A 57,102-nucleotide genomic window follows, 5' to 3' on the forward strand; every position below is an offset into this window, starting at 1 on the left:
GCCGGCGCACCCCCCGCCGTGACAGGGTCACCCATTTCGACGAGTGCGGGCTGGTGCTGGCGGTGCCCGCCACCGACGACATGGATGATCTGCTGCTGGCCCATGACTGGCACCGCCTGTTTCTGGAGCACCGGGCACGCTGGGGTCATTGCTGGCAGCCGTTTATTTTTGGCCATGCGCTGTATGAGCAGGCGCTGGCTCCCTTTATCGGCCTTACCGCCAAGGCGGTGGTGCTGCCCATGGCCGAGGGCTTTTTTGGCTTGCCCCGTGCCGAACAGTACCCCGTGCTGGACCGGCACCTGTGCGAACGGCTGCAGGCTAGCGCGCTGTTCGACCAGCCCAGACCGCTTCGTCCGCTGCCGCTGCTGGGCATTCCCGGCTGGTGGCCGGCCAACGAAGATCCGGCCTTTTATAACAACACCGACTACTTTCGCCCGCGCCGGCAAAGGTGATTTGAATCGGTTTTTTTCATACACTTGGCGCCCTTGCACTGGCTAGGGTGTCGCCACACCCGCCCTCGGCGGCGACAATAGCATGTTCAGTATTCCCCAGAGGATGAAATTATGTCCGGGCACGATCCCGTTTACGATACACAGTTCAAATCCCGTTACCTGCACCCCCGCTACTGGCCAACCTGGCTGGCCATCGCGTTGCTGTGGCTGTTGGCCTGGATGCCGGCCCGGGCACGGGATGCCGTTGCCAGCGCCTTTGCCCCGCTGCTGGTAACATTCGCCAAAAAACAGTGCTACATCGCCCGCACCAATATTCGGCTGTGTTTTCCCGACTTGTCCGACGCCGAAGTGGAGGCCATGTTGCTGCAGTCCATTCGCGCCGGGCTGATGGCCTTTTTCGCTTACGGCGAGTGGACCGCCCGCAGCCGCGATTACCTGCAGGGTCGCTTCAAGGTGCACGGCCGGGAGCATATCGACGCCTGCCTGGCCGAGAACAAGCAGATCATCTTTATGATCCCCCACACCTGGGCCATCGACGCCGGCGGCCTCTACCTGACCTCCCTTGGCATGCCCATGTGCACCATGATGCACAGCGCCAAGAACGAGGTATTCGACTGGTTTATGACCCGTCAGCGGACCCGCTTCAATGGCATCGTTTATGAGCGGGATGCGGGTATCAAGGCCATCATCAAGACCATTCGCGACGGCAAGCACTTCTTTTACCTGCCGGATCAGGATCACGGCCGTGAAGCCAGTATTTTTGTACCCTTTTTTGCCGAGATGAAGGCAACCCTGCCGGCCCTGCCCAAGCTGGTGAAACTGACCGGAGCTCGAGTGCTGCCGGTGCTGAGCGTGTACAACAGTGAAGCGCATCGCTATGAACTGGTGATTCGCCCGCCCATGGACCCCTACCCGACCCCAGATCTCACCGCCGACACGCGGGCCATGAACGCCGAAATAGAAGCCCTGCTGAGCGAGTGGCCCGAGCAGTACATGTGGTTCCTGAAATACTTTCAGACTCAGGTCGACAGCCGGGAAGGCCGTTATGAGGCAGGTATTCGCAAAATAAGGAGGCGCTGATGGACTGGCTGCACTACGCCGGCATGGTGGCGCTGGGCCTGCTGATCCTGTGGGCCGTGGCCTGTGTGGATGACTGGCTGGCTGCCAGGGAGAAGCAAGACTAGCGCCACAGGTTGGGACAAGCCCGGCGAATCACAATCTGCCATTTCACCTGCTCCCAGGCGCCGATTGGGAGCAGGTCTCACTCACTCCCCTCGACGCCCCAGTCCCTGTCTTATGCAGGGAAAAACAGGAACTTGGCCCCAACCAACAGCAAAAATACCGCGAAGCCACGCTTGAGCATCACCGCCGACAGCTTGTGCGCCAGAATGGCGCCCACTCGAGCAAAGGGCATGCTGGCCACGCTGATGCCGATCAGCGCCGGCAAATAGACATAGCCCCAGGCTTCGCTCGGCAGACTGTCGTGATCCAGGCCATGCACCACATAACTCAGCGCCCCCACCAGGGCAATGGGAAAGCCACAGGCAGACGACACCGCCACCGCCCGTTGCATGGGCACCGAACACCAGCTTAAAAACGGCACCGTCAGCGAGCCGCCGCCAATGCCGAAAATGCCCGAGGCCCAGCCAATCACGCCCCCCATTGCCACCTGCACCGGCTTACCCGGCAATTTGCCGCTACCGCTCGGCATCAGGTTGAACAACATCTGTGCCGCCATCAGCCAGGCGAACAGGCCAATGACCCGCTGCAGCTGCAGCCCCGACATGTTGTCGGCGGTGTATCCCCCCAGCCAGGCGCCGATCACGATGCCCGCCGAGAGCATGGCCGCCAGCTTCCAGTCGATGGCGCGTCGCTGATGATGGGTATGAATGGCACTGAGCGAGGTAAACATGATGGTGGCCAGTGAGGTGCCCACCGCCATATGGGCCACCAGCTCGCCGCCAATGCCCTGCAGGTTGAAACTGAAGATCAGCACCGGCACGATAATAAGGCCGCCGCCCACGCCAAAAAGCCCCGCCAGGGTGCCGGCAAAGGCTCCCAGCACCATATACATCAACCAGGTCATGTTCATTCCTTGAAAAGAATAAAAAGAAGAAAAGGCTGCATAAGCTACCCAAGACGGGCGCAAAGAAAAAGGGGGAATGTGATTTAAACTGCCATATCGTTATTACGACAAAGGAACACTATCCGCTCGAAAGCGGGTAATAGAGCCTGATGCATGAAGTACTTTACTCTGCAGGCAATACACCGTTGTTCGCGGAATGTACTCCGCCTCGAAGGCCGGAATAACCGAGGCAGACCGGCATCAGATCGGGGCCCGTCCCAGGCTTATCACCACTCGACGGTTGCTGTCTCGCCCTTCCGGAGTGCTGTTATCGGCCACCGGCCGGCGCTCACCATGGCCTTCCACCCGAATGCTGATCTCCGGCAGGCCCAGCTCCAGAAAACGATCTCTGATGGCCTGGGCTCGCAGCAGCGACAGCTGCTTGTTATGAAATTCGGTGCCAAAGCTGTCGGTATAGGTGTTGATCACCACTTCGCCGATATTGGGATCGGCACGTACATAGTCGGCAATCATCGCCAGCCGCTCACGGGAGTGCGGCGTCAGCTCGTCGGCGTTATTGACGTAGTTGAGCACACTGAAGGCGATGTCTTCAAAGCCATAGGGCAGCAGATTGTGCTGACAGTCCAGAAAGGCGGCATAACGGGCGCGAAAATTCACCGACGACAACCCCACCCCCGTGGTTCGATCGCCGGCGTACCAGTCACGGAAATAAAAGGTCGGCCAGCGCCCCTGGCTAAGCTCGTCGAGCATGATCCAGGCGTTCTGTTGCTCGACCAGGGCGTCGAACTGCTGATAAAAGGTCACCTGACTGATGGCACGCGCCGCCCGTCCGGGCTGCCAGTAGGGCGATTCGCTGCGCAAGGTAGCCTGGCGGGTGGTGGGCATGGCCCGCAGCGGGCTCAACTCAAACACCAGGTTCACCTGCTTGCCGGCCCGGCTCACAAAGGCGCCGCTACCAAAACCGGGAATGCCGTGCTCAAGCCGGCATTCCACCGCCGAATCGGCGGCCAGCCGCCAGCGGGAATGATCCAGGCTTGCCACATAGGTACGGGGCTGGGCCCAGCTTGCGGTGCTGAGCACCAGCCCCGTTACTGCCATGAGTTTGCGCACGCCAACTGCCTCTTGTTACAACCTGCTACTGTTATCGACCCGCCACTGCGCTTCTTTAGCCGGTGCCGGTATAAACGCCGAACTTTTCACCATGGCCGCGAATATCCCGCATCAGCAGGGTCTTTTCTTCCGGTGATAACCAGCTGGCCTCCACCCCGTTCAGGGCCAGCTGCAGCAACTCTCTGTCGGTCATGCCCAGCCCCTGCTGCAGGGCGAGAAAGTTGGCGTTCATGTAACCGCCGAAATAGGCCGGATCGTCCGAGTTCACGGTGACGCACAGGCCCGCCTGCAGCAGCTTCGCCATGGGATGATCGGCCATCGAATCCACTACCTTGAGCTTGAGGTTGGACAGCGGGCACACCGTCAGGGGAATGCGCGCCGCCGCCAGCTCGTCCATCAGTGCCGGATCTTCAATGGCGGCCACGCCGTGGTCGATACGCTCCACCCTGAGCAGCTCAAGGGCGTCGCGTATGTATTGTGGCGGCCCCTCTTCGCCGGCATGGGCCACCAGCCGGTAGCCTTGCTCCCGGGCCAAAGCATAGGCCCGAACAAATTTCTCCGGCGGGTTGCCTTGCTCGGCCGAGTCCAGCCCCACTCCCGCCAGCCAGTGCCGGAACGGCTCGGCCTGACGCAGGGTGTCGATGGCCGAGGCTTCCGGCAAGTGCCGCAGGAACGACAAAATCAGCCGGCTGCTCATGCCCCAGTCGTGACGGGCCTGCTCCAGCGCCCGGTGCAGACCGGTGATCACCACCGAAAAGGGCACGCCCCTGTCGGTGTGGGCCTGAGGATCGAAAAAGATTTCCACATGGCGCACATTCTCGCCATGGGCCCGGGCCAGGTAGGCATGGGCCATATCAAAGAAGTCCTGCTCAGTCTGCAGTACACTCATGCCCGCGTAGTAGATATTCAGAAACGACTGCAAATCGTCAAAGTCATAGGCCGCCCGCAGGGCGCTTTCGTCGGGGTAATCCAGGGTGATACCATTGCGCCGGGCCAGGGCGAACACCAGCTCGGGCTCCAGGGAGCCTTCAATGTGCAGGTGCAGCTCCACCTTGGGCAACTGTTCGATAAATGCAGACATGTGCTGTCTCCTCAAGCTCACTGAATTACTTCATAAAGATAACAAAGAATGGCACCCTGCCCCTCGGCTTTTGGCACCGCAAACCAAAATCCGTGATCGATTCGCAACATGGAGAACACGCCTCATGACCACCCTGTTCAAACGCCTGCTCGGCTGGCTGGCCGTGTTGCTGGTGCTGGTGCCCCTGGCACTGACCCTGCTGTACCGGGTGGTGCCGGTGCCGGTCACGCCACTGATGGTGATCAGGTTGTTTGAAGGCGAATCCCTGAAAAAAGACTGGCAACCCGCCCCGCGCATCTCAAACCAGCTGAAAATGGCGGTGATCGCCGCTGAAGACAACAAGTTCTGCCGCCATCACGGCTTTGACTGGGAAGCCCTTGGCGATGTGCTGAGCGAGGCCGCCGACGGCGGGCGACTGCGTGGCGGCAGCACCATCAGCATGCAGACCGCCAAAAACCTCTACCTGTGGCCGGGGCGCAGCTACACCCGCAAGGGGCTGGAAGCCCTGTATACGCCCATGCTGGAGCTGCTGCTGCCCAAGGAACGCATTCTGACGCTGTATCTCAATATCGCCGAGTTTGGCCCCGGCATCTATGGCGCCGAGGCGGCGGCACAAGCCTATTTCAATACCTCCGCCGCCCGGCTCAGCCGTTATCAGGCGTCACTGCTGGCGGCGGTGCTGCCCAACCCCCGTCGTTTCTCCGCTGGTCGGCCATCGGCCTATGTGCAGCAGCGGGCGGCGGCCATCTCACGACGCATCAATGGCCTGGGTGGCTGGCTTGAGTGCATATAAAGGCTGACAAAAACCTTAACGCTGTCATGAGTCTGTCATATTCTGGCAACAGAGTGGATATCAGGCCGGCATCGCAACCGGCACAAGGAGAACCAATGCAAAAAACCAATCTTATCTGCGATATCGACGGCGTCATTCTGCACAACAATGACCTGATCCCCGGCGCCGATGTCTTTGTTCGCCGAGTGCTGGAGCAGAACATCAACCTGCTGTTTCTGACCAATTATCCGGCCCAGACCCCGAAGGATCTGCAAAACCGTTTCTATTCCGCAGGCATCGAAGTACCGGAAAACTGCTTTTATACCTCGGCCATGGCCACCGCCGACTTTCTCAAGCGCCAGAGCGGTGAAAAGGCCTACGTCATCGGTGAAGGGGCATTGATTCACGAACTGTATAAGGCCGGCTTTACCATTACCGACATCGACCCGGACTTTGTAGTGGTGGGCGAAACCCGCAACTACAACTGGAGCATGATCCAGATGGCGGCCCGCTTTGTGGCCGACGGCGCCCGCTTTATCGCCACCAATCCCGACACCCACGGCCCCCAGATGCACCCGGCCTGTGGCGCCCTGTGCGCCCCCATTGAGCGCATGACCGGCAAAAAACCCTTCTATGTGGGCAAGCCCAGCGCCTGGATAGTCCGCGCCGCCCTCAACCACATGGATGCTCATTCGGAAAACACCCTGATCGTGGGTGATAACCTGCGCACCGACATTCTCGCCGGCTTTCAGGCCGGGCTGGAAACCGTGCTGGTGCTCACCGGGGTCAGCCAGGTGGCCGACATCGACAAGATGCCGTTTCGCCCCCAGCACATTTACAGCTCGGTCAACGAAATCGACCTGTTCTGAGGCGTTGTGCGGCAGTGCCTGCCGTCCTTTCCTGTAAAAACCGGCTTCAAAGCGGCCGCCTTTGTTGACAAGGTGCGGCCTGAACGGGACTATATCGTCCATCACTGAAGTCGGTTACAACCTATAACAAGCGCATCATGGATCCCGTTTTTATTGCTGTCGCCTTTGGCTGCGGCCTCGCGATTTACCTTATTGGGCTGCCGCCGCTGATCGGTTTTCTCGCCGCCGGCTTCGTGCTCAATGCCATGGGCTTTGAGCCCAATGCCACCCTGGATACCCTGGCCAACCTGGGTGTCACCCTGCTGCTGTTCAGCATCGGGCTCAAGCTCGACATCAAGACCCTGCTGCGCAAGGAAGTCTGGGGCACCGCCACCGGCCATATACTCTCCTCCACCGCGCTCTTTACCCTGGTGCTGCTTGGCATCAAGGCGCTCGGCTTCGCCCTGGCCCAGGAGCTGCACTGGCAGCAGGCCATGCTGATGGCCTTTGCACTCAGCTTTTCCAGCACGGTGTTTGCGGTCAAGGTGCTGGAAGAGCGCAGTGACATGAACACCTTCTATGGCGTGGTCGCCATCGGTGTGCTGGTCATGCAGGATCTGTTCGCGGTGGCCTTTCTCAGCATATCTGCCGGCAAGGTGCCCAGCCCCTGGGCCCTGGCCCTGCTGGTGGCGCTGCCGCTGCTGCGACCGGTGTTCTGCCGCATTCTGGAGCGCTCCGGTCACGGTGAACTGCAGACCCTGTTTGCCATCTTCCTGGCGCTGGTGGTGGGCTATTACGGCTTTCAGCTGGTGGGGCTCAAGGGGGATCTGGGCGCGCTCGTTATCGGCATGATGCTGGCGTCCCACTACAGTGCGGCAGAGCTGGCCAAGTCCTTCTTCAACATGAAGGAGCTGTTTCTGGTGGCGTTCTTCCTGAACATCGGCCTGAACGGCATGCCGACCCTGGATACCCTGTGGATCTCGCTTATCCTGCTGCTGGTGCTGCCGCTGAAAAGCCTGCTCTACTACAAGTTTTACCAGCGCGGCTTTTTACGCCCCCGCACCTCGCTGCTGGCTACCCTCAGCCTGAGCAACTATTCCGAGTTTGGCCTGATCGTGGCGGCACTGGCGGCCCAGCAGGGGATGCTCAGCAATGACTGGGTGATCGTGGCCTCCATCGCCCTGGCGGTGTCCTTTGTGGCCTCGGCACCGCTAAACGCCAACAACGAGAACATTTACCGCCGGCTGGTGCACCGGCTGTCGCCCCGGGATCCCAAGCGGCTGCACCCCGACGACATGCCCATACAGCTGGGTGACGCCAATATTCTGATCGTGGGCATGGGCCGCATTGGCCAGGGTGCCTATATGGAACTGGAAAGCGTCAACCCCCACAAAAGGCTGGTGGGCATCGACTCCGACGAGAAGAAAATTCCCCTGCTCAAGGAGCTCAATATCAATGTGATCAAGGGCGATGCCTCAGACTCGGATTTCTGGGACAAGACCAATATCGGCAGCCAGCTGGAGTACATTTTCCTGGCCATGCCCAACCATGCCGGTAACCTCTACGCCCTTGAGCAGATTCGCCACGCCAATTTCACCGGCCGGGTGGCTGCCATTATTCGCTATCCGGAAGAAGGCGCCCAGCTGCGTGAGCTGGGCGCCGACGATGTGTTCAATATCTATGAGGAAGCGGGCAGCGGCTTTGCCCGTCACGTGATCGAGCACACGGGCTGACTTTGTGAGGGGGTGAGGTAAGTCACACCACCTTCCCCCTTACTGCCATCAGTGCCCGCCTTCGTCCTTGTCGTAGGGATATTTCACGTGGCCAAAGCGAATGGCCAGAATGGCCAGCGCCAGCACCAGGGCGGCACCGGCCACGGTGATCAGCCGCCAGTTGTCCATGCCCTTCATGTCGAGGATCAGGTAACGGGCCAGGGCCACGATGGCGATATAGAGCGGAATGCGAATGGGCAGCTTGCCTGAACGCAGGTAGATGGCCACCATGGCCAGCACTTCCAGGTAGATAAACATCAGCAGCAGATCTGCCAGGGTAACCGTCCTGGCCCGCCACATGGTGTTTACTTCTATGCCCACCGCCACCACGGTGGCAATGGCCACAATAATCAGGCCGACATGCTGCAAGGCATCCAGCGCCCGGCTGCCCAGCATTCTGTTGTTACTCATTCAACTTAGCTCCTTTTGGATACAGTACGTTCAAGTCACCCACCGCGGTATTTCGCCAAACCGGTGCCGGGATTCGGCCTTGTTACCGGACAGGCAGGCACCTATAATACTGCCTGCCTCGTCAATGAAGCTTATAAAAAACTACACTTTTATGAAATTTTTGCATAGCGGCGTTACGCCACCCTAGCCCCGGATCCCCGCTTTCGCCGCGCCTTGCGGTGTCTTTTGCTCGCTGGCTGCGAGCGTTCTGGTGTACCCGTTTACAACCTGAACCCCATGTCCCAAGCACCGGCCCGGCATGGACTGTTATTCCCCCAACCTGGAACCCACACCATGTTATCCAGTCTCAAGCAAACCTGGTTTTTCAACGTGCGCGGCGATGTGCTCGCCGGCCTGGTGGTCGCCCTGGCCCTGATCCCGGAAGCCATCGCCTTTTCCATTATCGCCGGCGTTGACCCCAAAATTGGCCTGTATGCTTCGTTCAGCATGGCAGTGGTGATTGCCTTTGCCGGCGGCCGGCCGGGCATGATCTCTGCCGCCACCGGCGCCATGGCGCTGCTGATGGTCACCCTGGTAAAAGAGCACGGCCTGCAATATCTGCTTGCCGCCACCCTGCTGTGCGGCCTGCTGCAGATCATCATTGGCTACCTGCGCCTGGGCGAGCTGATGCGCTTTGTGTCCCGCTCCGTGGTCACCGGCTTCGTCAACGCCCTGGCCATTCTGATCTTCATGGCCCAGCTGCCGGAGCTGACCAACGTCACCTGGCATGTGTATGCCATGACCGCCGCCGGCCTCGGCATCATCTACCTGCTGCCGCTGGTGCCGGTGGTGGGCAAGCTGCTGCCTTCCCCCCTGGTGTGCATCGTCAGCCTGACCATCATCGCCATTGCCTTTGGCATTGACGTGCGCACCGTAGGCGACATGGGCGAGCTGCCCGACACCCTGCCGGTGTTCCTGTGGCCCGACGTGCCGCTGAACCTGGAGACCCTGGCCATTATCTTCCCCTACTCGCTGTCGCTGGCCATCGTCGGCCTGTTGGAGTCGATGATGACCGCCACCATAGTGGACGATCTCACCGACACCAAGAGTGACAAGAACCGTGAATGCAAGGGCCAGGGCCTGGCCAACATCGGCACCGGCCTGCTCGGCGGCATGGCGGGCTGCGCCATGATTGGCCAGTCGGTGATCAACGTTAAGTCTGGCGGCCGCGGCCGACTGTCCACCCTGGTGGCCGGTGTGGTGCTGCTGATCCTGGTGGTGTTTCTCGGCCCCTGGGTATCACAAATTCCCATGGCCGCCCTGGTGGCGGTGATGATCATGGTTTCCATCGGTACCTTCAGCTGGGCCTCCATTCGTGATCTCAACACCCTGCCCAAGAGCAGCAGCCTGGTGATGATCGCCACCGTGGCCGTGGTGGTTTACAGCCACAACCTGGCCTGGGGCGTGCTGGTGGGCGTGCTGCTCAGCGCCCTGTTCTTTGCCAACAAGGTGGGCCAGATCCTCTATGTGGGTTCAGACAAAGCCGCCGATGGCACGCGAGAATACCAGGTGGTGGGCCAGGTGTTTTTTACCTCCGCCGAGCAGTTTGTGGCCGCCTTTGACTTCAAGGAAGTGCTGGACCGGGTACGCATCGATCTGAGCCGTGCCCACTTCTGGGACATTACCGCCATCAGCGCCCTCGACAAGGTGGTGCTCACCTTTAAGCGGGAAGGCACGGAAGTGGAAATTATTGGCCTGAATGAGGCCAGTGCCACACTTGTTGACCGCTTTGCTGTTCACAACGACCCCAAGGCGGTAGAAAAGCTGATGGGCCACTGATGTCCCCTGCAACGGAGAAACAACAATGACGGAACAAGTACTGGCATGTATCGACGGCTCCGGCCATGCGGCATCGGTGTGCGACTGGGCCGGCTGGGCCAGTCAACGCCTCGAGGCCCCGCTCACCTTTGTGCATGTGCTCGATAAAGAGTCCGCCCCGGTGCAGGGCAACCTGAGTGGCAGCATTGGCCTGGGCAGCCAGGAGCAACTGCTGGCCGAGCTGGCCGAGCTGGATGAAAAACGCGGCCGGCTGGCCAAGGAGCAGGGCCGGCTGATGCTGGCCGCGGCGCAGGAACGCGCCCAGGCAAACGGCATTGAGCAGGCCGAAACCCTGCAGCGCCATGGTGCCTTGGTCGACACCCTGGTGGAGCTCGAGCCCACCACTCGGCTACTGGTGCTGGGCCGCCACGGCGAAGCCTCCGCCTCGGCCCATGCTCACCTGGGCAGCCATGTAGAGCAGGTGATCCGCGCCCTGCATCGGCCCATTCTGGTGACCCTGGGGGAATTTCGCGCGCCGCAAAAGGTGATGCTGGCCTTTGATGGCAGCGCCACCACCCGCAAGGGCGTGGAAATGCTGGCCGCCAGTCCGTTGTTCAAGGAGCTGGAGCTACACCTGGTGCTGGCCGGCGCCGATACCGACGACAATCGTGCCCAGCTGCAATGGGCTCAACAGCTGTTGGAGCAGGCGGACATCGCCGCGGTGACCACCATTGTGCCCGGCGAAGCCGACAAGGCCCTGACCGGCTACCAGCAACGGCATGCCATGGATCTGATGATCATGGGCGCCTACGGCCACTCCCGCATTCGTCAGTGGCTGGTGGGCAGCACCACCACCGCCATGATGCGGGATTCCCAGGTGCCGCTGCTGGTTTTGCGGTAACGCTGACGTCACTCACCGTGCCGGTTTGCATAATATGTCACCCCCGCGAAGGCGGGGGTCCATGTGTGAAGCGGCACAATTCCACAGTCCGGCGCCGCGTTTCTGGATTCCCACCTTCGTGGGAATGACGACAAAAGAAGCCGTGGGAATGATGACCACCGTAGCAGGGATGACGGTTGTTGTTGCCCCTCCCTGTTCTCGCTGATTCCGGCTCTTTACTCCCCTTCCGCCGCCATGCGTCTGAGCCAGCTGCACAGGCCCAGAGGGCTCAGGGTGGTCGCCTCCATAATCAACCGCCGGCCCAGCCACAGCGCCCGGCGCTGACAGGCTTCTCTGCCGTTATCGTCGGGAATATCATCCAGATCCGCCACATGGGCAACGCCTATGGTACGGCGAATCAGCTCGGTGCCGGCAAAGCCCAGCGTGTCCTGCCATACCCGTTGCACAAAATCGGCCACGAATCCCGGCTCACTCAGCAAGGGAGATTGAGTACCGCCGGCCTGTGCCACAAATGCCTCGCTAAACCCCTTCCACAGCGCGCGAATGTCCTCCACCCGGGCGAAACGGGCCTCTTCCGCCGCCCTGGCCTGTCGCCATCCCGGCAAGCCACAGAAGTTCAGCAACAGGTTGGCCACGACCAGTCCCACATCAAAGCCCATGGGGCCGTAAAAGCCGAATTCGGCGTCAAACACGCGGCATTCGCCTTCCCGTACAAACACCGAGCCGGTATGCAGATCCCCGTGCAGCAGCGCCTGAGCATCACACTGAAACCGCAGCCGCAGGCCGGCGACCTTGTGCTTCAGTGCCCGGTCGCTCCACAATTCGGCGGCGTCGGCTTCCAGCCCGGTCGGCACCCGGTTGCGCTCGTGATCCTGGTAAGGATCATTGAAAAACACCGTGTCGGTGGTCGCACACAATTCCGGATTGGCCAGCCGGGCCACCTCAACCCGTTTGTCCGCCGAGGGCAGGGCGAAATCGGAAGTGCCATACAGCACCTTGGCCAGGTGCCGGCCCAGGGCGGCGGCCACCCCTCGTGTGTTGTCGCCGACAAGCAGGGCCTGGCGCCAGACACGCCAGCCGCTTAGATCTTCCAGCAACAGGGCCGACTGCGCGTCGTCATGGTGCAACAGGGCCAGGGTACCCTCTGGGCTGAGCCTGCCGTGGCGCAACAGCACCTGCGCTTCCCGCGCGGCCCGGTGCCGGGTCAATGGCCAGCCCTCGCCGATGCAGCGAATGTAGGGCAGAGCCTGCTTGACGATCACCCCCCGCCCATCGGTAGCGGTCACTCGAAATACTCGGTTGAGGTTGCCGTCTCCTATTTCTTCGACAGCAAGTGCGGTAGTGCCGTCAAACCCGCCATAGTGACGTCGCGCAAAATCGATGGCGTCGTTCAGGGAAAACTCGTGATAGCCCGTCATGGTGTTCCTCCGCCGGAATAAGGATGCTGCCGCTAGCCTCCACTATAGATGCCGGCTTTACAAAGAAAATGGTTCATATGAGCCTTTTTTAATTCCGCTGCTACCTTTTTGTAAGAAACCGGCCTGGCCGCGCCACTATATAAATATGCTGTGTTTAAACGGAGTTACCCATGCGAGACACCCTGCCGCTGCTGGATCTGACCGCGTTTCCCCCCCTGCGCCGGGAACGCCTCGACACCCTGCAGGTCAATCTGGGCTATCTGTGCAACATGAAGTGTGTGCACTGCCATGTGGCCGCCGGCCCCCACCGTACCGAAATGATGGATGCCGACACCCTGGCCCTGATCCCCAGGGTGCTGCAGGCCAGGGGCATCGGTACCCTGGATCTGACCGGCGGCGCCCCGGAAATGCACGACGGCTTTCGCAACCTGGTGCGGGCTGCGCGCGCGCTCGGGGTCAAGGTCATCGACCGCTGCAATCTCACCATATTGCTGGAACCGGGGTACGAGGATCTGGCGGCGTTCCTGGCGGAAAACCGAGTGGAAATAGTCGCGTCACTGCCCTGCTACGCCATGGAAAACGTCGATCGTCAGCGCGGCAAGGGCAGCTTTGACAAAAGCATTATTGCCCTGCAACGGCTGAACGCACTGGGCTACGGCAAGCCCGGTTCAGGACTGGTGCTGAATCTGGTATACAACCCGCAAGGGCCCAGCCTGCCTCCCCCTCAGGACGAGCTGGAAGCCGCCTACCGCACTGAACTGCACCGCCATTTCGGCATTGAGTTCAACCACCTTTTTGCCCTGGCCAACATGCCCATCAAGCGTTTTGGCGATTACCTCATCAGCAAGCGGCAGTTTCATGATTACATGAAGCTGCTGAAGGACAACTTCAGTGCCGACAACCTCGCCGGTGTGATGTGCAAAAGCCTGGTGAGCGTGGATTGGCAAGGCTACCTCTACGACTGCGATTTCAATCAGCAGCTCGGCCTGGCCCTGGCCGGTGACGGTCGCCCCCACCTGAAAAGCCTGCTGCAAGCGGATTATGTAGGCTGCGCGATTCGCGTGGCGGGCCACTGTCACGGCTGCACCGCCGGCCAGGGCAGCAGCTGCGGCGGCGCCCTGGATCACGAGCCCCATTCATGACCCTGAGCATTATCATTCCCACCCTGAACGAGGCCGTCGCCCTGCCTGCCACCCTGGCGGCGCTCCCCAAGGGCTGCGAAATCATTGTGGTGGACGGCGGCAGCCGCGACGGCACTGCGCCACTGGCCGCCCGGCTGGGCGCCCGAGTGATCGTTTCGCCCCCGGGGCGGGCCCGGCAGATGAACGCCGGCGCGGCCGGCGCGCACGGCGAGCAGTTACTGTTTCTGCATGCCGACACCCTGGTGCCCGCGCGGGCAGAGCAGTTGATCGCCGACGCACTGATGCATCATCACTGGGGCCGGTTTGACGTCCGGCTGACCGGCCGCCATCCCATGCTGGCGATGATTGCCCGGCTGATGAACCTGCGCTCGCGCCTGAGCGGCATCGCCACCGGGGATCAGGGCATTTTTTTGCACAGACATACCTTTGAGGCGATTGGTGGTTTTCCCGAACAGCCGCTGATGGAAGACATCGAGCTCAGCAAACGGCTCAAGCAATGGGGGGCGCCGGCCTGTTTGCACCAGCGGGTGTGCACCTCGGGACGACGCTGGGAGCAGCATGGAGTCTGGCGTACCATCTGGCTGATGTGGCGGCTGCGCTTTGCCTACTGGCGCGGGGCCGACCCGCACCGGCTGGTGGAGTTGTACCGATGAACATCCGTATTCTGGTATTCGCCAAGGCGCCCCTGCCCGGCCGGGCCAAAACCCGGCTGGAGCCGGCACTGGGGGCCAAAGGCGCCGCGCAGCTGGCAACAGCCATGTTGGACGGCACCCTGACACACTGCCTGGCCGCCGAGCTCGGCCCGGTAGAGCTGTGCATGAGCCCGGCCCCCGGCCACTCCGACTGGCGTGCCTTTTCATTGCCCGCAGGCCTGGTGCAAAGTGATCAGGGCGACGGCGATCTCGGTGCCCGCATGGCTCGGTCTGCACAACGGGGCCTGGCGCAACAGGATGCGGTGATACTGGTGGGCACCGACTGCCCGCAGTTGTGTGTCAATCTGCTGCAAACGGCGGCAACACGGCTGGCACGGTGCGATGCGCTGCTGCATCCTACCCGCGACGGCGGCTATGCCCTGCTCGGGCTGCGCCGCTTTTCCCCAACGCTGTTTGAACATATACCCTGGAGTACTTCTCAGGTTGCCTCCCTTACTCGGCAACGGCTTGACGCCCTGGGCTGGCACTGGCACGAGGGAGAAACCTTGCAGGACATAGACGAGCCGGGGGATCTGTTGCAACTGCCCGGTCGCTGGATGAACCATTATGCTGAACGAATGTGAACCCTGGCTGCGGCTGGGCAGCTTTATTGGCCTGCTGCTGGCGTTGATGCTGTGGGAGTCTGCCTCTCCCCGCCGCCCACGGGAGCAGCCCCGCGGGCCGCGCTGGCTTCGGCACCTGCTGCTGACCACCCTTAACACCCTGCTGGTACGAGCCCTGTTTCCCCTGGCCGCGGTGGGCGCAGCCTTGATGGCACAGCAACATGGTTGGGGCCTGTTGCCCTGGCTCGGCCTGCCCGGCTGGCTGTCGTTGTTGCTGGCGGTGCTGGCCCTGGATTGTCTCATCTACTGGCAGCACCGGTTGTTTCACCGGGTACCGCTGCTGTGGCGTCTGCACCGCATGCACCATACCGACACCGAGCTCGACGCCACCACAGGAGTACGCTTTCATCCGCTGGAGATATTGCTGTCGATGGCCATCAAGCTGACCGCCGTAGTGGCACTGGGCGCCTCGCCCCTGGCGGTGTTGGTGTTCGAGGTGTTGCTCAATGCGACTTCACTGTTCAACCATGCCAATATTTGGCTGCCCACACGACTGGATACCGCACTGCGACAGGTATTGGTAACCCCCGACATGCACCGGGTGCATCACTCCGTACATGTCGCGGAAACCGACAGCAATTTTGGTTTCAACCTGAGCTGGTGGGATCACCTGTTCGGCAGCTACCGGGCCCAGCCTCGAGACGGCCACCAGGGCATGAGACTGGGCCTGAAACAGTTTCGCGGCCCGGCCGAACAGCGGCTGTTGCCCTTGCTGCTACAACCGTTCCGGGCGGCTTCGCGCACTAAAAAGGAGCCTTGAGGCTCCTTGCAATTATGTGTATGACTTCAGCCTGGATCAGGGCTGGCAGAAACCGGGCAGCTTTTTACCCTGTTTTTTCATAATCATACACTTGCGGTTATCTATTCCGTCACCCCTGGAGGCAAGGTTGTCGGCAAAGGGCTGACTGGCCATGGTGGCACTGGTATGAAGCGGCACCATGCTCAGCGCGAAAACAGCGGCAAGCATGACTGACGTGAACGTCTTCATGGTACATCTCCTGTCTACGTTATCGAAGCCTGGGTCTGCCTTGTCTGACCGGCCCGATTTTTTTGGGGAAGTCCCCCTGCGCCGGATGACACCGACGATTATCCATTAGACTTGGCATCCACCGATTTTATTGCAATTAATTTAATAAGAATTACGCATTTAGAACGGACATTTTCATAACCGCTTGCTCTAAATCAATGAAGCCTCCACCCGCCCTTGCCGCCATCTGTTCTCTTTGCCGAACTGTGATACAGTGCTTGCCAAGCCCCCACAAGCCTTTGATGTCAATCACCTATTTCAGGGGAAACGAATAATGAGCACCAATGTACTGGCCGGCATCGACGGCTCCAAACATACCACTTGCGTGTGTGATTATGCGGCCTGGGCGGCACAGCGCCTTTCTGCCTCCCTGGTACTGCTGAATGTGTTACCCAAGCCAGAGCCCACCCTGCTGTATAACATGGGGGCGGCCGCCAGCCTGAACGCCCAGGACAAGATTCAGGCCGAGTTGGCCGATCTCGACAAAAAGCGGGCCGAGCTGGCCAGTGAGCGGAGCAAGCTGATCCTGAGCCAGGCCAGCCAGCACGTGCAGCAGGCCGGCTACTCGGCACCCCGCACCATTTCTCGCGAAGGCCGTCTGGTGGACGTGCTGGAGCAGTATGACGATTATGCCGATCTGGTGGTGCTGGGCCGGCGCGGCAACAATGAAGACGACAACCCGGAGCGCCTGGGTGGGCATGTGGAGCAGGTCATTCGCACCACCGACAAGCCACTGCTGCTGACCGACGGCGACTACGCCCAGCCCAAACGTATCATGATCGCCTTTGACGGCAGCGACACCACCCGCAAGGGGCTGGAATACATTGCCAGCTCGCCCCTGTTCACGGGCCTGGAATGCCATGTGGTGATGGTGGCCGGCGCCAGCGAAGAGAAGCAAACCCAGTTGGAAGCGGCACGCCAGCGGCTTGAAGACGCCGGCCTGCAGGCCACCGCGGCCCTGCTGCAGGGGGAAGTGAAGCAAAACCTGCTGGCCTATCAGGAGAAGCAGAACATCGATCTGATGGTCATGGGGGCCTACGGCCATTCCCGCATTCGCCTGTGGCTGCTGGGCAGCATTACCAACCTGATGCTGCAGGAATCCCACAAACCCATGCTGGTATTGCGCTGATATTCATACGCCACTCATAACAACGCCGGGCAAGTGCCCGGCGTTTTTTCGTGCGGATGAATGCGCTGATGGAGTCGTGGTCAGAGCACGCCCTGCTCGCGCAGGTAGTCGTCGTAGCTGCCGCTGAAGTCGCGAATGCCGTTTTCACTCAGCTCCAGGATGCGGGTGGCCAGGGACGACACGAACTCCCGGTCGTGGGATACGAAGATCAGGGTGCCCGGATACATTTCCAGTGCCATGTTCAGCGACTCGATGGACTCCATATCCAGGTGGTTGGTGGGTTCGTCCATCACCAGAATATTGGGTTTGTGCATCATCAGCTTGCCAAACAGCATACGCCCCTGCTCACCGCCCGACAGTACACCCACCTTTTTCTTGATGTCGTCCTGGCTGAACAGCAGCCGGCCCAGCACCGAACGCACGGTCTGCTCGTCGTCCCCTTCCTGTTGCCACTGGCTCATCCACTCAAACACGGTGAGATCGGTGTCGAAATCAACGGCGTGATCCTGGGCGTAGTAACCAATGCTGGCGTTTTCCGACCATTTGATATTGCCGCTGTCCGGTGCCAGCTCACCCACCAGGGTTTTCACCAGGGTCGATTTACCGATACCGTTGGTACCCAGGATGGCGATGCGCTCGCCCACTTCCACCATCATGCTCAGGTTCTTGAACAGGGGCGCTTCACCATAGCCCTTGGCCAGGCCTTCCATTTCCAGAATGTTGCGATACAGCTTTTTGTCCTGCTCGAAGCGAATAAAGGGATTCTGGCGGCTGGAAGCCTTGACCTCTTCCAGCTTGATCTTGTCGATCTGCTTGGCCCGAGAGGTGGCCTGGCGGGCCTTTGACGCGTTGGCGCTGAAGCGTGACACAAACGATTGCAACTCGGCAATTTGCGCCTTCTTCTTGGCGTTGTCGGCCAGCAGCCGCTCCCGAGCCTGGGTGGCGGCCAGCATGTAGTCGTCGTAGTTGCCCGGATAGACCCTGAGTTCGCCGTAGTCCAGATCCGCCATATGGGTGCAGACACTATTCAAAAAGTGGCGGTCGTGAGAGATGATGATCATGGTGCTGTTGCGCTCGTTCAGCGCGCCTTCCAGCCAGCGAATGGTGTCGATGTCCAGGTTGTTGGTGGGCTCGTCGAGCAGCAGCACGTCCGGATCGGAAAACAGCGCCTGGGCCAGCAGCACCCGCAGTTTCCAGCCCGGCGCCACTTCGCTCATGGGGCCGTTATGCTGCTCCAGGGGAATGCCCACGCCCAGCAGCAGTTCGCCGGCCCGGGCTTCGGCGGTGTAACCGTCGTATTCGGCCACCAGGCCTTCCAGCTCGGCGGCACGCATATAGTCTTCGTCGCTGGCTTCCAGATTGGAATAGATGCTGTCGCGCTCGTGCATGGCGGCCCACAGCTCGGCATGCCCCATCATCACCACGTCGAGCACCCGCTCGTGCTCGTAGGCAAACTGATCCTGACGCAGTTTGCCGATACGTTCGTTCACGTCCAGGCTCACGTTGCCGCCGCTGGGCTCCAGGTCGCCGCCCAGAATCTTCATGAAGGTGGACTTGCCGCAACCGTTGGCGCCGATAAGGCCATAGCGGTTGCCGTCGCCAAACTTGACGGAAATGTTTTCAAACAACGGCTTGGAGCCGAACTGCATGGTGATGTTATTGGTGGAAATCAAGAAACAAACTCGCTGTGGTTAAAGAAGGAAAACGCAGAAGGCGAACCCTGAAGGCCGCCAAGGATACCGGCGGCCGCCAGAAAGTTCAAAGGGTTGTTCAGGAATCAATCAGTTTTCGGGTTACCGGGCCACCAGCACATCGCAGGGAGGCGCGCTGAGAAAGCTCATGGCCAGGTTGCCGATGAGCAAGCGGCTGATGCCCTGACGACCGTGATAACCCAGCACCAGCAGCTGGGCGCCGCTGTCGTGAACCACGGAGGTGATGGCCTTTTTCACTTCTCCCGACAAAATACGGGTGCTGATGCGGCCCTGATCATCGGCGGGAATGAAGTGGGACATCTCTTCCCTGACTTCCTGCTCGATGCGGGTGCGCTGATGCGCCATCAGGCTGTCGGTGTGCATGGGCTCGTGGCGCAGAAACCCCAGCAACATGGGCGGCTCAAACACATGCACCAGGGTCACACCGGCCTCGGGCGCCAGCGCCAGTCCGGCCTGCAAGGCATGGTGGGAGCTGCGGGAAAAGTCGGTGGCGGCCACCACCTTTTCATAGGGCCGATCGCCGCCCTGGCCGACCACCAGCACCGGCATGGTACAGTGACGCAACAGCCGCTCGACCGTGGTGCCGAGAAACAGCTCCTGCACCGGCTCCAGGTGATGGCGACCGGCCAGCAGCAGATCCGCCTTCAGCTCGGTGGCCTTGCGGGCCAGGGTGTGCGGTGGCTTGCCCAGCAGCACATGGCGCTCAATGTTGTCACGCTGCCCGGCAGGCAGGGCGTCAACCAGTTGCTGCAGTGCCTGGGTGGCCCCCTGCTGCAGCCGGCGCCGTACCGAAATTTCCACCATGGGTTCATACAGCACCATGGCTTCGTCAATGACATGCACCAGATGCAACCGGGCCTGCAATTGGGCAGCCAGGGCCGCCGCCCGTGCCACCACCTTGTGGGAGCCTGCTTCCAGATCCACCGCTGCCAGCAATATCTTCATATTGTTACCCTTTTTGTGTTGCACGGCCCCGCTTTGGGCCCTGATGGCAGCTTTCCCCTTTTTCGCATAAAAAGCAACCAGGCCGTCCGGTTTTGCCGCACACCGGCTTTGGTTTACAATGCTGCCCCTTCTGGCTTTATTTTATCGGGACATCACGTGTTAACAGCAGAAATCGCCATGCGCTGGCTGGTTGCCGGCCACATTGATCACTACATTTGCGAAAACTGTCATGGCATTCACCTTGCCGAGCTGCAGGGGCTGGACGGCGTGCTGGAAAGCCGGTTGTTCGTGGAGCATGAAGACGCCATTCTCACCACTGAGGTGGAAATTCGACCCACCGCCCTGCTGAGTCTGGTGGCCGATCTGGGCCGGCTGAACATGAACTACCCCAGCCTCAAGATTTTTGTGGATATCGTCGATGATAACCTGCCCCGGCTGATCGTGGCCGACTACCTGCATACCCAGGCCGGACTGGAGCAGCATCAATTCCAGTGGATTGTGCAACAAACCATGATGGCCACCCACCAGCTGGTGCAGGAGCTGGGCGAAGTCGGCTACCTGATGCAGGACGAACCGCAGAAAATGCCGGCCGCTGTGCATTAAGCCGGCAGAATGCACAGTAAAAAACCACTTGAATCACGAATGATGAAAAGTGCTTGAACCCGCTTCGGCAAGCCAGTACATTACGCCCCGTTCCCAAGGGAACACCACGGAGTGAAGCGAACACTCTAAAAATAAAAACGCGAAAAAAATGTGGTGAGGTGTCCGAGTGGCTGAAGGAGCACGCCTGGAAAGTGTGTATACGGCAACGTATCGAGGGTTCGAATCCCTCCTTCACCGCCAGCATTTTTAAACCCCGCGCAGCAATGCGCGGGGTTTTTTGTATTGCTGGCATTTGTCACTATTCTTTAATCTGTTCTTTCTGACGGGAAAAATTTCTCGCTGTTCCCCGCGTTGTTGAAGGTGTACATAAGCGCTCCACAGGAGGGTTTTGCCATTGACTACTGCGCCGCTCACGACTTGCGTTTTTGACGACATCATTACCGCCATTGCCGGCCCCGGCATGGGGATTTTTCCCGGCTTTCTCGACCCCGGCCAAACCGCCGCCCTGCGCCGGGACTTTACCGCCCTGCCCGACTGGCAACTCACCCACGCCGGCATTGGCCGGGAGCATGATCATCACAATAACGAACGCATTCGCACCGACAAGACCCGCTGGCTGGACGGCACCACTGTGCCCCAGCAGGCCTACATGGCCTTGATGGCCGAGCTGCAGCAGCTGTTTAACCGTCAGCTGTTCATGGGCCTGCGGGATTATGAATGCCACTATGCCCGTTATGATCAGGGCGATTTCTACAAGAAACACCTGGACGCCTTTCGCGGCCGCAGCAACCGCCGGCTGACCACGGTGCTCTATCTCAACGACGACTGGCAACCCGATCAGGGCGGCGAGCTGCTGATCTATGGCGACCGGGGCGAACCGCTGCACCGGGTGCGGCCCGAAGGCGGCACCCTGGTGTGTTTTTTGTCGGAGCGCTTTCCTCACGAGGTGCTGCCGGCGCGGCGGCCGCGGCTGAGCATTGCCGGCTGGTTTCGCGTGGATGACCCCATCGCCCCCACGCTGCGGCTGTAGCGGAAAGGGATTTATCGAATATTCATTTTAGAGGCCTTATTTTTAATCCTTTACCAAATAAGGCCCCTTTAATTCACGAAAAAAAATCATGAATGGTTTTATAGTGAGTTTTCATCATTTTTCCTTTTCACCAACGGCATCCTCTGTCAACCTGAAGTCATTCGACTCATTCGTTAAGGAAAACCACCATGTGCTCCATCTTCGGTATTCTTGAACTCAAGTCCGATCCGGCCGCGCTGCGCTCCCGGGCGCTGGAACTGTCTCGCCTGCTGCGCCACCGCGGCCCCGACTGGTCGGGCATTTACAGCAACGACAAGGCCGTTCTGGTGCATGAACGCCTGGCCATCGTCGGCCTCGACAGCGGCGCCCAGCCCCTGCTCAACCCGGCCGGTACCCACGCCCTGGCGGTGAACGGTGAAATCTACAACCACAAGGAGCTGGAAGCCGGCCTCACCTGTGGCTTTGAGTTTCAGACCCGCTCCGACTGTGAAGTGATCCTCGGCCTCTACCAGGAAAAGGGCACGGAGTTTCTCGACGATCTCAACGGCATCTTTGCCTTTGTGCTCTACGATGAGGAAAACGACGCCTACCTGATTGGCCGTGACCACATGGGCATTATTCCCCTCTACACCGGCCATGACGAAGAAGGCAATTTCTATGTCGCGTCGGAGATGAAAGCGCTGACCCCGGTGTGCAAAACCATCAGCGAGTTTCCTCCCGGCCACCTGCTCTACAGCAAGGAAGGCCAGCCCCGCCGTTATTACCACCGTGACTGGGAAGACTTTGATGCGGTGAAGGACAACACCTCCAGCGTGGCTGAGCTGCGCGAGGCACTGATGGCGGCGGTGAAGCGCCAGCTGATGTGCGACGTGCCCTACGGCGTATTGCTGTCGGGTGGCCTCGACTCTTCCATTGTGTCCGCCGTGGCCAAGCTGTACGCCGACAAGCGTATTGAAGACAACGACAACAGTGAGGCCTGGTGGCCGCGACTGCACTCCTTTGCCATTGGCCTGGAAGGGGCACCGGATCTGATTGCCGCCCGCAAGGTGGCGGACCAGCTCGGCACCGTGCATCACGAACTGCATTACACGGTTCAGGAAGGCCTGGATGCCCTGCGCGAGGTGATCTACCACCTGGAAACCTACGACGTCACCACGGTGCGCGCCTCCACTCCCATGTATCTGATGTCCCGGCGCATCAAGGCCATGGGCATCAAGATGGTACTCTCCGGCGAGGGCTCCGACGAGCTCTTTGGCGGCTACCTGTATTTTCACAAGGCCCCCGACGCCCAGGCCTTTCACGAGGAAACCGTGCGCAAGCTCAAGGCCCTGCACCAGTTCGACTGCCTGCGTGCCAACAAGTCCATGGCCGCCTGGGGCGTGGAAGCCCGTGTGCCCTTCCTCGACAAGGAGTTCATGGACGTGGCCATGCGCCTCAACCCCGCCGACAAGATGTGCGTCAACGGCAAGATGGAAAAGCACATTCTGCGGAAAGCCTTTGAAGATCTGCTGCCCCATGAAGTGGCCTGGCGCCAGAAGGAGCAGTTCTCCGACGGCGTCGGCTATTCCTGGATAGACAGCCTGAAGGCGCTGGTGGAAGAGCAGGTGAGCGATCAGATGATGGCCACGGCGGCGTTCCGCTTTCCGCTCAACACCCCCACCAGCAAAGAGGCCTACTACTACCGCGCCATCTTTGAGGGCCACTTTCCCCAGGACTCCGCCGCCAAGTGCGTGCCCTGCGGCCCCTCGGTGGCCTGCTCCACTCCCACCGCGCTGGAATGGGACGAGCAGTGGAAGAACATGGCCGACCCATCAGGCCGCGCGGTAAAGGGCGTGCACAGTCAGTCTTACTGAGCCCGGAACCCATAACCCCGGCCCGTCACGCCGCCCCGCAGCGTGACGGGCCGCTTTGTCATCGCCACAAAGCGCCACCCCGTTTTTCACCACGGGAATGATCACGTTTTCACAACTTTCGATAATTTTTTGTTCGGCGCACGGATCCTGTCATGGGGCTGGGTTACAGTCATGGTTTCCCCATTCGGTTTCCGTACACTGAGACATTATTGACCGTGAGCACCCACAACCATTTCCGCCTGTTAGAGCAGTATCAGCAATACCAATCCGTGATCCACAGCCTGATGGAATCGATCATGACCAGCCTGAACGGCCAGTCACTGTTGCAGAGCGAACAGGCCCAGCAACAGACCATTGATTACCTCAGCCGGCCCTACCCCTTTGTCGAGCTGCTTTACAGCCTGGACAACAACGGCATTCAGATGACGGAGTCGGCCTACAGCCCCACGGTCAGTGAACGACGCCGCCGCTCGCTGGGCAAAGGCAGCGATCGCAGCCGCCGGCCCTATGTGCAGGCCGCCAAACAAAGTTCCAACGCCATTGTGGTGACCAGCCCCTACCTTTCCAACGCCACCCATCAGCTGGCGATCTCGGTCATCCAGCACCTGGTTGATGAACAGGGACGGGATTGCGGCTATCTGGTGATTAACTTCAACCTGCGCCGCCTGATTTCCTATCTCAACGGCGATGAAAGACGTTTTCGCTGCCATCACTATTTTCAATGGATATACACCCTGATTGGCGGCCTGCTGATCGTGGTGGCCGCCCTGTTGCTGTATTCGGCGCTGGAGTCCCTGGTCTCGCTGTTTGATGATGACAGCAATATCGCCACCGGGGCCTTTGGCATCGTCATTCTTATCACCCTGGGCATGTCCATTTTCGATCTGGGAAAAACCATTCTCGAAGAGGAAGTGCTGGTGAACAAGGATATACACCATCACGATTCCACCCGGCGCACCATCTCCCGCTTTATGGCCGCCATTATTATTGCGGTATCTATCGAAGCCCTGCTGCTGATGTTCAAATCATTGCTCGACGGCGGCGATGGCGGTAACCAGCTGATCAATGCGGTATGGATGCTGATGGCGGCCGTGGCCATGCTCAGCGGACTGGGGGTTTACCTCAAGCTGAGCCGGGACAGCCAGACCGCCGAATAACCCCGAGCCGCGGGCACGACTTGTTCCTCCCCGTTACCGGGGGGTACACTGCCCGCCCCGTCCCGCATTAACCCGAAGACCATGTCGCTCGATTCCGGTCGTACTCGAATACTGACACAACCGGGCTTTCTGCCCTTTCTTATCGCCCGGCTGGCGGCGGTGTTCGCCATGCAGATCCAGGCGGTAGTGGTGGCCTGGCAGGTGTACGATCTGACCCGGGATCCCCTGGCCCTCGCCTATGTGGGCCTGGCCCAGTTTATTCCCATGCTGGTATTGCTGCTGCCGGCGGGAGACCTGGCCGACCGCCACTCACGCAAGCGACTGCTGGCCGCCAGCTGGCTGGTACAGGCCCTGTGCAGCGGCTTGCTGCTGTGGCTATCACTCTCTCCCTCCCCCCAGGTACCCTACTATTATGCGGTGCTGGTACTCTACGGCTGTGCCCGCGCCTTTACCGGCCCTACCCTGCAAAGCCTGTTGCCGCAAATTGTGCCCCGTGAACAACTGGCCCGGGCCATCGCCGTCAACAGCATGATCATGAAACTGGCGGTGATCGCCGGCCCCCTGGTGGGCGGCCTGCTCTACGCCCTGGGGGGCAGTCTGGCCTACGGGGTTTGCCTGGCAGCCTTTGTGCTGGCGCTGATGCTGCTCATTCCGGTGCAGACCCGCTATGCCGACAGCCAGCGCCCGCCTGAAGCCACCGCCTGGCGACGCTTTACCGCCGGTATTGGCTACATTCGTTCCCGCCCCATCATTCTGGGTGCCATTTCGCTGGATTTGTTCGCGGTACTGCTGGGAGGCGTGGTGGCCCTGCTGCCCATTTACGCCCAGGAGGTATTGCAGGTGGGGCCGGAAGGCCTGGGAGCATTGCGCAGCGCCATCGCCCTCGGCGCCCTGCTGATGGGCATGGTGCTCAGTGTCTGGGCGCTCAGCCGCCATGTGGGGCCCGCCATGTTTATCGCCGTCATCATATTCGGAGTGGCCAACCTGGTCTTCGCCTTCTCCACCCTGTTCTGGCTGTCTTTTGTGGCCTTGCTGATAGCCGGTGCGGCAGACATGATCAGCGTCTATGTTCGCTCCACCCTGATCCAGCTGGCCACGCCGGACAACATGCGTGGCCGGGTCAGTGCCGTCAACATGCTGTTTATCGGCTCATCCAATGAACTGGGGGAATTCCGCGCCGGCACCAGCGCCGCCTGGTTCGGCACCGTGCCTGCGGCCGCCATCGGCGGTGTGGCCACCCTGGTGGTGGCCGGCACCTGGATGTGGGGGTTCAGATCCCTGCTGCGGGTGGACAAGTTCAGTGACGTGGAAATACCGACGAGATAAATGTGAATGAAGACGGCCGCCGGCAAAGGCGGCCAGAAGAAGGCATGACTCAGAAATAATCGGCGCAGCGCAGCACAATGCGCTGCGACATCGACATGGCGCTGTGACTTCGATGATAGGCAGCCTCATTGATAAACAGGGGATAGGCGGTATAGTCCCCTTCCCAGCAAATCGGGACACCGTCAAAGGTTTCCATGATCACCTCGCCCGGCTCAACCGGATGGAAGTCCCGCCGCTCAAGGCGCTTTGACACCATGGCGAGCCGCTGGCCCTGTTCATCCGTTGGCAGCACCAGGTCTTCCGTATACTGAAAGGCCTCAAACTCGCCCGGCAGCGACGCCAGTTCCCCCCGGTTATACAGCACCACATAGTCAAGAATGTGACCGGTCATGGTTTCCATCAGTTCCAGGGTTTCCTGCTGCAACACCGAATTCGGCTGGGGGCCCACCTCCACGGTAACTCCCTGCTGGGCCACGGATATCAGAAAGCGGTTGCGCTCTTCCGGCAGGTTGTCCTGAAAATAGATAACGGCTTCCGGCATGCGATCCTTCACATAGGCCGCCATGCCAATATTGAAGGCATCCTTGCGCAGCAACATCAGGCAAGCCCCCATGTTGGAAGTGGTATTGTGCAGATCGATCATCAGCTCAACCGGCGACCGGCCTCTGGGGCCAAACTGCTGGTTGAGTTTCTTGGCCAGCAACTGCTCGTAACCCACCAGCCGGTCATTCTGCAAATCCTCAAGGGCAAACTCCCGGTTCAGATCGGTTTCCATGTAGCGCACGGAGTGCTCGCAGGCCCTCGGGTTGGCGATGGTTTGCGTCAGCTCGAGCTGAGGCCAACGCGTGAACTGGCTGGTTTTCTCCCATTTCTTCAGCAGATAAATGCCGGACAGCTCATTGCCATGAGTGCCGCCCACCAGGGCAACACGAGTAATATTGTGCATGATGTTCTCCGTCACGGGGCCTCAGGACAAGGCCAGGTTGACAATGGGTAAGCCGGATCAGTGATTCGGCCTGGCTCGGGACGCCGGCAGCAGCATCCCGAGCATGAAGGATTTGGTAACAGGGTCAGGACCACTGCAACCATTGCGCCAGCATAATGAAAGCCCAGCTAAGCGCATAGATCAGGGCGACCAGCGGGAAAATCACTTTCAGCCAGTCGGAGTAACCGACCCGGGCCAGGGCCAGCATGGCCAGGGTGCCTCCCGAGGTGGGCACTATCATGTTGGTCAGGCCATCCCCCACCTGAAACGCCAGTATCATGACCTGATAGGTAATACCCACCAGATCCGCCAGCGGGATCAATACCGGCATGGTCACCAGCGCCTGACCGGAGCCACTCGGAATAAAGAGGTTAATCACTCCCTGAATCACACTGATGCCGACGGCGATCAGCGACTCGGGCATCACGTCGAGGGCAAGATTAAGGGTATTGACGATGGTGTAGATGATCTGTCCATCTTCCAATACCACCTTGATCGAGGCAGCCAGGCCTATTACCAGGGCACCGCCGGTAACCCGGGACGCCCCTTCAACCATGTGGGCCACATAACGATCGGGGGCAATGCGGCAAATGGCAGCAATGACAATCGACATCAGAATAAAGACGGCGGTGATTTCCTTGATATACCAGCCTCTTCCCAAGGTGCCCGTACCAGCCAGATAAGAACAGCCTGCAATCACCACAATGCCAAGGAAGAACACCGAGATGATGCCCAGATCCCGGGAGCTGAGGCGATAATCCTCAATCTTTTTTGAAAGCGCTCCGGCGTCCCCCTCGCCTTTGCGCGCCGAATGTCTGGGCGCCACAAAGGTGGTGATATACCAGGCCAGCAGGCTCAGGGCCACAAAGGCCATGGCAAAACGCAGCAAGCCGCCAGAGAAGATGGGCAGGCCGGCAATGCTCTGTGCCACACCCACGGTATAGGGATTGATGGGTGACAGGGTAAAGCCGATGCCGATGCCGCCAATGGCGATGCACGCCCCCACCAGGTTGGTGTAACCCAAGGCGCTCGACACAAGCAGCGCGACGGGCACCAGGGCAATGTTGTTTTCATAGCCAACCGAAATTCCGAACAGGCCATAAAGATAGGTGGCCAGCCAGATCAGCAGGTTGCCCCGGCTCAGGCCAATGCGCTTCACCGCGGTGCCCACCAGGTTTTCCAGCGCATGGCTACGATAGAGAATATTGAACAGCCCGCCGGCAATAAAGACGATAAATAAATACTGTCCGGACTGAACCAACCCCTGGGGAATGGCCACAAAGAGATCGAACAGCTGGTTGATGGCGCCACCGATGGAATAGCCCGTGTTGTGATCTTCAAGGTAATGGAAGGAGTCTGCCACCACCCGTTGCCGGCCATCTACCAGCTCGGTCTCATAGGCACCCTTGGGAACAACCCAGGTCAGAAAGCCGGCCAGGATCAGGATATAAAAGATAAGCACCATGGGATCGGGAAATTTCTGATACCAGCGCTTCCCTTCTTTGGAGACCAGTACGCCCGCCCCGTTCTCATGTTCAAGATGCTCTTGCATTGTCACTCTCCATGTTCGTTGCTTGAGTGCAGGTTAAATGTGTGGGACGGGACTATTCCATAGCGAGAACATTTGCACAATGTCACTTTTTGTGTAGCATTATTTGAAAATGCTATATGGAGATGTCATGAAATACCGGCAGTTACAGGCTTTTTTGGCCACCATTCAGCAGGGCAGCTTTTCCCGGGCCGCCCTGATACTCTCCCTGTCTCAACCCTCCATAAGTCGTCTTATCAATGATTTACAGGATGATGTCGGCTTTGAACTGTTCAAGAAACAAAAAGGCAGGATGGTGCCGACCCCGGAAGGCGTGGCGTTTTACGACGAGGTCAGCACTATTTTTAACGGCATTCACCATCTGGAAAATTTTGCCGACAAGCTGAAAAAATCCACCCACGGCAGCCTGACCATAGGTGCCACCCCGGCCCTGGCGACGATTCTGACTCCCATGCTGATCAAGTCGTTTATCGATAAGCACCCGCAGGTGCATGTCAGTCTGCTGGTTGACAGCGTGGAGCAGTTGATCAGGGGCCTCGACAAACAACAGTATGACCTGATCATGACCAATCAGACCGAAGCCCACTCCGGTTTCATCGAAGAGCCGCTGGCTGAGGTTTCCTGGGTCTGTGTTATGCCGGCCACGCATGCCCTGGCCGAAAAGGCGATCATTACGCCCGCCGATCTGCAGGGTGAATGCCTGCTGAAGCTGGTGGATGAAAACGGCATTGAATGGAGCCACCATAAAAGCCTGCTGAAAGAGCATCACATCAAGGTGAACGAGCAGTTTTCCACCCAGCGCTCCTTATCGGGCTATGGTATGGTGGCCGCCGGCCTGTGCATTGCTCTGCTCGAGCCCTTCAATGCCTCGTTGTGGGAAGGTAGCAACCTGGTAATGCGCCCTTTCGCCCCCGAACTCAAATATCGCTATTCCATGTATTATTCCGCCGGCCAGGTTCGCAGCGAACTGTCCCGGGCCTTTACCCTGTGCGCCCGAGACTCGATCGGCCAGCTGCCCGGCTATTGCTGAGCCGCCGACAAAGGCCGGCGCGCGGGCTAATGCGTGAGTCGCCGCCGACTGATGTGTATTAACGCCGCTATAGCCTGTCCCTTCTCGGTAACTCGGCCACTTTCAATATTTTATAAAAACTTATTCGTAATTACCCCTGATTATCAACAGCGAATATCATTGATAAGCTTGATGTCGATTACGGCCCATACGCCGAGAAGCACACCGCTGAACGTGATGCTCAGGCGCCGGTGCCGACATGCCTATCATCAGGGGAAATAACCCATGCCAAAAACCATTCTTGTCACCGGCTCCACCGACGGCATTGGACTGGAAACCGCCAGAGTGCTGCTGTCTCAAGGTCATCGCGTGCTGCTGCACGGACGCAACCCGCAAAAGCTGGCCGACGCCGAGGCGTCACTCTCTGCCATTCCGAGAGCAGGTCACATTGAAAGCTATCTGGCGGATCTGTCAAACCTGGCCGAGGTAGTGACCCTGGCGAAGGCGGTAAGCGCCCGCCACGACAGGCTCGATGTATTAATCAACAATGCCGGTATCTTTCGCACGGCTTCTCCCGTTACCCGGGATGGTCTGGATGTGCGCTTTATGGTCAATACCCTGGCTCCCTATCTGCTGACCCAACGGCTGTTACCCTTGCTGGGCGACTCCGGGCGGGTCATTAACCTGTCTTCAGCGGCACAGGCTTCGGTGAATCCTGAAGCATTGGCGGGGAATACCAGGCTGACCGACGACTTTACCGCTTACGCCCAGAGCAAACTGGCGCTGACCATGTGGTCCCGCAGCATGGGGCTTGCCCTCAAGGACAAGGGCCCGGCCATTATCGCGGTCAACCCGGGCTCCCTGCTGGGCAGCAAAATGGTCAAGGAAGGCTTTGGCGTGGCCGGTGGCGACATTGGTATTGGTGCCGACATTCTCACGCAGGCGGCATTGTCGAAGGACTTCGCCGACGCTTCAGGTCGTTATTTCGACAACGATGCGGGCCGTTTTGCCTCTCCTCACGCCGATGCGCTGGATGATCGGAAACTAACCGACATGGTGAGCCTGATTGACATGCTGATTGCCAAGCATACCCCTGCATAAGTAGTTAGCGTTCCCCTGACCGGCTGGAAGCCCAGTCTTCCTGCCGGTCCCAGTAGGGCTCGCCACCGAAACACGCCGAAAAATAGTCGATAAAGGCCCTGACCTTGGGGGCCAGCAGCCGTGAACTGGGATACACCGCCCAAATGGCGGTGTCGGAAACATAGGGGTATTCCTGCAGGATCTGCACCAGCTCACCCCGCCGCAAATGCTGATATACATTCCAGGTGGAGCTCATTGCGATGCCCAGGCCTGCTACACAGGCATCCCGCACCGCCTCGCCGTTGTCGATATGCAGGCTGCCGCCGGTTTTAACATTGAGCGGCCCATTCGGGGTCTCAAAGGTCCAGTGCTCCAGCCCCATCAGATTAACGCACTGATGCTCGCCCAGTTCCTGCGGCGTGGCGGGCTCGCCAAATCTGGCCAGATAAGCCGGTGACGCACAGATGATTCGCCGGTCAGACGCCAGCCTGCGGGCGATCAGGGTGGAGTCCTTCAGCTCGGCATTGCGAATGGCAATATCAAACCCGCCCTCGACCATATCGATAATGGCGTCGCTCAGCTTCAGATCCACCTTCAGCTCGGGATACTGCGACAAAAATCCGTTCATCGCCGGGATCAGGTGCATGCGGCCAAAGGACGCCGGAGCCGACACCCTCAGGGTACCGGTGGGTGAGGCTTTCCCCGCTCCCACTGACGCACAGGCGGCCTCCACCGACGACAGCACTTCTTCCGCATGGGGCAGAAACGCCTTGCCCTCTTCGGTCAGGGATACCTTGCGGGTGGTGCGGTGCACCAGTCTCACCCCCAACCCTTCTTCCAGCTTGCTGATATACGAGCTGGCCACCGCCGGCGACAGGGCCAGTTCCTGGCCTGCCAGGCTGATGTTATGGGTTACGGCCAGCCGTACGAATAACCTGAGGTGCTCTACTTTCATGCGCATTCTCAACAAAAGGGCGAAATTCACCCAAGAATATAAGCGATTACTCTAGCTTTACCTAACAGTCCGTCTGGCAACCTGCCCGTTGTTCGAACCAAAGCCACGCAGCCCGGCCTCACGGTAAGGCTCGAGGGCACTTATATTTTTAATAAAAAATAAAAACTGATTGGTAATTTTCCAGCATTATCATGAATTGAATGGTCGGCTAAAGTGAATCGGTGCAATCCAACAGAGGTAACAACCGATGAAAGCAATGGTAATCCGCGCATTTGGTGGCCCCGAGGCATTCGAGCCGGCCGAGATGGACAAACCCGACCTCAACCCCGGCCATGTGCTGGTGAAAGTCGCCGCGACCAGCGTTAACACCATAGACCTGATGATCCGTCAGATGGGAGCGGATCTGCCGTTTGCTCCCGCACTGCCCGCCGTGCTGGGCATGGACTTTGCCGGTACCATAGTGGCCATTGGTGAGGGTGTGACCGAATATACGGTGGGAGATGAGGTCTATGGCTGTGCCGGTGGCCTGGGGGAGCTGCAGGGCACCCTGGCCGAATATATGCCGGCCGACGCCCGGCTTATTGCCCGCAAGCCCGCCAACCTGTCGATGCGCGAGGCGGCGGCCCTGCCCCTGGTGGGAATCACCGCTTTTGAGGCCCTCACCCGGGCCGGTACCGGCAAGGGGCAACGTGTGCTGGTGCATGGCGGTGCCGGAGGCGTGGGTCACGTTGCCGTACAATTGGCCCGTCATTTTGGTGCCGAGGTGTTTGCCACCGGCGGCGGTGACAAGCAACTGTCACTGATCGAAAAGCTCGGAGCCAAAGGTATTAACTACAAAACGGAAAAGGTTGCCGACTATGTGGCCAGTCATACTCAAGGCGCGGGTTTTGACGTGATTTTCGATACCGTTGGCGGCGCCAACCTGCTGAATTCTTTTGATGCTGCCGCCCTGAACGGCCAGGTTGCCACCACCCTGTCTCTGGCCGAGCTGGATCTGTCGGTGGTGCACTTCAAAGGCTTGTCTTTGCACGTGGTATTTATGCTGCTCCCGATGATCCACAACCATGCCCGCTCTGTCCATGGCCGCATCCTGGCCGAATTGACAACCCTCGCAGAAGCCGGTGGCCTTCGTCCGGTTGTGGATGAGCACCGCTTCGGCCTGAGGGACGCAGGTAAGGCACATGAACGCCTGGCCAGTGGCCAGGCCATGGGCAAAGTGGTGATTGAACTCTAGGGCCGGGGGTTATAACCGGAGTAAGATCCTGGCAAGCCCCCTCCTAACAAAAGCCCCTGCACTGCAGGGGCTTTTCATTTACTCAGGAAGCAGGAATGATTTAACGCGATTCTAAATAACGATATTAACAGGTTTAAAATAAGCAACTTAGAAACAAATAATCGGATGGTGCCATGCAAAATACCACGCACAGGCTGTTTATAAACCTTTACCGATGTTAGATGGCGGCCCTACCTCTGGAGTCAGCAAGGCCACCTTACTGTTCACACTAACGTTTTGTTCATGAATCATGAAAAAATCAAAACAATGAACAACAAGAGCGGTGAGAGGAGCCGTTGCCCCAAGTGATACAGCCACTTGGTCATATACCGCATTTTTGCTGTGCCATTCATAATGGGCTGCAACCAGCAACCCATTACAAACCTGGTGACCAATGCACACCAATCAGCTGGCCGCCTCGTTTAATATCGAAAACCTGGCCGCCGCGCTTAACACTGCCAAAACCGAAGCGGTAACGATGTTCAGGTGCCGCCCCACACCAAAGCGGGACCCGGGAACGCCGGGTATGGCCGCCTCTACAATAGCCAGTGCCTCTGCATCAGAGCCCGCGCCCAGGCTGCGCTCCTCATAACTATCGATACGCAACGGCAGTCCCAACGCAGCCACAGTGGCGGAGATCAACCCTTTGCCTGTTCCTTCGACAGTGTTGATATTGCCATTCGCATCCGCAATATCCAGGGTAATGCCTTGGCCGTCTGCATGTTCGTACAGGCGATGGCCGCGATAGGTGAAGCCGGACTGTTCCCGTATCAAAGCAAAATAAGTGCTCTCGAACAGCTCCCAGATTTGCTCGCTGCTCAGCTCCGTTTCACTGGTGTCGGCCAAAGCCTGAACAACAGAGCTGAATTCCACTTGCATGCGACGGGGCATGGTGATGCCGTGATCCCGTTGCAGTAAAAACGCGATACCGCCTTTTCCCGACTGGCTGTTAACGCGCACTATGCTGTCGTAAGTACGCCCCAGATCCTGTGGGTCGACCGGCAGATAAGGAACCCGCCAGGGCATATCGGCCTGCTGCGCATCAAATCCCTTGGCGATGGCATCCTGATGAGAGCCCGAGAACGCCGTAAACACCAGATCGCCCACATACGGATGACGTGGGTGCACAGGCAAGGCCGTACATTCCTCAGCCACACGGGCAACGGCTGCAATATCGGAAAAATCCAATCCGGGTGCAATGCCCTGGGTATACAGGTTCAACGCCAGCGTGACTATATCAACATTGCCGCTGCGTTCACCGTTGCCAAATAGGCAGCCCTCAACCCGTTGCGCGCCGGCCAGCATGGCTTGCTCGGCGCAGGCCACCCCCGTTCCCCTGTCGTTGTGAGGATGCACGGACAGAACAACATGCTCGCGGCGCTCCAGCCGCCGATCCATCCATTCGATTTGATCGGCAAAGACATTGGCCGTGGAGACTTCTACCGTGGTCGGCAGATTGACGATCATCGGTCGCAGCGGCCCGGCATCCCAGACGCGGATGGCGGCGTTACACATGGCCAGCGCGACATCCGGCTCAGCCATGTTGAATGTCTCGGGCGAGTACTGCAAAACCCATTCCGTCCCTGGATGGTCGGCCGTCAGTTGCTTAAGCAGCCCAATGTGGCGTTCCACCATTTCTATCATCTGGGGCACGCTCATGCCGAACACGATGTCACGCCAGGCGGGCGCAATGGCGTTATAAACATGCACAATGACACGCCGTGCACCCGCCACACTGCGTACCGTCTCGGTGATTAAGTCATCGCGTAATTGCGTCATCACCATGGGGGTAACGTCTTCAGGGATCTGGTCTGCTTCAATGAGATGGCGCACAATCTCGAAGTCGGTGCGCGAGGCCGCGGGAAAGCCTATTTCAATTTCTTTAAAACCGATCCGCACCAGTTCATGGAACAAGTGCAGCTTGCGTTCGCGGTTCATTGGCTCAAAGAGTGCCTGATTGCCATCGCGCAAATCCGTGGACAACCAGACCGGCGCTTGCGTCAGGGTACGGGACGGCCATTGACGATCGGCCAGATTAACCGGAGAAACAGGACGATATTTACGGGAAGGATCAGCCAGCATTAAAAATACTCCAAAAGAATCGGTTAATTCCTGATTCCCCTGGCTCGAAACAAGCTGACGATGGTCGGGGTCAGGGGAAATCAGGATGGGTCGCAGCACGAGTAAATACGTGCGGACCCCGACCAGGAGCCAGCGTTAGTCGCTGTGGCGAAAGATCAAAATTGAACATGGGGAATGAGATCCGGTGATTTGCCTAGACCCAATATTAGACTTGTACAATTTGTCTAACTACATAAAAATGGACAGATACTTTATCCAAATAGACAAATTTTCTCTGTATGGGTTTTTCCTCTCCTGAAGACGGCAGTCATGCACTTGATCTCAGCCTGGAAGAAGCCAGCGGTCTGCCAATCTTTGGTGTGGCGGTGCACTACCCTGCCGGTCATGTCGTTCCCATGCACACGCATTCGCATGGTCATTTAATTTATGCAGATCGGGGTTTGCTGCGGGTAGAAGCGGAAAGTGGTCAGTGGCTGGTTCCTCCCACTGCAGCGGTCTGGTTACGGTCAGGTGTTGAACACCGTCTGGTTGTTCCGGTGGCGCTGCAAGCACACGGTCTGTTCGTGCACAATGATATCTGCGCCCGCCTGCCGGAGGCAGATTGTGTGATACATGTTTCCAGTTTGGTAAGAGAGTTGATCATGGCATTGACCCAGGCCGACAAACAGAGCCTGTCTGCTACCCGCATGGGTTTACTGGGCGAACTTTTGATCGAGGAAATACATGCCCAGCCTGCCCTTCCCTTCCATCTTCCCTGGCCTGCAGGCAATGCCGACAGCCCGATACAGCGAGTGTGCCAGTCACTGCTGAACAACCCTGGCGATGTAACCACCGCCACCGGATGGGCTGACAAACTGGCAATGGGCGATAAGACTTTTCACCGGCGTTTTCTGCAATCAACCGGCATGACCTTTGGTAAATGGCGTCAACAACTGCGGTTAATGTCGTCACTCACGCTATTGCTAAAGGGAGTACCCATCACTCAGGTAGCACTGGCGAGTGGTTACGAGAGCCATAGTGCTTACACTACGGCGTTCAGCAAACAGTTTGGTCAGCCACCCTCTGTATTTTCAGCAAAACTATAACGCCATGCTCAATAGCCATTCGATATTTCGCATGGGCAATATATAAAAAAACATGAGCAGTCGACTTGGGATAATATTAAAAACCATATAGACATTCTGTTTAAAAGGGAAAAACTCCAGCTTCCTCAGAAGAAATAGAAAGTTGTCACCTTATAAAAATATAAAGGTGAAAACCAAATAGAAACCTAAGCGACTTCATTAGGCCAAAGCTGTCACTTTACTCTGCATATAAAAACAATAAATCACAGGGATTTATATATCGCATTCAAGTACATACTATGCTCTTTACCATAAACAATTTTTTCTTTCCTATCTCAATGCGCACCGTTAACTCTGGTCGAGTCTCAGTCAACCTTCACTTCGTCGACGCTCCGGTACAGACACCACAGTGTGATTCATGGTGTTGTCCTTCTCCAGCGGATCTGTTTCGGTTTTTATTCCTGATCTGTTCCTGTTTTCCTGTTGGCGACGTAGGTTTAATATCACGGTTTGAGAATGGATGTTCAAAGTCATATACAGGATGCCCGCTATGGAAATTTGTCACCTGGATCGACCGGTTTCGGATCAAGAACGTGCCGAGCGGCTGTTCGCCGGCGATTTGCTGATCTACCGTAATATTCCCGCCATGTCTGAGCTGGTGTCCTACAGCGATAAGCATCTGCGAGAGGCTCTGGATGGACGAGATCCGACAACGGCACAACAGCATTTCTCGAGAGAAGCCTTTATCGAACGAACGGGAAAAGTTCAGACAGCGTTTCGTACCAGCGAAGCGCCCAAGACAATGTTCTTTCGAGCCCTGAAGTCATGCGGTGTCGACCTGAATGAAACCTATTATGATCATTTTCCAATGCGGGTGGTGCCCTACTCCGATCAGCACCAGGGTGCACTGCGAGCCGCCATCGGTCATCATCGAGATACCTGGGGCAGCAATATTCAAAGTCAGATCAACTGGTGGGCACCGCTCTACCCACTGGAAGAGGAGCGCACCATCGCCTTTTACCCGCGTTACTGGGATCGTTATCTGGCCAATAATACGTCAACCTGGAGTTTTGATGACTACCTGGCAACACGAAAGCGAACACCGATAGAACGCCAGGTCAACTACCCTTCTGCTCCTCACCCGACTGAAGCCGTCGACGAATCCGACGTGGTTAAAGTTGTATTGCAACCGGGTGATATCCTGAATTTTTCCAGCGCTCATCTGCATGCAAGTGTCGTGAATATCACGAACGCAACGCGTTTCAGCGTCGAAATGCGCACTATCAATCGTCAGGATCTGCGATTGGGGCGTGAGGCGCCAAACCAGGACAACGCGGCGGCAACTCCCATGTATAGTTGGTTCCGCTCAATTCTAGATAAAAGCCCCTTGGTAGTTTGAGACAGTCGATATATCCGATGTTGCGGCTGCAGTGCGAAAGCGATTTGCTTGACTGAAATACCATTATTGAAAAATGAGATATCTAGATGTTTCCACCAACCAGTGAAGTATGTGGCAGCCCCAAAAACTGCACTCTTCATCTCAACGCTCTTTTATTCTTCGAATGACGGTTCGGTAATCAGCAACAAGAGCTTGTCTCTGGCTTCAGGTGGCGCAAATTGGTATTGGCTCTCACTTATGGCATCGCAAACCGATAATACCAAGTTAAATACCACGCTCAAGCCGTGCTTCCCGCTGCTAATTGTTGCCAGACTGTAGTGGCCAACTAATCCGGACAGTAAATTAGGCCGGTTCTCGGCCTGAACCGGCGACCGCCCGTCATTATGTAGATGGGGGCGGCAAAGAGTCCATAGACACCTTCGCCAGTTGTTCACGCTTCTCGATCAGGAAATCCGTAAGTGCCCTTATCTTGGCTGGCATTTGTGCGCGTGACGGCACATACAGATAAAAACCGGGAGACGGCTTACACCAAGGGCCAAGCACCCTTATCAGCCGACCTTCGGCCAGATGCTCGTGAATGCACAGATCCAGATATTTAATCAGGCCTACGCCCTGCAACGCAGCGTTCAGCATGTTCTCGTCATCATTGAATACCGCATTGCCTTTAGGTTCGAACACTAAAGTGCGCTTCTCGGCATCGGGAGAAGTAAACGACCAACGGTCAATCGTACCGCTGGATGTGAAACGGTAGGCAAGGCAGTTGTGCTGCATCAGATCTGCTGGCGTTTTGGGTATGCCGTGCCGTTCAAAATATTCCGGCGACCCAACAATGGCCATCTCAAGGGGGGGCGTTACGGGCACTGCCACCATGTGCTCGTCCAGGCTCGCACCCAGTCGAATGCCGGCGTCCATTCCGTCAGCCACAATATTTGATAAACCGTCATTCATTACCAGCTCCAGCCGTACCTTGGGATGGCGCGAGAGAAATTCGCCCATATGCGGCTCGATCAGCAACCTGGTGGCAATGCGAGAAGCGTTCATGCGGATCAAGCCCGAAGGTTCGACATGGGTTTCCCCCAGTTCCGACACCGCACGTTCGATGGCCATCAGCGCCGGCTCCAAGACATCCAACAAGCGCTGGCCTTCCTCGGTCAGAGACATATGCCGTGTCGTACGGTTAAGCAGCCGCACATTTAAGTGCTGCTCTAATCCTTTCAGATGCTGAGACAAGGCTCCACGCGTTACCTCCATCTCTGTGGCGGCTTTGGTGAAGCTGCGGTGACGGGCGATATGGGCAAACCACGTCAGGGAAGCAAGAAGTGCAGGCTCGATTTTCATTTGTATAGTCTAGCTAAACACTCATGTCTCTAAAAGGGCGTTTATTAAACCCAATCACTTTCCTACTATTTGTGCTAATCCCTATATCACAACCCCGTTTGTAGGAGACTCCATATGCCTAACGTCACTTTCAAGAACCTCAACGGCCAGGGCATCACCATGGCCGCCGTTATCAACGTCCCCGCAGGCTTCGACGAGAGCAAACAGTACCCTGCTGTTGTTGTATCTCACCCCGGCGGCGGTGTGAAGGAACAAGCTGCCGGCCTGTACGCCAAAAAGCTGGCTGAGCACGGTCTGATCAGTATCGCGTTTGATCGCTCCTATCAAGGGGAAAGCAGCGGAGAACCGCGCCAACTGGAAAACCCCTACATCAGCACCGAAGACGTCAGCGCCGTGGTGGACTACCTGATCACACTGCCCTACGTAGACAGTGACAAGATTGGAGCCATGGGCATCTGTGCCGGTGCTGGCTACAGCGCCAATGCTGCAATCAATGATCGCCGTATCCGGGCACTTGGCATGGTCAGCGCGGTGAACATCGGCCAGATGTTCCGTAATGGCTGGGATGGCTCCGTCAAGGATGCCGAGGCTCTGCCCTATATAGAGGCAGGTACGCACGCCCGTACCGCCGATGCCAGGGGCAACGACATGGCCGTTATGCCCCTGGCCCCGATGAAGGAAGAAGACGCCCCCAACAACGAACTGCGTGGCGCCTGGGAGTATTACCACACCCCTCGTTGCCAGCACCCTAACGCCCCTGGCTTTACCCTGGCACGCTGCCTGACACAAATCATCACTTATGACGCCTACCACAAGGCTGAGGCCTTTCTGACCCAGCCGATCCTGGCGGTGGCAGGCAGCAACGCGGGCAGCAAGTGGATGAGTGACGATCTGCTCGCCCGCGCTGCCAGTACCGACAAGACACTGCACATTGTTGAAGGTGCCGATCACATGGACCTATACGATGTACCCAGGTACGTGGATGAGGCCATTTCGAAGCTGGCACCGTTCTTCCTGACCAAGCTGAAGTAATCCTGATCAGGGGCGTACCTGCCCCATCATTAATTTAATGGAGCCCGACATGAATTCCGTCCAGACTGTCGCCTATCAGAACCTGGGGTGGGAAACCGCCGCCGATCTCTACCTGCCGCCCGGCTTTGACGAGCACAACAAATACCCTGCCATTGTCAGTACCCACCCTATCGGCAGTTGCAAGGAGCAGACTGCCGGCAACATCTACGCCAAGGGCCTGGCTCAGGAAGGCTTCATTGTGCTGGTGCACGATGCGAGCTTCCAAGGTGCCAGCGGCGGAACGCCACGCGGCATTGAAGATCCGTCTATTCGGGTGTCTGACATTCGTTTTGCCGTGGATTACCTTCAATCGCTGCCCTACGTCAATGCCGACCGTATCGGTGCGATTGGTGTGTGCGGCGGCGGGGCCTACACGGTGCATGCAGGAATAACCGATCATCGCCTCAAGGCGCTGGTGTCCATCACCGGAGTGAATTATGGCCGCCTGATCCGCGAAGGTTTTGCCCAGTTCAAGCCGCGCGAATTGGCGCAACACATTGCCGGGATGCGTACTGAGCAGGCCCAGGGCACGGCGCGTGAGGTGACCGACCTGCTGCCCGAATCGGTAGATTCGGCAAAACAGGCCGGTATTACCGACATTGATGTGCTCGAAGCCACCGAGTACTACAAAACAGCCCGCGGCCAGCAGCCGAACGGCACCACCAGCCAGCTGATGTCGTTCAGTGGTGCCGCCATGGGCTGGGATGCTTTTACCCATGCCGAAGTGCTGCTGACGCAGCCGCTGATGATCGTTATCGGCGACAAGCCTGGCGGTTTCGGCGCCTACCGTGATGGCTGGGAAATCTACGGTCGTGCCGCATCGGAAAACAAGCACATCGTGGTGGCCGAAGGTTGGTCGCACTATGATCTGTACGACAAACCCGAGCCGGTGGGTATCGCCTTGGCCCAGGTGGTACCCTTCTTTAAGGAGAACCTCTAACAGGCATGCCGTAATGTCTTCCCTGAAGCGCGCGCTGCAGAAAGCGGCGCTTCCATCGTTTAACCAGGACAATAGATGTTGAGGTGCAGCTCTGTGAAGTCACTGTCATTCATGCACTGGAGCCTTATTGTGCTCGTGCTGGCCATTGTCGTTATATCGGGTGTATTACTCGCCGTGACCTGGACTGAAAAGCGACAGGCCCGCCAACTGAAAGGCAAACTTCCCTTTGCGGGCACCTTGGTCACGGACTCCCGTACGGCTGTGGTGTATTTCTCGCGCTCGGGCAACACTGCACTGGCTGCCCGCCATGTCGCCGCACGGATCAATGCACAGCTATTCCCCCTGGAAGCACCAGACTACCAGCTCGGCCTCAGCGGCCTGGCCCACGCCCTTAAGGACGCCAACGCACTGAAAACCGAACCAGAGGCACTGCCCGACATCACCCCGCATGTCCTTGACATGACCCCCTTCGAGAGTATTTGGCTCGGTTCACCGGTGTGGCTCTACAGTCCTGCTCCGCCGATCTGGGCCTTTCTTGAACACAACCGCTTCGATGGCCAGCATGTAGTGCTCTTCAATACCTTTAATAGTCATTTCAGCGATGAATATATTGAGAAGTTCAGGGCCAAGGTAATGGCCCGCGGCGCACGTTCATTTGAGCATCGGCACGTGTTACGTGGCCGGATGACACAGCAACTGACCCCCGACGACATGCTCCGGCTCATTGAGGATGAGTGGCTCGATGGTTAGCAAAGCATCATTACCGGCCCGTATGCTTTAAAAGCCGGTATTGTAGAACCCGAACACTGCTAGAAACGGGCCTATTCCAGTGCCTCCCCCACACCAGATAGCACAAGGCTTGATAAAGCCCACATAATAAAAAGCCCCTGCATGCAGGGGCTTTTATCATTCACCGATAACCGGGTTTATTCCCACTCGAATATCAATGAGAAAAAAATAAGATTACATAACAGCTAGTTAGAAAAATGGTCGTTATCGATACCATCATCTATACCATGCGCAGAATTTTTTTGATTTTTTGCGTCTCGTCGACGTTTTAGTTCGGCTTTGGCCCAAGCAGAGGATTCTGCCATATCACGACGAAGCTTTTGTTTCTCTTCAGCAGTGAGCGGGCGCGATGCAACTCTATCCACCTTGTATCTCCAACTTGTCGTTGTACATTTTAGATAGCGTATCAAAACATGAGTTACCAGCAAGGAACCTTAAGTGTATTTTTAGATTATTTTTCATACACATCTTGAAAACCACTAGCATTGACCAAATAGTGTACAGCGAGGAATAACCTCATCATAAAAAAGGATAAAATCATGGGTTTGAAACCAGGGCCAAAACCAATAGCCAAGTCGACCGGCAAACCAGATCAACGTCGACGTGACAACAAAAAAACTCCAGGCAACACTCCGAGCTTAAAACCGAGTAAATCCTCGATCAAGTAACTCTACCTCAATATCGAGTCAGAGTAAGCTGTACTAACTCTTGTTGCTAAAACAAGCAAAAATGAATAAATCTAAAACAGAAATGCCCCATTCGGTGTTAAGACCAAAACTTACTACCTCTGTACGCAGCTAATTTGCCTGAATTTTTCTAATGTTAATGTGTCGCAGACAGACATAAGAGTGCCACAAAACTTAGGCCACATGACTCTAAAGAATACCGTTTATATTAGGTTTTAGAATAGACATAACGAAAGCGATGAGATTTCATCGCTTCCTTTTAGGTCACTATTTTTAGTTAAGCTCTAATGGATTTGGCCCCATGCGGTAGCCTTTATCCAGATTAGCAATTTCAGCCATATCTGCTTTAGATAACTCAAAATTGAACACATCCAAGTTACTTTCAATTCGTTCAGGTATTACTGATTTCGGGATCGCAACGTTACCCAATTGGATATGCCAACGAATAATGACTTGCGCCGCTGTTTTTCCGTGTTTAGTCGCAATCGTACCGATGACCGGGTTGCTTAGAACTTTGCCTTGACCCAAAGGACTCCAAGCTTGAGTCACGATGTTATTTTCACTGTGGAATTTGCGTAGCTCTGATTGCTGAAAGTAAGGGTGCAGCTCAATCTGGTTAATCACCGGAGTAATACCGGTTTCATCAATCAGTTTCTGGAGGTGATCAGTATTAAAGTTTGAAACGCCAATGGAGCGGACTTTTCCTTCTTTTTGTGCTTCAATCAATGCTCGCCAGCTTTCAAGATATAAGTTTTTTTCAGGTGCTGGCCAGTGGATGAGTAGCATATCAACATAATCCAGTTGAAGGCGTGCCAAGCTTGCATCTAACGAAGTCTTTGTCGCCTCAAATCCTTGAGCGTCGTTCCAGATTTTTGTCGTAATAAACATCTGGTCGCGAGCAATACCGGAGTCTTTTATTCCTTTGTCTACACCTTCTTCATTCTGGTAAATCGAAGCAGTATCAATATGGTGATAACCTGACTTTAGTGCATGGCTAACCGCAGTTCTTGCTTGATCTTGACTAACCTGCCAAACGCCCAGACCAATCTGTGGAATAGTATTGCCATCCGACAATTGAATAAATGCTTGTTCGTTTTTCATAACGTTATCACCTTAAGTTATTACGTGAGATTATTATCAGTATTTATTCACTGATAATTTAGAGTTCATTCTGGGCAATTTCTTGCTGTCCACGAGCAGTTTGATAGTTTTGATAGATCATGGAGAAAGCCATGAGTAGCAACCCTAAAATGGCAAGTACACTTGCTACCCAGCCGGTTGATGCCCATCCAAAACCATAAGCAATGGAAAGCCCCCCAAAACTGGCACCAATCGCATTTGAGATATTGAATGCACTGTGATTTAACGCTGCCGCTAGAGTTTGAGCGTCTCCCGCGACTTCCATTAATCGTACCTGTAGTGCTGGAACTAACGCGAACCCACAACCAATCATAAATAGTGTTATGAGCGTCCCAATAACACTGGACGCTAATAGAGCGAAGAGAGCCAGACTGACCAGGTTCCAGATCATAATGATGAAAATGGTTCGGATCAGATTTTGGTCCGCCATTCTACCTCCAATGATATTGCCACAGACCATACCAGTCCCCCATAACGCTAAAACCATAGGTACGTCATTGAGTTCAAGTCCGGTCACTTCAGTTAAGGTTGGCGTGATATAGCTGTAAACAGCAAACATACCGCCAAAACCAATAGCAGCAGTCGCTAACGTTAGCCAAACCAGTGGCCGGGTTAAACCTTTTAGTTCTGACCTTGGACTGGCTTTACTGTCGGGTTGAATTTCCGGAATGAAGTACATAAACAGAGCGACTGTGATAAATCCTGAGAAGGTGAGAGTCCAGAACGTTGCTCTCCAGCCTAAATGTTGCCCAATCCAAGTTGCAACCGGTACTCCTATCACATTGGCCGCTGCAAGTCCTGCCATGACATACCCTGCGGCTTGTGCTTTTTTATTATCAGCGACTAAAGAGGCTGCGACTAAACAAGCAACACCATAGTAGGCTCCATGAGGAAGTCCTCCAATGAATCGACCGATTAAAAGTGATTGATGACTCCACGCCGCAGCGCTTAAGGCATAACCAGCAGAAAATAGAACCAGCAACGCTATCAATAACACTCTGCGAGGCCAGCGTGCAGCTAAGATGGCGAGCGCCGGAGCGCCTATCACCACTCCCAGAGCATAGGCACTGATATAGGAGCCAGCATCAGGGATAGATATGTTCATGGTGCTGGCCAGATCGGGCAGCAAACTCATGGACACAAACTCGCCGGTACCAATGAACAATCCGCCAAAGGCTAAGGCAATAAAGGCCGCAAAGAGTCCATGAGGTGGAACGGGTCTGGTTAGCGCCTGGTTGTTATTCGTAGCCATACAAATATCACTCTTTTTCAATTTATTAGGGATGAAGTGTGCTGCTCATTTATTCTTTAGATTGGATAAATGACTGGAACGCTTCTTTATATTCAGGGTGCCAGCGAGATAAGGCTGGACGGTTTTTAATCATGTCGTCAGCGGTCCACTGCATTCGTTTCTGATCGAGTTCCTTAGTGACCTCGTTATCTTCACAGAAGATATAGAATTCGTTGAGGCTCAACCCTTCCAACAAACGGTCAGCAACCTGGGATGCGTTCCACGGTGCTTGTGGTTTTTCAGAAGAATCATTCATTCCTGGGAAGTTCATGGGAGTGAATGTGTAACCGGGAATGAGCAAATGAGCTGTAATGAGGTTATCCGGCAATTGTCTCAATTCATGGGACAGTTGCTCTGTCAAAACTTTCAAACCTGCTTTTGAAACAGAATAAGCCGCATTACCTGGGGGCGTTGTAATACCTTCTTTTGAACCCAGGTTCACAATAGCTGCAGGCCTTCCTTTTTGAATCAAATGCTCCGTAAACAGTGTCTGTATTTGGAGAATACTCCAGAAATTGACCTCCATTAGGTGACGCCACTGTTCAAGGTCTTGCCATGGGCCAGCGCCTTGAATGATGCCTGCATTGTTAATAATTACGGAGACATCTCCGAATTCAGTTGATGCGTGATAAAGTTTTTCCAGCGATTTAGTTGAAGTGACATCACCCAAAATAGGGTTTAGTTGAGCATTTGGATGGAGTTTGAGCAATGTACTGACGGCATGAGCCAATAGAATCCCGTCTTTATCAAACAGAACAACTTTCATTCCTTCTTTGCATAATCGCTCAGCAATGGCAAAGCCGATACCAACTGCTGCACCTGTCACGACTGCAACATTGTTTTCTCTAATAGCTGGATGATTCATAGGTTTCTCCTAATATTATTTGGATAGATACAATGTAAATTCGGTAATTTCGGCAGGAACACCTAAGCGGATGGGAAATCCATTCCACAATGCAGCCCCGTTGCTGACATATAACTGCATCGTTGGCAGTTGATATAAACCCGATATAAATCCTTGGTTAGCATACTTTGCTATCTGATTGAGCCCCCAAATCATGCCTCCGTGTGTGTGCCCAGATAGCTGAAGTGTCACCCCTTGTTTATCTGCTAATGCAGCGTCCGATGGTTGGTGTTTCATTAAAATAATCGGAACTGAACTTGGCACGTCTTTTAAAGCCGTCGGTATATCTGGAGTGGGAAAATCAAATTGCTTTGCAGATTCATCGGTGACACCTGCCAAGGTCAACAATGAGTCCCTGATGTTTAATGTACGGTGTTCATTATTTAGGATCGTAATACCCAACATCTCGAAGTGTTTGTTCCAGTCCATCGCATTAAAGTAGTACTCATGATTTCCGAGGACTCCGTAGGTACCGTAACGAGCTTTTAAGTTTTTTAATGGCTTTATATCTTTATCTCTGTCCTGGATAGTGCCATCAATGAAGTCTCCGGTTATCAAAATAAGATCTGGGTCTAACGCATTGACCTGATTGACCACCGATTTAGTCCAAGGCTCAGGAAACAAAGTGCTGACGTGTAAGTCTGTCAGTTGAACTACCCTTAGCCCATTCAAGGCTATTGGCCACTCGTGTAATGTGAGGTCAAGTTTCCGAACTTTAGGAGTCTGAATCGCGTTACTAACACCAACTCCGGCAAATGATGTTGATAGCAGCAAGGTGATAACAGAACACACATTGTGACGATGAACAGCCCACTTTTTTCTTTTATTGATAAAAAATAAGACGATAGATAAGAGATCTTTTATCAGCGTTATAGCGACGATAAGTACAAAGGTACAAAACGCCCACCCAAGTAAAATGACCAGCCATCGTGGTAACTCTGGTGAAAACATGGTTCCAAATATTTGGATTTGTATTAGGTGATATTGAGAAATGAATAGAAAAATAGTGGCAATAAACCATTTAAAAGGTTTATGTACCTTCATTGGCCCGATAAAACGCCATGACAAAAAAACGAAACCTAATGCAATATAAAGATGAAACATACCATCAAAACCAATACATCATTGTTGAACCAATATTTATAATATTAGGAATTTAATGGCTTATCTTACGTGTTTTGTACACGCTTCATTGAATTCAATTCAACTAAGGAAGCTGTGATCAAGTCTGCCGCATGAGATAATGTCCGCTGCACACGATTGGGGACATAGAGATGGATCAGCAACTTACATTCGCGGACAGCGAGTTCAGCAACAAACGCCGCCAGACCCGTAAGGAGAAATTCCTTGGCCGGATGGACAAGCTGATCCCCTGGACGCGTCTCGAAAACGTCATCGAACCTCATTATCCCAAGCCCGGTAACGGCCGCCGTCCTTATCCGTTGTCTACCATGCTGCGGATTCACTGCATGCAACAGTGGTACAACCTCAGTGATCCGGCCATGGAGGATGCGCTGTACGAGATTGCTTCCATGCGCCTGTTTGCCGGTCTGTCACTGGATAAGGCCATCCCAGATCATTCCACGATTCTGAAGTTCCGCCACCTGCTGGTACAACATGGCCTGGCACGCCAGATCTTCGACGAGGTCAATCAGTGGCTGTCCGAGGCCGGTGTGCTGCTCAAGGAAGGTTCCCTGATCGATGCCACCATCATCGAGGCCCCCAGTTCAACCAAGAACCGCAGTGGCGAGCGCGATCCTGAGATGCACCAGACGAAGAAGGGAAACCAATGGCACTTCGGGCTGAAAGCCCATATCGGCGTGGATGCCCGCACCGGTATCACGCACAGCTTCACCACTACGGCAGCCAATGAGCATGACCTGAACCAGGCAGAGCACCTGCTTCATGGTGATGAAGCGTTCATCTTTGCCGATGCGGGTTACCGAGGCGCCGAAAAGCGGGAAGAGCTGAAAGATGTCAGTACGGACTGGCACATCGCCGAACAACCCGGGCAGCTGAAGACCCTGAAAAAGCATCCTCGCATCAATAAGGTCAGAATCCGCACCGAGTATCTGAAGGCCAGCCTGCGTGCCAAGGTTGAGCATCCGTTCCGGATCATCAAGTGCCAGTTCGGCTTTGTAAAAGCCCGTTACCGTGGTCTGAAGAAAAATGACGGCAAACTGGCGATGCTGTTCGCGCTGTCAAACCTCGTGCGCGTGGTTCAGATGTTGCGAGCACAGGGTTAATCCGTCTGAAGTGCCTGAAAAGGCGCCTCGCCGATGGAAAACGCAGGATAGTGACGTCTAAATGGGGCCCCAGTTGCTACGGGTGCTGGTTGCAGCAGAAGTGGAGGCTTAATCACACGTTCCCTAAAAGGATACGAATGTTTTTCGACCTTACGGTTTGAAAACACAAGGTGAAATCAGTTCAAGGCCGGTATAGACTAATGATGAATTCCATTCAACTACATAGCGTATTTATCAATGAGCAGCCAGACGACAAAGTTGTCCAAAAACGATCTCTCAAACCTTAATGCTTTTTGTACTGTTGAGCGGCTACGGAGCTTTACGAATGCGGCTAACGAACTTGGTATTACTACCTCGGCTTTGAGCCACGCAATTAAAAATCTGGAAGAGCGATTAGGCGTAAAACTGCTTAATAGAACCAGTCGCACTGTAGCTCCGACGGATGCTGGTGCGAATTTGGCACGTAGGCTCGATGTGGGCTTTAAGGAGATCGGGTTAGCGCTGGATGATGTAAACCGTTATCGCGACAGACCATTTGGAAAGCTACGGCTGAGCGTACTGACAGACAGTGCCAGGCTTATTCTGGGAAAATACGTCCATCAGTTCTTGGCCAAATACCCAGATGTTCAACTAGAAATATCGGTAAATGATCAGATGGTTGATATTGTTTCTGAGGGGTTTGATGCTGGTATTCGGTTTGGTGGTACGGTTCCCGAAGACTTTGTCGCAGCGAGATTAGGAAATGAGTTGAAATGGGTCACTGTGGCATCACCGAAATATCTATTTAAGCGGCCAGAACTGAACGTACCAGAAGATTTAGTGAATCATACTTGTATTCGTCTGCGTTCCGGGCGAGGTGAAGTCTTTAAGTGGGATTTTCAAAAAGGCGATGAACACCGAGCTATTGAGGTTCAAAGTAATATTTGTGTCAATGAAACAGCATTGTCAGTCGAGTTATCGCTCGCAGGCGTAGGTATTACGTATTGTTTAGAAGAGATCGTTAAAGAACATTTGAAGAGTGGCGAGTTAGTGACCGTTCTTCCGGATTGGTGCACGATCGATCCACCTCTGTACCTGTATTACCCTGGCCATCGACAGGTACCACAAGGTTTAAGAGAGTTAATTGCAACATTACGTGAAGAGATTTCGTTTCACAATAAAATGAGTAGCAATAGATATTGAATTAGATAATTTAATACAATCTGCGTATCGTAAAGAGCATAGCATTGGTGTTTTCCCATACCTGAAGTAATCCCGGTTTTCCTAATTTAGCAAAATCACTGACACACAAATGCCCAGAAACAAGTTACAGCTTCACCATAATCGGTGTGATGTATGTGAAAATGCGGGCCGGTGTAACATCACCGGCCCGTGTGCTTTCTAACTACTTGCGTCGGCCAAACGGCCAACGTCTCATTTTGTCGATTTGATCGGCCGATCTCGTCATGTCCTTATAGGCACGCCCGGCCTGCTTGTTTTGGAGTACCTCCATTTTGTCGGCAATGGCTTTCATCTTCGGGCCATGTCCGGTGTTGTGCAGCCACTGGCCCCAAAAATAGAAGGCCAGCATCACAATGAACATCACTGCGAAGAAACCAAATACCTCCGCAAGGTTTTGGGGTGGAAAGTTAAACTCCATAATCAGTAATCCTTATCTAGTTAGGCCATGCGGCCTTTTTTAACAAAGCTGGCAATCTCACTATTTCGTTCCTGCTGACGTTCCTGGGCAAACGAAACGTAATCCTCAACGTCGAAGGTGTGCTTTTCCGGGTCGCGCTCTTGCCATTCTGCGTGTGCTTGGCGGGCTTCTTCCTGGCCCTCACTGGATAGGCCATCAAAGCCGTCCGTTTGATTCATCCAGCCAGTGCCTCCACCGCCTAAGCTATCGTTGTCAAATGCAGGGGAAGCGGCGTCAGTCGCCCTCCTTGTCGTCGTCATCCCCGTTATCTTTCGTACTGTTTCGGATCGAGCTGGCTAGACGACCTCCAGCAGTTCGGCCAATCCGATCCCCGGCCATATCACCCATACCCTTCATCAAATTTGCACCGGTATCCGCTGCAATACGACCAGCTTTTACAGCGCTGCCTTTAAAGCCGCCACCAGAGGATTCGCCACCGCTAGAAGATTGGCCGGACGCTTGGGAAAATGAGCCAGCTTCATCGGAGTCGCCGCCACCGCTAAATGCTCCGCCCAGGCTCGACATAACGTCAGTATTGTTCGCTACGTTCTCACCTGCTTTTGCAAATGCAGCCTGAATAGCAGACGCACCGCCGGCGGTAGCCATTGCTGCACCAGCAGCCATACCGCCAGTGGCAACAGCCGCTCCAGCCATCGCTCCGGCACTGATACTGCCAGCACCTGCCGCCGCGCCGCCTCCAGGAACCAGGCTGGCGACCACATTGGGAACCGAGTGAATGAGCATCACAAGAACCAGTGAAACGACAAAGATCACCAGCAGTTCACGCATAGGGGCATCATTGGATAGATCGGCATAGAAACCGTCCATGATCGACATGGCAATGCCAATGAGCAACGTCATTGTCATCAACTTCAAAGCAACGCCCAATACACTTTTGAAGTAGTTGATTGCTATATCTGAAGTCCAACGCGAACCACCAAACCCCAGCACGAAGACACCGGCATAGGTCAATATCCAAGCCGTCACCAAGGCCAACAACACATTGGCTGCCACTACCGCCATACAAGCCAAAATTGCCAGCGTGATTAAGAAAATAGACAAGTTATCTATCGGGCTTGTGATGCTGTAGGACTTACCAGCTTTCACAATAATGTCGAACGCAATACTAATAGGCTCTGACGGGGTTAGGTCTCTCGGAAGGCCACCGGCTTGAGCACCAATCATTCTCAACGAGTCGATGATAGACGTCGCAAAGTCTGGGCCGTTTCTGAGCAACCAGAGAAAGAAACCAAACGTCAAGATGAAGCGCACGAACTCGGCAAAGAACTCCCTTATATCCGCTTGTTTAAGGATTAAGGTCCCGCCAGTCCAAACAAGGGATATAGTACCCAGCGTCCAGAACAGCCAGGCAGCATAGTTTGTAATTACCGTGCCCCAAGTAGCACTGGCCGTCATGAAACGCACGGCCACTTCATCCAAGACACCATTAGGCTCAATGGCCGCTGACGCAGTTTGCGAAGTCAGTAAAACTGCAAGGAGCATCACAAGTCGAATGAATATCTTGCTCATGGTTAGAACCCCTTGTTCTTGGAGCGATCAGTGGGTTCGCCCATATCCCAAAGACAGTTCCCTTCTTCCCTCTGCTCTTTCGTCAAGCTTGGGTTGTCACAGTTGATCGTTGCAGGCTTAGGCCCGTCATCTTCACCGCACCCCACCAGAACGAAAGAGGCCAACGCGCTAACGATAAAAACACGGGTGATATTCTTCATGATTAGAACCCCCTGTTTTCTGAACGGTCGGTTGGCTCTCCCATATCGAACAACCTTTCACGGGACGCTTGATATTGAGCTTCGCGGTCAGCATCCGCCTGCATTCGAGTGCCAACGGCATTCTGCTGAGCAATCAGCAGGCTACGGATTTGCAGGAGCTGGTTAGCCTGGTTGCTGGCGAGCTGATTGGCGTAGCCAATGGCAGCAAGTTGGCCGTCTGCGCCCTGGGCGGCAGATTGCAGACGCTGGAGCTGCCGCGAGTCGGCTTGCAAGTTGTCTTGCTGCTGCTCCAGCCCTCTGAACAATGCGTCGTTGGCTTTTTTTTGCGACTCAGACGCCAAGCGGCGGTTTTCTTCCATTGCCGCTTGTTCACTCGGCGTACAACCGCCAGAGCCATTAAAACAGGGAGATCCGCGGTAATAGGCCACGTCCTGAAACTTGCCCAGATAAGCATCCAAGCTGCCAAGCTGATTTTTGTAATGCTGAAGAGTATTGGTTGCCTGAACCAGGTCATTGATGGTGGCCTGAGCTTGATCCCAAATGTAAGCAGCCGGAGCCATGGTGTTTTGCAGCTGGTTTTCGTACTGCTGCAGCTGGGTCTGATATTCCTGAATCTGTTTCAGGGTCTGTGCAACGGCCTCCATCGCTGACATGGTGTTCTGCGCCAGGTTGGTGCCATCCACCACGGGAATGCCCGCTTGCACAGGCACAGGAGAGATCAGGGCGACTGAAAAAGCGAGCGCAGCCATTTTAGCCGCTAAAATCGGTTCTCTTTGCATGATTGAGTGCTCTTAGTGTTGTCGTGACCAAGTTGCACTCACCAACCTGTAGCGAGCTACCAGAAATGATGGTGATCGCTACCCCTGCTGAACATCAGCGGTGAATGTGGACCTCTACTGAGATAGCTCGTCACTTACTATCCCGGCGTCCGACCTGCGCGACACCGTTAGAACGCGCGGCCGCATGGTTGTTGAACATCGGTGTCATTGTCCTGGGGAGCGGTTAGGCTTCCCGAGGGTTAATCAAAGAAGGCCCTACAGTGACCGCCCTTTCTTTTGTCTTTTCGCTTTTTTGGCATCCATTTCTGCTCGTAGCCTGGCTTTGCGCCGCTCCTGTTCACTTGGTTTTGGCTGAATGGACGCTCTGCTTGCGCGTTTCTCAAAGCTCAATGCATCAAGCTGAGATAGGGTTTTCAGCCGGTTACGGCGCATTGATGGCGGACACTGGCCGATTGGTGGCACTCCGGCGCGTCTGCTTCGAGCTTTGGCATCGGTTGTGCTCCGGCTCCGGACTAACGACTGGCGGCGTTGTTCCAGGCCAGGATCTGCAAACGTAACCGATAGCTGCCCATCCACAGCCGCACGGATCACTCTTGCCTTAAACTCCGGCGAGCCATTTACAGTAATACGGTTGCCATAACGTTCCATCGCCATTCTGAGCGCACTCTGCACAGCCGCCTGGCCGGACTCTCTGGAAACCTGCAGCCGGTCGCCGTCATCGCGTACAGCGCTGGAGCCAACCCGGTAAATGATGGTGCCCTTTTTGGTGATGCTGTCGATCACCGGCGTATGCCCGGGCTTGGTCTGCCCTTCTCCCCTGAGCGTGTTGCCCTTGAGGCCCTGAGCAGCCTCTCTGGCCCTCAGCGCCGCCAGCGCCTCGGCGTCGCCCTGTTGGGCCTTCTGTTTGAGCCAGTCGGCCCAGGTACGCCGGGCGTTGGCTTCATAAATGGTACTGCGCTCTTGTTGATACTGTTTCTGGATGGCGTCAATGTCCGCTTTCAAAGCACTGCTGGCCTGTGCATAAAGCAGCTTCTTGGTCAGCTTGCCGCTGCCGGTCAGTTTTATGGCTGCCCGCCTCGCTTTGCCTTTGACCTTGGCGCTTTCAAGTCGCCGGTCTTTATGCCGCCTTGCCGCTTCCAGGGCCGCTGTTTTGTTAGCCGTTGCTGTCGCCTGTTCAGCCTTGTATTTGGCGTAAAGTTCGGTGGTATTCACCCGCAGCCGCACCGGATCTTTACGGTACGTCCGGCGGGGGCTTGCCTGTTTCGTTTGCCCTGGCTCGAACGGACCGAAACGTGCTTCCAGCTTCGGCTTGGAGAAATCACGCCCCAGGGAGCTGGCTTTAACCGTTACATCATTGCTGGCCACCACAACCAACCCGTTGCCCCGTGCTTTAAGCTCCAGACCATTAGCACTCATCACCTGGTGCAGCTGGCTCCAGGACTGAGCCGTTTTCAGCTCGTCCAGACACTCGCGCTTGATCCAGCCAATCAGGCTTGTAATGCCCGCATGGCGTTCCATGTCTGCCGCCCGAGCCTCGGCTCCCTGCCGGCGCGGCATGTGGTTATCCTGCTGCAACCCGTAGTCCTGCTCCATGGCCCCGCACAGTTCGGCCAATGCTCGGTGTGAGTAGTAGGGCTCATGAATGATGTTGCGCTTTGGATGGATCTTGTTGATGGCAATATGAACATGCAGATTGTCAGTATCATTGTGAACGGCACTGATGCGCTGATGCTCACCAAAGCCCAGTCCCTCACAAATGCAGTTTTCAATGGCGGCCAGAGTTTTGGCATCTACCTGCTCACCGGGCCGAAAGCTGACAATCAGATGATACGTCTTGTCACTCTTTGCCCTGGTATTGGTAAACTGGGTTGCCAACACTTCGCTGATGGCATCCCTGATTGAATGCGCCTCGCAATTGGTCAACCGCACCTGGCCCAACCGATGCTCCTTGCTCTGTTTGTCGGTGATGTAATTCACCAGCCCGGCAAAGTCGGATTTGCCCTGTGAGCGCATGGCAATGTGTTTGGCAATCATGATTCGGCCCTTGGCCGAAGAATGAACTCCATAAGGTGGCTCATTCGATCCTGATTCGTTTCGATGCGCTGGAGAAGCGCCAGTATCGTATTGGGTCCAAACGCAGCTACCTTGGCGTCATTCATCAGCCAGAGCTTTAACAGCCCACCCAGGCGGCCCAAATCACCATTTACCCTGACCAGCTCACGCACCTGCTCCGCATCGGTTACTCCCTGTATCTGATAACCCTGCCCCACCTCCCGCAGGTAGGTTGACGCACTCAGTCCCGCCCTCCTGGCATTCTCTTCAATCACCGCTCGCTCTTCAGGCAAGCAATACACCTTGATCGGGGTACAGCTCTTCCTGGTTATTTTGTTTTCCTGTGCCTCCATCTTGGTGTCCTCTTTGTGGTCGCCAGCAAAGCGTTATAGCCCCGCAGGGCAGGATGAACATTGAGCACCGCAGGTGCGAATAAGGGCCAGTGAAGAGGCTCCGTCATGCTTGCATGGTGGGACTACTTCACACATCCTGCCCGCACCTCAGCCTTGATTCTTGTATGTATGCCCTGTGCATTTCTCTGCTTTTCTTTGTTTTCATCTGTTTTTTGCTGTGTATTTCTGCCATAACAGCCTGAATGAACGATTAGCCCGACAGTGACAGCGATCCAGTTGTGCTCCAACAGCGGTAAAATAGCGCTCTAGCAGCGTTTTCCTGTAGCGCTGTCATTATGTTCTGCACACTGGAATACACAGCTTTCCACCCGGTATCCTTATTTACTCAGGTCACCGCCCCTCATATGTCAATAAAGCCCGATTTTTGCGCCCCTCAAGTGTCAACAAAATGGGGGTACTGTGAGCAGAATAAAAATAAAAACCTTAAGTTTTAATAAGTTAAATGAGCATAAAGTTTGTAAAAACCCGTTTCATTGACACTTTCAGCATCTACATACGCAACAACACACCGAAGTGCCCTGATCATTTCCTCCCTTCGGTCGGGTTGAACGCCAAGGAATAAGAGTTACTGAGCCGTATGGGCCATTTACCTCCTGGCGTTAAACCTTCGGCCGCAGGCCGTTTAATAAAGCTCGGCAGAGCTTTTCTCCTTAAGGTGTAAACGCTCGCATAAAGCGAGCGGTTATACCGCCTGGATATCCTGAATATCCTGAAGATCCTGCTAAAACGGCAAAAAATCGGGCGGGTGTGCCACGCTTTCGGGCGGGTGCGCCACGTCTTCGGGCGGCTGTACCACGCTATCGGGCGGCTGTGCCACGCGTTACTCTGTTTTCATCAGTGATTTCTATCCCCAATGTGGCCAGCCCAGTAGCATCGAGTCTCAGCCGTCTGCGCCCATCACGCATGGCCTGGCCAGCGACATCATCACCGCACACGGCACGGATCAGGGTATCCATATGCCAGCCTCCAGCTGGAGCGTACTTATGGGTCAGCACATGGCGAGCGACTGCTTGACTGATCCCATGCTTAAGCCTGGTGATAGGTGCTGGCTGATAGTGAAGAGATAAATCATGCTCTAGCAACATAACCAGGGCCACTCCCAGCCGAACACGCCACAAATTACGCTCCCCCCGCGTTAGGGGATCCATTCGAGTCATTTGTGAGGGTATGACATGATCGATCAGGCCACCGATAATGGGGAAATCAAACTGCGGCGTCTCTATAGTGATGGTCGCCGCCCGCAGTTCAGCCAACAGCTTCTCAATCTGGGCAAGGCTGTATTGATGATCGGACATTGTCCGGCGAAGCTTCGCAGGGTCTACCAGAAGCTCCACTCCGCCATCCGACACATCCCGCTTCCGTTCGGCAACGTACAGCATGGATTCCAAAAGGTCGGCATGGCGCTGTCCGAGCCTGCCGGTGACTCGACAGCGACCAAAGCAGGTGTCCATCCATTGTCCCTTGCGTTCTCGGGGACGCTGAGTGGGCTGATAGATCATCACACGCGCCTGTAATGCCGTGCTGGTGGGAGTGACCTTGTTACCAATTGTCATCACCAAGCCCTACCACTGCTTTCGGCTTCACAAACTGCTGCCGCTTTTGGCGCTCCAGAATGGCGGGTTTGAGCACGCCACCTTCATGCCGTCTAAACCAGCGTTCCGAGAATGGCTCACCGTAATTCGCCTTACTCACACCAAAGCGGACAAAGTACCTCCGCTGGTTAGCATCCACGCCCCATTCTTCGGCTTCTCCTGCCGTCATGCCGGCAAGATAGGCTTGCCAACGGATATTATCGACTAACACTGACGAGCCCCGGCTGGCTTGCTGTTGATCGCCACTCCCCATCATGGCAGCTCCTTTGCTTGCATGGTGCAAAAACACAATGGAGCAGTCCGTTTCAGCAGCAATGGCTTCCATTCGACCTATCACCTGCGCCATAGGCCCGCTGGCGTTCTCTTCTTCGATGTGAAAGCGGCGAAGTGTATCCAGAATCAGCAGGCGTCTACCCTCTGCAACCTTCCTGAGGCCGTCGAACCACGCTGAAGACATAATGTCGGGGCACCTGCCAATCAGTGGCTCAATAAGCAACCCATGGGCTACTGCTTGTTGTTGTATGGGCGAGAGGTGTGATCCCAGAACGTGCAATCGGTGATGGATAGCCGCTGTCGGGTCTTCGGCAGGCAGATAGGCCACAGAGCCGGTAACTAGCTCACCAATGCCCAGCAAGTCAGGCCCTCCAGCTATCTGTGCCGCCAATTGAAGAGCCAGCATGGACTTGCCTGCTCCACCAGGTGAAACAATGGCCCCTACGGTTCCCGCAGCCATATTAGGCAATACGTAATCAATAGGCAGCGGCGTTTCGGTAAATGCAGACATGAGATCAAGAGCCACAGCGTTGGCCTCCCATGAAATAACCAGGCCGCATAGCCTGAAGGCCAGATAACTTCCGTTCTTCAATCCATTTCTCAACCTCTTCCAGGTCCCAGGCAACATTTCTGCTGGTTAGCGCAATACGGCGAGGAAATTCACCACGCTGTTCCATGTTGTAAATTGTCCGAGCTGAAAGCGGAATCATCTCCAGAAGTACCCTTTTATTAATAAGTGTTTTATGTGCCACTGTTTGCATTTAATTGCCTCCCAAGACCAGAAGAGACTTTAATACTAACAACAAAAATATTTTTTTAAATAAAAAACAAAATTAAATTTCAACTTTAAAATAAATTTCGATATATCGAAAAACAAAAAAGAAAAAGGCATAAAAA

General features: G+C 55.8%; 54 protein-coding genes and 1 tRNA gene (1 of these 55 running past the window's edge). 29 read left to right on the top strand and 26 right to left on the bottom strand.

Annotated elements, in window-relative coordinates; genetic code table 11:
* Positions 1 to 452, top strand: the 3' portion of a protein-coding gene (locus B6S08_RS03960; RefSeq protein ID WP_094200539.1) for a DUF3025 domain-containing protein. 322 nt of this gene lie to the left of the window's left edge; only the last 452 of its 774 coding nucleotides appear in the window; the start codon falls outside the window, past its left edge; its stop codon occupies positions 450 to 452.
* A 111-nt stretch (positions 453 to 563) separates the two neighbouring features.
* Entirely contained in the window at positions 564 to 1,532 is a 969-nt protein-coding gene (gene lpxM / locus B6S08_RS03965; protein WP_094199458.1) for a lauroyl-Kdo(2)-lipid IV(A) myristoyltransferase, read from the top strand.
* 214 nt (positions 1,533 to 1,746) lie between these two features.
* Here the strand turns inward: lpxM and B6S08_RS03970 are convergent, their stop codons facing one another.
* The 3 genes from B6S08_RS03970 to B6S08_RS03980 form a co-directional block, all read right to left on the bottom strand.
* Positions 1,747 to 2,538, bottom strand: a complete 792-nt coding sequence (locus tag B6S08_RS03970; RefSeq protein WP_094199459.1) for a sulfite exporter TauE/SafE family protein — start codon at positions 2,536 to 2,538, stop codon at positions 1,747 to 1,749.
* Between the two features lie 240 nt (positions 2,539 to 2,778).
* Positions 2,779 to 3,648 carry a flagellar protein MotY gene (locus B6S08_RS03975; protein WP_094199460.1) on the bottom strand — a complete coding sequence of 290 codons (870 nt, stop codon included), beginning with the start codon at positions 3,646 to 3,648 and terminating at the stop codon, positions 2,779 to 2,781.
* Positions 3,649 to 3,703: 55 nt separating this feature from the next.
* The gene (locus tag B6S08_RS03980; protein WP_094199461.1) at positions 3,704 to 4,729 is read right to left on the bottom strand and encodes an adenosine deaminase; all 1,026 of its coding nucleotides are present in this window, start codon (positions 4,727 to 4,729) and stop codon (positions 3,704 to 3,706) included.
* A 124-nt stretch (positions 4,730 to 4,853) separates the two neighbouring features.
* On the opposite strand from B6S08_RS03980, the gene mtgA reads away from it, so the two are divergent.
* The 3 genes from mtgA to B6S08_RS03995 all read left to right on the top strand — a co-directional run bounded on the left by mtgA (position 4,854) and on the right by B6S08_RS03995 (position 8,082).
* Positions 4,854 to 5,522 (top strand): monofunctional biosynthetic peptidoglycan transglycosylase, encoded by a 669-nt coding sequence (gene mtgA, locus B6S08_RS03985; protein WP_094199462.1) that lies wholly within the window; start codon positions 4,854 to 4,856, stop codon positions 5,520 to 5,522.
* Between the two features lie 95 nt (positions 5,523 to 5,617).
* Positions 5,618 to 6,370, top strand: coding sequence for an HAD-IIA family hydrolase (locus B6S08_RS03990; RefSeq protein WP_094199463.1), 753 nt, complete (start codon positions 5,618 to 5,620; stop codon positions 6,368 to 6,370).
* A gap of 137 nt (positions 6,371 to 6,507) precedes the next feature.
* A complete protein-coding gene (locus B6S08_RS03995; protein ID WP_094199464.1) occupies positions 6,508 to 8,082 on the top strand; it encodes a cation:proton antiporter family protein in 1,575 nt (524 codons plus the stop codon).
* A gap of 48 nt (positions 8,083 to 8,130) precedes the next feature.
* On the opposite strand, the gene B6S08_RS04000 is transcribed toward B6S08_RS03995, so the two are convergent.
* The gene (locus tag B6S08_RS04000) at positions 8,131 to 8,532 is read right to left on the bottom strand and encodes a phosphate-starvation-inducible protein PsiE (protein ID WP_094199465.1); all 402 of its coding nucleotides are present in this window, start codon (positions 8,530 to 8,532) and stop codon (positions 8,131 to 8,133) included.
* A 333-nt stretch (positions 8,533 to 8,865) separates the two neighbouring features.
* On the opposite strand from B6S08_RS04000, the gene B6S08_RS04005 reads away from it, so the two are divergent.
* Positions 8,866 to 10,350, top strand: coding sequence for a SulP family inorganic anion transporter (locus B6S08_RS04005; protein WP_094199466.1), 1,485 nt, complete (start codon positions 8,866 to 8,868; stop codon positions 10,348 to 10,350).
* A gap of 25 nt (positions 10,351 to 10,375) precedes the next feature.
* Entirely contained in the window at positions 10,376 to 11,230 is an 855-nt protein-coding gene (locus B6S08_RS04010; RefSeq protein ID WP_094199467.1) for a universal stress protein, read from the top strand.
* Between the two features lie 215 nt (positions 11,231 to 11,445).
* Here the strand turns inward: B6S08_RS04010 and mtnK are convergent, their stop codons facing one another.
* Entirely contained in the window at positions 11,446 to 12,648 is a 1,203-nt protein-coding gene (gene mtnK / locus B6S08_RS04015; RefSeq protein WP_094199468.1) for an S-methyl-5-thioribose kinase, read from the bottom strand.
* A gap of 170 nt (positions 12,649 to 12,818) precedes the next feature.
* On the opposite strand from mtnK, the gene arsS reads away from it, so the two are divergent.
* Genes arsS through B6S08_RS04035 form a run of 4 tightly spaced genes read left to right on the top strand, consistent with a single transcriptional unit; the run spans position 12,819 to position 15,865 of the window.
* The gene (gene arsS, locus B6S08_RS04020) at positions 12,819 to 13,790 is read left to right on the top strand and encodes an arsenosugar biosynthesis radical SAM (seleno)protein ArsS (protein ID WP_094199469.1); all 972 of its coding nucleotides are present in this window, start codon (positions 12,819 to 12,821) and stop codon (positions 13,788 to 13,790) included.
* Positions 13,787 to 14,443 (top strand): TIGR04283 family arsenosugar biosynthesis glycosyltransferase, encoded by a 657-nt coding sequence (locus tag B6S08_RS04025; RefSeq protein ID WP_094199470.1) that lies wholly within the window; start codon positions 13,787 to 13,789, stop codon positions 14,441 to 14,443. Before arsS ends, B6S08_RS04025 begins: the two co-directional genes overlap by 4 nt.
* A complete protein-coding gene (locus B6S08_RS04030; protein ID WP_094199471.1) occupies positions 14,440 to 15,066 on the top strand; it encodes a TIGR04282 family arsenosugar biosynthesis glycosyltransferase in 627 nt (208 codons plus the stop codon). The genes B6S08_RS04025 and B6S08_RS04030 overlap by 4 nt, the downstream gene beginning before the upstream one ends.
* Positions 15,050 to 15,865, top strand: a complete 816-nt coding sequence (locus B6S08_RS04035; RefSeq protein WP_094199472.1) for a sterol desaturase family protein — start codon at positions 15,050 to 15,052, stop codon at positions 15,863 to 15,865. Before B6S08_RS04030 ends, B6S08_RS04035 begins: the two co-directional genes overlap by 17 nt.
* Before the next feature lie 36 nt (positions 15,866 to 15,901).
* Here B6S08_RS04035 and B6S08_RS04040 read toward each other — a convergent pair whose 3' ends face one another.
* Entirely contained in the window at positions 15,902 to 16,093 is a 192-nt protein-coding gene (locus B6S08_RS04040) for a hypothetical protein (RefSeq protein WP_094199473.1), read from the bottom strand.
* A 313-nt stretch (positions 16,094 to 16,406) separates the two neighbouring features.
* Here B6S08_RS04040 and B6S08_RS04045 point away from each other — a divergent pair, with 313 nt between their 5' ends.
* The gene (locus B6S08_RS04045; RefSeq protein ID WP_094199474.1) at positions 16,407 to 17,261 is read left to right on the top strand and encodes a universal stress protein; all 855 of its coding nucleotides are present in this window, start codon (positions 16,407 to 16,409) and stop codon (positions 17,259 to 17,261) included.
* A gap of 80 nt (positions 17,262 to 17,341) precedes the next feature.
* On the opposite strand, the gene B6S08_RS04050 is transcribed toward B6S08_RS04045, so the two are convergent.
* Together B6S08_RS04050 and B6S08_RS04055 are read right to left on the bottom strand one after the other, a co-directional pair.
* Complete coding sequence (locus B6S08_RS04050; protein ID WP_094199475.1) at positions 17,342 to 18,934, bottom strand: ABC-F family ATPase; 1,593 nt, start codon at positions 18,932 to 18,934, stop codon at positions 17,342 to 17,344.
* Positions 18,935 to 19,054: 120 nt separating this feature from the next.
* Positions 19,055 to 19,918, bottom strand: a complete 864-nt coding sequence (locus tag B6S08_RS04055; RefSeq protein ID WP_094199476.1) for a universal stress protein — start codon at positions 19,916 to 19,918, stop codon at positions 19,055 to 19,057.
* Positions 19,919 to 20,095: 177 nt separating this feature from the next.
* Here B6S08_RS04055 and B6S08_RS04060 point away from each other — a divergent pair, with 177 nt between their 5' ends.
* The 6 genes from B6S08_RS04060 (at position 20,096) to B6S08_RS04085 (ending at position 25,887) form a co-directional block, all read left to right on the top strand.
* A complete protein-coding gene (locus B6S08_RS04060) occupies positions 20,096 to 20,521 on the top strand; it encodes a YbjN domain-containing protein (protein ID WP_094199477.1) in 426 nt (141 codons plus the stop codon).
* Positions 20,522 to 20,673: 152 nt separating this feature from the next.
* A tRNA-Ser gene (locus B6S08_RS04065) sits at positions 20,674 to 20,761 on the top strand.
* Between the two features lie 220 nt (positions 20,762 to 20,981).
* Positions 20,982 to 21,551 carry a 2OG-Fe(II) oxygenase gene (locus B6S08_RS04070; protein WP_169716384.1) on the top strand — a complete coding sequence of 190 codons (570 nt, stop codon included), beginning with the start codon at positions 20,982 to 20,984 and terminating at the stop codon, positions 21,549 to 21,551.
* A 188-nt stretch (positions 21,552 to 21,739) separates the two neighbouring features.
* A complete protein-coding gene (asnB, locus tag B6S08_RS04075; protein WP_094199479.1) occupies positions 21,740 to 23,404 on the top strand; it encodes an asparagine synthase B in 1,665 nt (554 codons plus the stop codon).
* Positions 23,405 to 23,619: 215 nt separating this feature from the next.
* Positions 23,620 to 24,561, top strand: coding sequence for a cache domain-containing protein (locus B6S08_RS04080; RefSeq protein ID WP_094200540.1), 942 nt, complete (start codon positions 23,620 to 23,622; stop codon positions 24,559 to 24,561).
* Positions 24,562 to 24,642: 81 nt separating this feature from the next.
* On the top strand, positions 24,643 to 25,887 hold the full coding sequence (locus B6S08_RS04085) for an MFS transporter (protein ID WP_094199480.1): 1,245 nt from the start codon (positions 24,643 to 24,645) through the stop codon (positions 25,885 to 25,887).
* Between the two features lie 49 nt (positions 25,888 to 25,936).
* On the opposite strand, the gene B6S08_RS04090 is transcribed toward B6S08_RS04085, so the two are convergent.
* Together B6S08_RS04090 and B6S08_RS04095 are read right to left on the bottom strand one after the other, a co-directional pair.
* The gene (locus B6S08_RS04090) at positions 25,937 to 26,833 is read right to left on the bottom strand and encodes an aspartoacylase (RefSeq protein WP_094199481.1); all 897 of its coding nucleotides are present in this window, start codon (positions 26,831 to 26,833) and stop codon (positions 25,937 to 25,939) included.
* Between the two features lie 124 nt (positions 26,834 to 26,957).
* Positions 26,958 to 28,424, bottom strand: coding sequence for a YfcC family protein (locus B6S08_RS04095; protein ID WP_094199482.1), 1,467 nt, complete (start codon positions 28,422 to 28,424; stop codon positions 26,958 to 26,960).
* Between the two features lie 127 nt (positions 28,425 to 28,551).
* Here B6S08_RS04095 and B6S08_RS04100 point away from each other — a divergent pair, with 127 nt between their 5' ends.
* Positions 28,552 to 29,451: a LysR family transcriptional regulator gene (locus B6S08_RS04100; RefSeq protein WP_094199483.1), complete on the top strand. Its 900-nt coding sequence runs from the start codon at positions 28,552 to 28,554 to the stop codon at positions 29,449 to 29,451.
* A 264-nt stretch (positions 29,452 to 29,715) separates the two neighbouring features.
* The gene (locus B6S08_RS04105; RefSeq protein ID WP_094199484.1) at positions 29,716 to 30,531 is read left to right on the top strand and encodes an SDR family NAD(P)-dependent oxidoreductase; all 816 of its coding nucleotides are present in this window, start codon (positions 29,716 to 29,718) and stop codon (positions 30,529 to 30,531) included.
* 4 nt (positions 30,532 to 30,535) lie between these two features.
* On the opposite strand, the gene B6S08_RS04110 is transcribed toward B6S08_RS04105, so the two are convergent.
* Entirely contained in the window at positions 30,536 to 31,465 is a 930-nt protein-coding gene (locus B6S08_RS04110; RefSeq protein WP_094199485.1) for a LysR family transcriptional regulator, read from the bottom strand.
* A 247-nt stretch (positions 31,466 to 31,712) separates the two neighbouring features.
* Between B6S08_RS04110 and B6S08_RS04115 the strand changes: the two genes are divergently transcribed.
* Complete coding sequence (locus B6S08_RS04115) at positions 31,713 to 32,699, top strand: zinc-dependent alcohol dehydrogenase family protein (protein ID WP_094199486.1); 987 nt, start codon at positions 31,713 to 31,715, stop codon at positions 32,697 to 32,699.
* A 444-nt stretch (positions 32,700 to 33,143) separates the two neighbouring features.
* On the opposite strand, the gene B6S08_RS04120 is transcribed toward B6S08_RS04115, so the two are convergent.
* Positions 33,144 to 34,919 carry a 2-isopropylmalate synthase gene (locus B6S08_RS04120; protein WP_245849805.1) on the bottom strand — a complete coding sequence of 592 codons (1,776 nt, stop codon included), beginning with the start codon at positions 34,917 to 34,919 and terminating at the stop codon, positions 33,144 to 33,146.
* A gap of 179 nt (positions 34,920 to 35,098) precedes the next feature.
* On the opposite strand from B6S08_RS04120, the gene B6S08_RS04125 reads away from it, so the two are divergent.
* Both B6S08_RS04125 and B6S08_RS04130 read left to right on the top strand, forming a co-directional pair.
* The gene (locus tag B6S08_RS04125) at positions 35,099 to 35,905 is read left to right on the top strand and encodes an AraC family transcriptional regulator (protein WP_094199488.1); all 807 of its coding nucleotides are present in this window, start codon (positions 35,099 to 35,101) and stop codon (positions 35,903 to 35,905) included.
* Between the two features lie 529 nt (positions 35,906 to 36,434).
* Entirely contained in the window at positions 36,435 to 37,283 is an 849-nt protein-coding gene (locus B6S08_RS04130) for a hypothetical protein (RefSeq protein ID WP_094199489.1), read from the top strand.
* Positions 37,284 to 37,664: 381 nt separating this feature from the next.
* Here B6S08_RS04130 and B6S08_RS04135 read toward each other — a convergent pair whose 3' ends face one another.
* Entirely contained in the window at positions 37,665 to 38,621 is a 957-nt protein-coding gene (locus tag B6S08_RS04135; RefSeq protein WP_094199490.1) for a LysR family transcriptional regulator, read from the bottom strand.
* 114 nt (positions 38,622 to 38,735) lie between these two features.
* Here B6S08_RS04135 and B6S08_RS04140 point away from each other — a divergent pair, with 114 nt between their 5' ends.
* From B6S08_RS04140 to B6S08_RS04150, 3 genes are all read left to right on the top strand, one after another.
* Positions 38,736 to 39,653, top strand: a complete 918-nt coding sequence (locus tag B6S08_RS04140; protein WP_094199491.1) for an alpha/beta hydrolase — start codon at positions 38,736 to 38,738, stop codon at positions 39,651 to 39,653.
* 49 nt (positions 39,654 to 39,702) lie between these two features.
* Complete coding sequence (locus B6S08_RS04145; protein ID WP_094199492.1) at positions 39,703 to 40,632, top strand: alpha/beta hydrolase; 930 nt, start codon at positions 39,703 to 39,705, stop codon at positions 40,630 to 40,632.
* A 93-nt stretch (positions 40,633 to 40,725) separates the two neighbouring features.
* The gene (locus B6S08_RS04150) at positions 40,726 to 41,382 is read left to right on the top strand and encodes a flavodoxin family protein (protein WP_211284151.1); all 657 of its coding nucleotides are present in this window, start codon (positions 40,726 to 40,728) and stop codon (positions 41,380 to 41,382) included.
* A gap of 998 nt (positions 41,383 to 42,380) precedes the next feature.
* Here the strand turns inward: B6S08_RS04150 and B6S08_RS04155 are convergent.
* The 4 genes from B6S08_RS04155 to B6S08_RS04170 are packed head-to-tail and all read right to left on the bottom strand — an operon-like array spanning position 42,381 to position 46,546.
* On the bottom strand, positions 42,381 to 43,208 hold the full coding sequence (locus B6S08_RS04155) for an aldo/keto reductase (RefSeq protein WP_094199493.1): 828 nt from the start codon (positions 43,206 to 43,208) through the stop codon (positions 42,381 to 42,383).
* A gap of 58 nt (positions 43,209 to 43,266) precedes the next feature.
* A complete protein-coding gene (locus tag B6S08_RS04160) occupies positions 43,267 to 44,499 on the bottom strand; it encodes an MFS transporter (RefSeq protein WP_094199494.1) in 1,233 nt (410 codons plus the stop codon).
* A gap of 49 nt (positions 44,500 to 44,548) precedes the next feature.
* Entirely contained in the window at positions 44,549 to 45,403 is an 855-nt protein-coding gene (locus tag B6S08_RS04165; protein WP_094199495.1) for an SDR family NAD(P)-dependent oxidoreductase, read from the bottom strand.
* A gap of 15 nt (positions 45,404 to 45,418) precedes the next feature.
* Positions 45,419 to 46,546, bottom strand: a complete 1,128-nt coding sequence (locus B6S08_RS04170) for a metallophosphoesterase (protein WP_094199496.1) — start codon at positions 46,544 to 46,546, stop codon at positions 45,419 to 45,421.
* A 170-nt stretch (positions 46,547 to 46,716) separates the two neighbouring features.
* Between B6S08_RS04170 and B6S08_RS04175 the strand changes: the two genes are divergently transcribed.
* A complete protein-coding gene (locus B6S08_RS04175; protein ID WP_094199497.1) occupies positions 46,717 to 47,688 on the top strand; it encodes an IS5 family transposase in 972 nt (323 codons plus the stop codon).
* Between the two features lie 237 nt (positions 47,689 to 47,925).
* Positions 47,926 to 48,870 (top strand): LysR family transcriptional regulator, encoded by a 945-nt coding sequence (locus B6S08_RS04180; RefSeq protein ID WP_094199498.1) that lies wholly within the window; start codon positions 47,926 to 47,928, stop codon positions 48,868 to 48,870.
* A gap of 202 nt (positions 48,871 to 49,072) precedes the next feature.
* Here B6S08_RS04180 and B6S08_RS04185 read toward each other — a convergent pair whose 3' ends face one another.
* The 7 genes from B6S08_RS04185 to traJ form a co-directional block, all read right to left on the bottom strand.
* Entirely contained in the window at positions 49,073 to 49,327 is a 255-nt protein-coding gene (locus tag B6S08_RS04185; RefSeq protein ID WP_094199499.1) for a hypothetical protein, read from the bottom strand.
* Positions 49,328 to 49,347: 20 nt separating this feature from the next.
* Positions 49,348 to 49,545 (bottom strand): hypothetical protein, encoded by a 198-nt coding sequence (locus B6S08_RS04190; protein ID WP_211284152.1) that lies wholly within the window; start codon positions 49,543 to 49,545, stop codon positions 49,348 to 49,350.
* A 55-nt stretch (positions 49,546 to 49,600) separates the two neighbouring features.
* Positions 49,601 to 50,896, bottom strand: coding sequence for a P-type conjugative transfer protein TrbL (gene trbL, locus B6S08_RS04195; RefSeq protein ID WP_094199501.1), 1,296 nt, complete (start codon positions 50,894 to 50,896; stop codon positions 49,601 to 49,603).
* A 2-nt stretch (positions 50,897 to 50,898) separates the two neighbouring features.
* Positions 50,899 to 51,096, bottom strand: coding sequence for a hypothetical protein (locus B6S08_RS04200; RefSeq protein WP_094199502.1), 198 nt, complete (start codon positions 51,094 to 51,096; stop codon positions 50,899 to 50,901).
* A 2-nt stretch (positions 51,097 to 51,098) separates the two neighbouring features.
* Complete coding sequence (gene trbJ / locus B6S08_RS04205; RefSeq protein WP_094199503.1) at positions 51,099 to 51,875, bottom strand: P-type conjugative transfer protein TrbJ; 777 nt, start codon at positions 51,873 to 51,875, stop codon at positions 51,099 to 51,101.
* 255 nt (positions 51,876 to 52,130) lie between these two features.
* Complete coding sequence (gene traI, locus B6S08_RS04210; RefSeq protein WP_094199504.1) at positions 52,131 to 53,909, bottom strand: TraI/MobA(P) family conjugative relaxase; 1,779 nt, start codon at positions 53,907 to 53,909, stop codon at positions 52,131 to 52,133.
* Positions 53,906 to 54,280 (bottom strand): conjugal transfer transcriptional regulator TraJ, encoded by a 375-nt coding sequence (gene traJ, locus B6S08_RS04215; protein ID WP_094199505.1) that lies wholly within the window; start codon positions 54,278 to 54,280, stop codon positions 53,906 to 53,908. Before traJ ends, traI begins: the two co-directional genes overlap by 4 nt.
* 1,232 nt (positions 54,281 to 55,512) lie before the next feature.
* Between traJ and B6S08_RS18675 the strand changes: the two genes are divergently transcribed.
* The gene (locus B6S08_RS18675) at positions 55,513 to 55,854 is read left to right on the top strand and encodes a hypothetical protein (RefSeq protein ID WP_169716361.1); all 342 of its coding nucleotides are present in this window, start codon (positions 55,513 to 55,515) and stop codon (positions 55,852 to 55,854) included.
* 25 nt (positions 55,855 to 55,879) lie between these two features.
* Here the strand turns inward: B6S08_RS18675 and B6S08_RS04225 are convergent, their stop codons facing one another.
* Together B6S08_RS04225 and B6S08_RS04230 are read right to left on the bottom strand one after the other, a co-directional pair.
* Positions 55,880 to 56,716 (bottom strand): helicase RepA family protein, encoded by an 837-nt coding sequence (locus B6S08_RS04225; RefSeq protein ID WP_245849806.1) that lies wholly within the window; start codon positions 56,714 to 56,716, stop codon positions 55,880 to 55,882.
* A 4-nt stretch (positions 56,717 to 56,720) separates the two neighbouring features.
* The gene (locus B6S08_RS04230; protein WP_094199507.1) at positions 56,721 to 56,966 is read right to left on the bottom strand and encodes a helix-turn-helix transcriptional regulator; all 246 of its coding nucleotides are present in this window, start codon (positions 56,964 to 56,966) and stop codon (positions 56,721 to 56,723) included.
* Between the last annotated feature and the right edge of the window lie 136 nt (positions 56,967 to 57,102).

It is taken from the genome of Oceanimonas doudoroffii (assembly GCF_002242685.1).
Lineage (GTDB): Bacteria > Pseudomonadota > Gammaproteobacteria > Enterobacterales > Aeromonadaceae > Oceanimonas > Oceanimonas doudoroffii.

Bases quoted from the DNA above. Each gene is read 5' to 3' on its own strand.
- B6S08_RS04085 (WP_094199480.1), top strand. From the start codon at position 24,643: ATGTCGCTCGATTCCGGTCGTACTCGAATACTGACACAACCGGGCTTT.
- B6S08_RS04135 (WP_094199490.1), bottom strand. From the start codon at position 38,621: ATGAAAATCGAGCCTGCACTTCTTGCTTCCCTGACGTGGTTTGCCCAT.
- B6S08_RS03990 (WP_094199463.1), top strand. From the start codon at position 5,618: ATGCAAAAAACCAATCTTATCTGCGATATCGACGGCGTCATTCTGCAC.
- B6S08_RS04230 (WP_094199507.1), bottom strand. From the start codon at position 56,966: ATGCAAACAGTGGCACATAAAACACTTATTAATAAAAGGGTACTTCTG.
- B6S08_RS04165 (WP_094199495.1), bottom strand. From the start codon at position 45,403: ATGAATCATCCAGCTATTAGAGAAAACAATGTTGCAGTCGTGACAGGT.
- B6S08_RS04110 (WP_094199485.1), bottom strand. From the start codon at position 31,465: ATGAAAGTAGAGCACCTCAGGTTATTCGTACGGCTGGCCGTAACCCAT.
- B6S08_RS04180 (WP_094199498.1), top strand. From the start codon at position 47,926: ATGAGCAGCCAGACGACAAAGTTGTCCAAAAACGATCTCTCAAACCTT.
- B6S08_RS04200 (WP_094199502.1), bottom strand. From the start codon at position 51,096: ATGAAGAATATCACCCGTGTTTTTATCGTTAGCGCGTTGGCCTCTTTC.
- B6S08_RS04030 (WP_094199471.1), top strand. From the start codon at position 14,440: ATGAACATCCGTATTCTGGTATTCGCCAAGGCGCCCCTGCCCGGCCGG.
- B6S08_RS04000 (WP_094199465.1), bottom strand. From the start codon at position 8,532: ATGAGTAACAACAGAATGCTGGGCAGCCGGGCGCTGGATGCCTTGCAG.
- B6S08_RS04125 (WP_094199488.1), top strand. From the start codon at position 35,099: ATGGGTTTTTCCTCTCCTGAAGACGGCAGTCATGCACTTGATCTCAGC.
- traJ (WP_094199505.1), bottom strand. From the start codon at position 54,280: ATGGAGGCACAGGAAAACAAAATAACCAGGAAGAGCTGTACCCCGATC.
- B6S08_RS04155 (WP_094199493.1), bottom strand. From the start codon at position 43,208: ATGAAAAACGAACAAGCATTTATTCAATTGTCGGATGGCAATACTATT.
- B6S08_RS04060 (WP_094199477.1), top strand. From the start codon at position 20,096: ATGCGCTGGCTGGTTGCCGGCCACATTGATCACTACATTTGCGAAAAC.
- B6S08_RS04190 (WP_211284152.1), bottom strand. From the start codon at position 49,545: ATGAATCAAACGGACGGCTTTGATGGCCTATCCAGTGAGGGCCAGGAA.
- B6S08_RS03970 (WP_094199459.1), bottom strand. From the start codon at position 2,538: ATGACCTGGTTGATGTATATGGTGCTGGGAGCCTTTGCCGGCACCCTG.
- B6S08_RS04105 (WP_094199484.1), top strand. From the start codon at position 29,716: ATGCCAAAAACCATTCTTGTCACCGGCTCCACCGACGGCATTGGACTG.
- B6S08_RS04160 (WP_094199494.1), bottom strand. From the start codon at position 44,499: ATGGCTACGAATAACAACCAGGCGCTAACCAGACCCGTTCCACCTCAT.
- trbL (WP_094199501.1), bottom strand. From the start codon at position 50,896: ATGAGCAAGATATTCATTCGACTTGTGATGCTCCTTGCAGTTTTACTG.
- B6S08_RS04045 (WP_094199474.1), top strand. From the start codon at position 16,407: ATGAGCACCAATGTACTGGCCGGCATCGACGGCTCCAAACATACCACT.
- B6S08_RS04100 (WP_094199483.1), top strand. From the start codon at position 28,552: ATGAAATACCGGCAGTTACAGGCTTTTTTGGCCACCATTCAGCAGGGC.
- B6S08_RS04070 (WP_169716384.1), top strand. From the start codon at position 20,982: ATGGGGATTTTTCCCGGCTTTCTCGACCCCGGCCAAACCGCCGCCCTG.
- arsS (WP_094199469.1), top strand. From the start codon at position 12,819: ATGCGAGACACCCTGCCGCTGCTGGATCTGACCGCGTTTCCCCCCCTG.
- B6S08_RS04040 (WP_094199473.1), bottom strand. From the start codon at position 16,093: ATGAAGACGTTCACGTCAGTCATGCTTGCCGCTGTTTTCGCGCTGAGC.
- B6S08_RS04090 (WP_094199481.1), bottom strand. From the start codon at position 26,833: ATGCACAATATTACTCGTGTTGCCCTGGTGGGCGGCACTCATGGCAAT.
- traI (WP_094199504.1), bottom strand. From the start codon at position 53,909: ATGATTGCCAAACACATTGCCATGCGCTCACAGGGCAAATCCGACTTT.
- B6S08_RS04140 (WP_094199491.1), top strand. From the start codon at position 38,736: ATGCCTAACGTCACTTTCAAGAACCTCAACGGCCAGGGCATCACCATG.
- B6S08_RS04145 (WP_094199492.1), top strand. From the start codon at position 39,703: ATGAATTCCGTCCAGACTGTCGCCTATCAGAACCTGGGGTGGGAAACC.
- mtgA (WP_094199462.1), top strand. From the start codon at position 4,854: ATGACCACCCTGTTCAAACGCCTGCTCGGCTGGCTGGCCGTGTTGCTG.
- B6S08_RS04055 (WP_094199476.1), bottom strand. From the start codon at position 19,918: ATGAAGATATTGCTGGCAGCGGTGGATCTGGAAGCAGGCTCCCACAAG.
- B6S08_RS03995 (WP_094199464.1), top strand. From the start codon at position 6,508: ATGGATCCCGTTTTTATTGCTGTCGCCTTTGGCTGCGGCCTCGCGATT.
- B6S08_RS04005 (WP_094199466.1), top strand. From the start codon at position 8,866: ATGTTATCCAGTCTCAAGCAAACCTGGTTTTTCAACGTGCGCGGCGAT.
- B6S08_RS04170 (WP_094199496.1), bottom strand. From the start codon at position 46,546: ATGTTTCATCTTTATATTGCATTAGGTTTCGTTTTTTTGTCATGGCGT.
- B6S08_RS04095 (WP_094199482.1), bottom strand. From the start codon at position 28,424: ATGCAAGAGCATCTTGAACATGAGAACGGGGCGGGCGTACTGGTCTCC.
- asnB (WP_094199479.1), top strand. From the start codon at position 21,740: ATGTGCTCCATCTTCGGTATTCTTGAACTCAAGTCCGATCCGGCCGCG.
- B6S08_RS18675 (WP_169716361.1), top strand. From the start codon at position 55,513: ATGATCGATCAGGCCACCGATAATGGGGAAATCAAACTGCGGCGTCTC.
- B6S08_RS03980 (WP_094199461.1), bottom strand. From the start codon at position 4,729: ATGTCTGCATTTATCGAACAGTTGCCCAAGGTGGAGCTGCACCTGCAC.
- mtnK (WP_094199468.1), bottom strand. From the start codon at position 12,648: ATGACGGGCTATCACGAGTTTTCCCTGAACGACGCCATCGATTTTGCG.
- lpxM (WP_094199458.1), top strand. From the start codon at position 564: ATGTCCGGGCACGATCCCGTTTACGATACACAGTTCAAATCCCGTTAC.
- B6S08_RS04010 (WP_094199467.1), top strand. From the start codon at position 10,376: ATGACGGAACAAGTACTGGCATGTATCGACGGCTCCGGCCATGCGGCA.
- B6S08_RS04115 (WP_094199486.1), top strand. From the start codon at position 31,713: ATGAAAGCAATGGTAATCCGCGCATTTGGTGGCCCCGAGGCATTCGAG.
- B6S08_RS04175 (WP_094199497.1), top strand. From the start codon at position 46,717: ATGGATCAGCAACTTACATTCGCGGACAGCGAGTTCAGCAACAAACGC.
- B6S08_RS04035 (WP_094199472.1), top strand. From the start codon at position 15,050: ATGCTGAACGAATGTGAACCCTGGCTGCGGCTGGGCAGCTTTATTGGC.
- B6S08_RS04025 (WP_094199470.1), top strand. From the start codon at position 13,787: ATGACCCTGAGCATTATCATTCCCACCCTGAACGAGGCCGTCGCCCTG.
- B6S08_RS04185 (WP_094199499.1), bottom strand. From the start codon at position 49,327: ATGGAGTTTAACTTTCCACCCCAAAACCTTGCGGAGGTATTTGGTTTC.
- B6S08_RS04225 (WP_245849806.1), bottom strand. From the start codon at position 56,716: ATGTCTGCATTTACCGAAACGCCGCTGCCTATTGATTACGTATTGCCT.
- B6S08_RS04130 (WP_094199489.1), top strand. From the start codon at position 36,435: ATGGAAATTTGTCACCTGGATCGACCGGTTTCGGATCAAGAACGTGCC.
- trbJ (WP_094199503.1), bottom strand. From the start codon at position 51,875: ATGCAAAGAGAACCGATTTTAGCGGCTAAAATGGCTGCGCTCGCTTTT.